This window comes from Sneathiella sp. (assembly GCF_047631475.1).
Lineage (GTDB): Bacteria > Pseudomonadota > Alphaproteobacteria > Sneathiellales > Sneathiellaceae > Sneathiella.
In genome coordinates, this window is the sequence record NZ_JBLHZT010000002.1 from 114,915 (window position 1) to 164,451 (window position 49,537).

Annotated in this window: 46 protein-coding genes and 2 tRNA genes; 25 read left to right on the top strand and 23 right to left on the bottom strand. The window is 48.7% G+C overall.

Features of this window, described 5'->3' with window-relative positions:
• Positions 1 to 117: 117 nt before the first annotated feature.
• A complete protein-coding gene (locus ACJAYR_RS01370; protein WP_415234940.1) occupies positions 118 to 483 on the bottom strand; it encodes a cupin domain-containing protein in 366 nt (121 codons plus the stop codon).
• 105 nt (positions 484 to 588) lie between these two features.
• On the opposite strand from ACJAYR_RS01370, the gene ACJAYR_RS01375 reads away from it, so the two are divergent.
• On the top strand, positions 589 to 1,452 hold the full coding sequence (locus ACJAYR_RS01375) for a LysR family transcriptional regulator (protein ID WP_415234941.1): 864 nt from the start codon (positions 589 to 591) through the stop codon (positions 1,450 to 1,452).
• Between the two features lie 125 nt (positions 1,453 to 1,577).
• Here the strand turns inward: ACJAYR_RS01375 and ACJAYR_RS01380 are convergent.
• Positions 1,578 to 1,652: transfer RNA gene (locus tag ACJAYR_RS01380), tRNA-Gly, on the bottom strand.
• 157 nt (positions 1,653 to 1,809) lie between these two features.
• On the opposite strand from ACJAYR_RS01380, the gene ACJAYR_RS01385 reads away from it, so the two are divergent.
• The 5 genes from ACJAYR_RS01385 (at position 1,810) to ACJAYR_RS01405 (ending at position 4,561) form a co-directional block, all read left to right on the top strand.
• On the top strand, positions 1,810 to 2,316 hold the full coding sequence (locus ACJAYR_RS01385; RefSeq protein WP_415234942.1) for a prolyl-tRNA synthetase associated domain-containing protein: 507 nt from the start codon (positions 1,810 to 1,812) through the stop codon (positions 2,314 to 2,316).
• Between the two features lie 76 nt (positions 2,317 to 2,392).
• Positions 2,393 to 3,301, top strand: coding sequence for a thioredoxin (gene trxA, locus ACJAYR_RS01390; RefSeq protein ID WP_415234943.1), 909 nt, complete (start codon positions 2,393 to 2,395; stop codon positions 3,299 to 3,301).
• Entirely contained in the window at positions 3,298 to 3,957 is a 660-nt protein-coding gene (locus tag ACJAYR_RS01395) for an LON peptidase substrate-binding domain-containing protein (protein ID WP_415234944.1), read from the top strand. Before trxA ends, ACJAYR_RS01395 begins: the two co-directional genes overlap by 4 nt.
• Positions 3,958 to 3,966: 9 nt before the next feature.
• The gene (locus ACJAYR_RS01400; RefSeq protein ID WP_415234945.1) at positions 3,967 to 4,176 is read left to right on the top strand and encodes a Trm112 family protein; all 210 of its coding nucleotides are present in this window, start codon (positions 3,967 to 3,969) and stop codon (positions 4,174 to 4,176) included.
• A gap of 1 nt (position 4,177) precedes the next feature.
• Positions 4,178 to 4,561, top strand: coding sequence for a gamma-butyrobetaine hydroxylase-like domain-containing protein (locus ACJAYR_RS01405; protein WP_415234946.1), 384 nt, complete (start codon positions 4,178 to 4,180; stop codon positions 4,559 to 4,561).
• 3 nt (positions 4,562 to 4,564) lie between these two features.
• Here ACJAYR_RS01405 and ACJAYR_RS01410 read toward each other — a convergent pair whose 3' ends face one another.
• A complete protein-coding gene (locus ACJAYR_RS01410) occupies positions 4,565 to 5,785 on the bottom strand; it encodes an FAD-dependent monooxygenase (RefSeq protein ID WP_415234947.1) in 1,221 nt (406 codons plus the stop codon).
• Positions 5,786 to 5,864: 79 nt separating this feature from the next.
• Between ACJAYR_RS01410 and ACJAYR_RS01415 the strand changes: the two genes are divergently transcribed.
• From ACJAYR_RS01415 to xth, 9 genes are all read left to right on the top strand, one after another.
• Positions 5,865 to 7,232: an amidase gene (locus tag ACJAYR_RS01415; RefSeq protein ID WP_415234948.1), complete on the top strand. Its 1,368-nt coding sequence runs from the start codon at positions 5,865 to 5,867 to the stop codon at positions 7,230 to 7,232.
• Positions 7,233 to 7,429: 197 nt separating this feature from the next.
• Positions 7,430 to 7,768 carry a P-II family nitrogen regulator gene (locus ACJAYR_RS01420; protein WP_415234949.1) on the top strand — a complete coding sequence of 113 codons (339 nt, stop codon included), beginning with the start codon at positions 7,430 to 7,432 and terminating at the stop codon, positions 7,766 to 7,768.
• A 10-nt stretch (positions 7,769 to 7,778) separates the two neighbouring features.
• Positions 7,779 to 9,095 (top strand): ammonium transporter, encoded by a 1,317-nt coding sequence (locus ACJAYR_RS01425; protein ID WP_415234950.1) that lies wholly within the window; start codon positions 7,779 to 7,781, stop codon positions 9,093 to 9,095.
• Between the two features lie 225 nt (positions 9,096 to 9,320).
• The gene (locus tag ACJAYR_RS01430) at positions 9,321 to 10,553 is read left to right on the top strand and encodes an ammonium transporter (protein ID WP_415234951.1); all 1,233 of its coding nucleotides are present in this window, start codon (positions 9,321 to 9,323) and stop codon (positions 10,551 to 10,553) included.
• Positions 10,554 to 10,871: 318 nt separating this feature from the next.
• Positions 10,872 to 12,062 (top strand): aminotransferase class I/II-fold pyridoxal phosphate-dependent enzyme, encoded by a 1,191-nt coding sequence (locus ACJAYR_RS01435; RefSeq protein WP_415234952.1) that lies wholly within the window; start codon positions 10,872 to 10,874, stop codon positions 12,060 to 12,062.
• A gap of 10 nt (positions 12,063 to 12,072) precedes the next feature.
• Positions 12,073 to 14,475, top strand: coding sequence for a DNA translocase FtsK (locus ACJAYR_RS01440; RefSeq protein WP_415234953.1), 2,403 nt, complete (start codon positions 12,073 to 12,075; stop codon positions 14,473 to 14,475).
• Positions 14,476 to 14,560: 85 nt separating this feature from the next.
• Positions 14,561 to 15,178, top strand: a complete 618-nt coding sequence (locus ACJAYR_RS01445) for a LolA family protein (RefSeq protein ID WP_415234954.1) — start codon at positions 14,561 to 14,563, stop codon at positions 15,176 to 15,178.
• Between the two features lie 77 nt (positions 15,179 to 15,255).
• The gene (locus tag ACJAYR_RS01450; RefSeq protein WP_415234955.1) at positions 15,256 to 15,849 is read left to right on the top strand and encodes a hypothetical protein; all 594 of its coding nucleotides are present in this window, start codon (positions 15,256 to 15,258) and stop codon (positions 15,847 to 15,849) included.
• A gap of 26 nt (positions 15,850 to 15,875) precedes the next feature.
• The gene (gene xth / locus ACJAYR_RS01455) at positions 15,876 to 16,673 is read left to right on the top strand and encodes an exodeoxyribonuclease III (protein WP_415234956.1); all 798 of its coding nucleotides are present in this window, start codon (positions 15,876 to 15,878) and stop codon (positions 16,671 to 16,673) included.
• 12 nt (positions 16,674 to 16,685) lie between these two features.
• On the opposite strand, the gene ACJAYR_RS01460 is transcribed toward xth, so the two are convergent.
• Positions 16,686 to 17,297, bottom strand: a complete 612-nt coding sequence (locus ACJAYR_RS01460) for a TetR/AcrR family transcriptional regulator (RefSeq protein WP_415234957.1) — start codon at positions 17,295 to 17,297, stop codon at positions 16,686 to 16,688.
• 67 nt (positions 17,298 to 17,364) lie between these two features.
• Between ACJAYR_RS01460 and ACJAYR_RS01465 the strand changes: the two genes are divergently transcribed.
• Together ACJAYR_RS01465 and ACJAYR_RS01470 are read left to right on the top strand one after the other, a co-directional pair.
• Positions 17,365 to 17,523, top strand: a complete 159-nt coding sequence (locus tag ACJAYR_RS01465) for a hypothetical protein (protein WP_415234958.1) — start codon at positions 17,365 to 17,367, stop codon at positions 17,521 to 17,523.
• A gap of 13 nt (positions 17,524 to 17,536) precedes the next feature.
• Positions 17,537 to 18,391, top strand: a complete 855-nt coding sequence (locus ACJAYR_RS01470; protein WP_415234959.1) for a sterol desaturase family protein — start codon at positions 17,537 to 17,539, stop codon at positions 18,389 to 18,391.
• A gap of 10 nt (positions 18,392 to 18,401) precedes the next feature.
• On the opposite strand, the gene ACJAYR_RS01475 is transcribed toward ACJAYR_RS01470, so the two are convergent.
• From ACJAYR_RS01475 to ACJAYR_RS01515, 9 genes are all read right to left on the bottom strand, one after another.
• Positions 18,402 to 19,508, bottom strand: a complete 1,107-nt coding sequence (locus ACJAYR_RS01475; RefSeq protein ID WP_415234960.1) for a GGDEF domain-containing protein — start codon at positions 19,506 to 19,508, stop codon at positions 18,402 to 18,404.
• Between the two features lie 85 nt (positions 19,509 to 19,593).
• A complete protein-coding gene (locus ACJAYR_RS01480; protein ID WP_415234961.1) occupies positions 19,594 to 20,220 on the bottom strand; it encodes a hypothetical protein in 627 nt (208 codons plus the stop codon).
• A 124-nt stretch (positions 20,221 to 20,344) separates the two neighbouring features.
• On the bottom strand, positions 20,345 to 20,833 hold the full coding sequence (locus ACJAYR_RS01485; protein WP_415234962.1) for a class I SAM-dependent methyltransferase: 489 nt from the start codon (positions 20,831 to 20,833) through the stop codon (positions 20,345 to 20,347).
• A complete protein-coding gene (queG, locus tag ACJAYR_RS01490; RefSeq protein WP_415234963.1) occupies positions 20,817 to 21,965 on the bottom strand; it encodes a tRNA epoxyqueuosine(34) reductase QueG in 1,149 nt (382 codons plus the stop codon). The genes ACJAYR_RS01485 and queG overlap by 17 nt, the downstream gene beginning before the upstream one ends.
• A 32-nt stretch (positions 21,966 to 21,997) precedes the next feature.
• Positions 21,998 to 22,666: a glutathione S-transferase family protein gene (locus ACJAYR_RS01495; RefSeq protein WP_169543869.1), complete on the bottom strand. Its 669-nt coding sequence runs from the start codon at positions 22,664 to 22,666 to the stop codon at positions 21,998 to 22,000.
• Between the two features lie 76 nt (positions 22,667 to 22,742).
• A complete protein-coding gene (locus ACJAYR_RS01500) occupies positions 22,743 to 23,012 on the bottom strand; it encodes a hypothetical protein (protein WP_169543868.1) in 270 nt (89 codons plus the stop codon).
• A gap of 206 nt (positions 23,013 to 23,218) precedes the next feature.
• Entirely contained in the window at positions 23,219 to 27,766 is a 4,548-nt protein-coding gene (gene gltB / locus ACJAYR_RS01505) for a glutamate synthase large subunit (RefSeq protein WP_415234964.1), read from the bottom strand.
• Positions 27,767 to 27,780: 14 nt separating this feature from the next.
• Positions 27,781 to 29,214, bottom strand: a complete 1,434-nt coding sequence (locus tag ACJAYR_RS01510) for an NAD(P)-dependent oxidoreductase (protein ID WP_415234965.1) — start codon at positions 29,212 to 29,214, stop codon at positions 27,781 to 27,783.
• A gap of 418 nt (positions 29,215 to 29,632) precedes the next feature.
• Positions 29,633 to 30,583, bottom strand: a complete 951-nt coding sequence (locus ACJAYR_RS01515; protein WP_415234966.1) for a complex I NDUFA9 subunit family protein — start codon at positions 30,581 to 30,583, stop codon at positions 29,633 to 29,635.
• 175 nt (positions 30,584 to 30,758) lie between these two features.
• Here ACJAYR_RS01515 and ACJAYR_RS01520 point away from each other — a divergent pair.
• A tRNA-Leu gene (locus tag ACJAYR_RS01520) sits at positions 30,759 to 30,845 on the top strand.
• A 504-nt stretch (positions 30,846 to 31,349) separates the two neighbouring features.
• On the opposite strand, the gene ACJAYR_RS01525 is transcribed toward ACJAYR_RS01520, so the two are convergent.
• Entirely contained in the window at positions 31,350 to 33,725 is a 2,376-nt protein-coding gene (locus tag ACJAYR_RS01525) for a mechanosensitive ion channel domain-containing protein (RefSeq protein ID WP_415234967.1), read from the bottom strand.
• On the bottom strand, positions 33,632 to 34,150 hold the full coding sequence (locus ACJAYR_RS01530; protein ID WP_415234984.1) for an ion channel: 519 nt from the start codon (positions 34,148 to 34,150) through the stop codon (positions 33,632 to 33,634). The genes ACJAYR_RS01525 and ACJAYR_RS01530 overlap by 94 nt, the downstream gene beginning before the upstream one ends.
• Before the next feature lie 460 nt (positions 34,151 to 34,610).
• Here ACJAYR_RS01530 and ACJAYR_RS01535 point away from each other — a divergent pair, with 460 nt between their 5' ends.
• The 3 genes from ACJAYR_RS01535 to ACJAYR_RS01545 all read left to right on the top strand — a co-directional run bounded on the left by ACJAYR_RS01535 (position 34,611) and on the right by ACJAYR_RS01545 (position 38,148).
• Complete coding sequence (locus tag ACJAYR_RS01535) at positions 34,611 to 35,375, top strand: hypothetical protein (protein ID WP_415234968.1); 765 nt, start codon at positions 34,611 to 34,613, stop codon at positions 35,373 to 35,375.
• Positions 35,376 to 35,422: 47 nt separating this feature from the next.
• A complete protein-coding gene (locus ACJAYR_RS01540; protein ID WP_415234969.1) occupies positions 35,423 to 37,021 on the top strand; it encodes an arylsulfatase in 1,599 nt (532 codons plus the stop codon).
• Positions 37,022 to 37,170: 149 nt separating this feature from the next.
• On the top strand, positions 37,171 to 38,148 hold the full coding sequence (locus tag ACJAYR_RS01545) for a formylglycine-generating enzyme family protein (RefSeq protein ID WP_415234985.1): 978 nt from the start codon (positions 37,171 to 37,173) through the stop codon (positions 38,146 to 38,148).
• 127 nt (positions 38,149 to 38,275) lie between these two features.
• On the opposite strand, the gene ACJAYR_RS01550 is transcribed toward ACJAYR_RS01545, so the two are convergent.
• Complete coding sequence (locus ACJAYR_RS01550; RefSeq protein ID WP_415234970.1) at positions 38,276 to 38,983, bottom strand: gamma-glutamyl-gamma-aminobutyrate hydrolase family protein; 708 nt, start codon at positions 38,981 to 38,983, stop codon at positions 38,276 to 38,278.
• Positions 38,973 to 39,986, bottom strand: a complete 1,014-nt coding sequence (locus ACJAYR_RS01555; RefSeq protein ID WP_415234971.1) for an amidoligase family protein — start codon at positions 39,984 to 39,986, stop codon at positions 38,973 to 38,975. Before ACJAYR_RS01555 ends, ACJAYR_RS01550 begins: the two co-directional genes overlap by 11 nt.
• A gap of 605 nt (positions 39,987 to 40,591) precedes the next feature.
• Between ACJAYR_RS01555 and ACJAYR_RS01560 the strand changes: the two genes are divergently transcribed.
• Positions 40,592 to 41,560, top strand: a complete 969-nt coding sequence (locus ACJAYR_RS01560) for a hypothetical protein (protein ID WP_415234972.1) — start codon at positions 40,592 to 40,594, stop codon at positions 41,558 to 41,560.
• 187 nt (positions 41,561 to 41,747) lie between these two features.
• Here the strand turns inward: ACJAYR_RS01560 and ACJAYR_RS01565 are convergent, their stop codons facing one another.
• Positions 41,748 to 42,257, bottom strand: coding sequence for a fasciclin domain-containing protein (locus tag ACJAYR_RS01565; RefSeq protein ID WP_415234973.1), 510 nt, complete (start codon positions 42,255 to 42,257; stop codon positions 41,748 to 41,750).
• A gap of 233 nt (positions 42,258 to 42,490) precedes the next feature.
• On the opposite strand from ACJAYR_RS01565, the gene ACJAYR_RS01570 reads away from it, so the two are divergent.
• The 3 genes from ACJAYR_RS01570 to ACJAYR_RS01580 are packed head-to-tail and all read left to right on the top strand — an operon-like array spanning position 42,491 to position 44,386.
• Complete coding sequence (locus ACJAYR_RS01570) at positions 42,491 to 43,192, top strand: DUF6134 family protein (protein WP_415234974.1); 702 nt, start codon at positions 42,491 to 42,493, stop codon at positions 43,190 to 43,192.
• A gap of 1 nt (position 43,193) precedes the next feature.
• Positions 43,194 to 43,946, top strand: a complete 753-nt coding sequence (locus tag ACJAYR_RS01575; RefSeq protein ID WP_415234975.1) for an SDR family NAD(P)-dependent oxidoreductase — start codon at positions 43,194 to 43,196, stop codon at positions 43,944 to 43,946.
• A complete protein-coding gene (locus ACJAYR_RS01580) occupies positions 43,943 to 44,386 on the top strand; it encodes a nuclear transport factor 2 family protein (protein ID WP_415234976.1) in 444 nt (147 codons plus the stop codon). The genes ACJAYR_RS01575 and ACJAYR_RS01580 overlap by 4 nt, the downstream gene beginning before the upstream one ends.
• On the opposite strand, the gene ACJAYR_RS01585 is transcribed toward ACJAYR_RS01580, so the two are convergent.
• The 5 genes from ACJAYR_RS01585 to ACJAYR_RS01605 form a co-directional block, all read right to left on the bottom strand.
• Positions 44,349 to 44,894, bottom strand: a complete 546-nt coding sequence (locus ACJAYR_RS01585) for a DUF3833 domain-containing protein (protein WP_415234977.1) — start codon at positions 44,892 to 44,894, stop codon at positions 44,349 to 44,351. The two genes, ACJAYR_RS01580 and ACJAYR_RS01585, sit on opposite strands and share 38 nt — an antisense overlap.
• A gap of 26 nt (positions 44,895 to 44,920) precedes the next feature.
• Entirely contained in the window at positions 44,921 to 46,246 is a 1,326-nt protein-coding gene (locus ACJAYR_RS01590; protein WP_415234978.1) for an MFS transporter, read from the bottom strand.
• Positions 46,233 to 47,477, bottom strand: a complete 1,245-nt coding sequence (locus ACJAYR_RS01595; protein ID WP_415234979.1) for a class I SAM-dependent methyltransferase — start codon at positions 47,475 to 47,477, stop codon at positions 46,233 to 46,235. The genes ACJAYR_RS01590 and ACJAYR_RS01595 overlap by 14 nt, the downstream gene beginning before the upstream one ends.
• Positions 47,478 to 48,245 carry a DUF1365 domain-containing protein gene (locus tag ACJAYR_RS01600; protein ID WP_415234980.1) on the bottom strand — a complete coding sequence of 256 codons (768 nt, stop codon included), beginning with the start codon at positions 48,243 to 48,245 and terminating at the stop codon, positions 47,478 to 47,480.
• A 4-nt stretch (positions 48,246 to 48,249) separates the two neighbouring features.
• Positions 48,250 to 49,537: NAD(P)/FAD-dependent oxidoreductase (locus ACJAYR_RS01605; protein WP_415234981.1), on the bottom strand; the 1,288-nt coding region annotated here is incomplete at its 5' end.

Sequence of the window (49,537 nt, forward strand, 5' to 3'; positions counted from 1 at the left end):
GTCCTTCCAGCAGGGGGAAGGTCAAGATCTTATCAAAGACGACTGAAAATCCTGTAAGCGGCGGAGGATAAGAAGCGCTTACCCCTTATCCGTCCAGCCAGCACATTGATTGTGTGATTATAGGCGCGGCATCTCGTCAATCTTTACCGTCATATCCGATTGCGTGTCACCGGTGTGCGTGGTTTCCGCTTTCGTTATATTCACAAGCAGAACTTCGTCCTGTGCCTCGGGCATATGTTCAACCCCTTTTGGAATGACCAGAAGCTCCCCTTCTTTGACAATCTCGTCCCGATCCCGGAAATGAACCGTCAGTGTGCCCTTGATGACGATAAACAATTCATCTTCCTGCTCATGAGAATGCCAGACAAATTCGTTTTTTAGCTTCGCTAACCGGACATGCTGACCGTTCGCTTCCGCCACCAGATGCGGGCGCCAATAGCCGTTAACCTGACCAAATTTTTCCATTAAATTCACACTTTTCACGACAAATCTCTCCTTATTTTTGAATTGCCAAAGCGTATAAAATGCACCATCATAAACAAAGCTAATATATATAATACTTAGCATTAACAAACCTAATGGTAAATTATGCGCACAATTGATCTACAGTTACTCAGAACCTTCAGAACCGTTGCGACATCCGGCAGCATGACAAAAACCAGCGGTTTACTGAACTTGACACAAGGGGCCGTCAGTCAACAGGTCCGCAAGCTGGAAGAACAGCTGGGCTGCAGGTTACTTATCCGCTCGAAAACCGGCATGACCCTTACTCAGGAGGGCGAAAAACTCTTTTCCCGCTCGCAAACACTACTTAACCTGAACGACCAGATTTGGCAGGAAATGACAGAACCAGAATTTGCAGGCCGGTTGTCATTGGGCATTCCGCTGGATTTGGTCAATGGGCAGTTGCCTCTCATTTTGCGGCATTTCGCCGAGGCATTTCCCGATATCGATATCAATTTGGTCTGTGCCCCCACCCTTGAGCTCAAACGCCAGTTTAACGACGGTGTTCTGGATTTAACGCTGATGGAAGAAGTGCAGGCCGACATTTCCGGTGAAATTCTTTATTCTGATCAACTGGTCTGGATTTCAGCAAAAGGCAGCCGGCTTCTTGAAACCACGCCCTTACCCTTATCAATTGCGAGTACAGATTGTGTGTTCCGCAAACCGACAACAGATGCCCTTGACCGGGCGGGGCGGCCGTGGAAGCGGGTATACGAAAGCAACAATATTGATGCGGTTCAGGCGATGATCCGAATGGATCTGGCAGTCGGCGTTTATTTAAAACAGTTGGTGCCCGAGAGCCTGAACAGTTTTCAAGGCGGCGACGGCTTTCCCGCGCTACCGGAATTTTTCGTCACGCTGGCCGTTTCAAATGGCAAACAACAAGACCTTTCCCGGCATCTGGCCGAATATATAAAAAGAGGGTTCGCGCCCCAGAAAGCGGCATGATCAAAAGAGGCGTCAGCGTTTTGATGGCAAGACTTCAGTCCAGCAGGTCTGCCCACGGGTAAAGCCGGAAAACAGGCTGGAATCAAAAAGGCCCAGCCATCGAAATGGCCGGGCCTTTTGATATTTGGAGCGGGCGATGAGATTCGAACTCACGACCCTAACCTTGGCAAGGTTATGCTCTACCCCTGAGCTACGCCCGCATCCGGTGCAACTTGCGCTGCGAGGCGGGATAATAGTTATCTTGAATGCGAATGCAAGCGTGTTTTTAAAAAAAGTTCATTTTATTTTTCCACGTGGCGGGGATCAACGCATTCGGCTATCTTAACGGCCAATAATCACGTAGAGGAACACGGATTTATGGCGGCGACTCCTGACGAACTCTTTTCTTATTTCGAAAAACTGGGAATCAAATTCAAAACTCATCAGCACGAACCGGTCTTTACGGTCGAGGAAGCACAGGCCGTCTCGCGGGAGCTGGAGGGCGGGCACAGCAAAAATCTGTTCCTGAAGGATAAAACGGGGGATCTTTATCTTCTGGTCTGTCTGGAAGAAACCCGGGTTGATCTTAAATCTTTGCGCAAAAAGATCGGCGCAAAAAACCTGAGTTTTGGAAAAGCTGACCTTCTGATCGACACGCTCGGCATTGAACCGGGCTCTGTTACACCTTTCTCCTTGATCAATGATACGGACAAAAAGGTGTTCGTTTTATTAGATGAAGCCATGATGAAAGAAGACTATTTGAACTTTCACCCCTTGATTAATGACAAAACAACGCAAATTTCTTCTAAGGACCTTTTACAGTTCATAGAGTCATGTGGACAGAATTACAGGATAATAGATCCATCCGCAGATATCCCTTCTTAAAGGCTGGACGAGGCAGGCAGACAGGATATACTCGGCGGAAATTGGAAAGAACGAACAGAATTGGTATAGTGACGGTATGGAAACCTTGATAGACAGTGCTGCAGGCAATGCAGGAAATTGGGTCACCGACGGGGACACGCAAAGCTTCAACACAGATGTTGTGGAAGCCAGTAAAGACCGCTTGGTGCTTGTAGATTTGTGGGCCCCTTGGTGTGGCCCCTGCAAACAGCTTGGTCCTGTTCTTGAAAAAATCGTCCAGTCCGCGGGCGGCGCTGTATCGCTTGTGAAAATCGATATCGATAAAAACCCGCAAATTGCCCAGGCATTGCGCGTTCAATCTATTCCAGCTGTTTTTGCCTTCAAAAACGGGCAGCCTGTTGACGGGTTCATGGGTGCAGTTCCGGAAAGCGAAATTAAAAAGTTTATCGAGAAAAATGCTGGCGAAGCCATTGGCCCTTCCCCTGTTGAGGAAGCGATGGAAACCGGTCTTGAGGCATTAGAAGCTGACAATATAGAAGTTGCGCTTGCCGCCTTCGCCCAGATTCTTGAAATCGAGCCTGACAATGTCGATGCGAAAGCCCATTTGTCCCGGATCTATATCATGATGGGCGAAACGGAAGCCGCCCAGAACCTGTTGGAAACGCTGTCAGAAGAAGACAAAGCCAATCCTGCCGTTTCAAAAGCACTGGCCAGCCTGAAGCTGGCTGAAAATACAGCAAATACAGGGGATCTTGCGGCTTTGCTGGATAAAGTTTCAGCAGATCCGGACAATCTGGATGCCCGGCTTGAACTGGCCCGCGCACAAATCGGCGCACAGGCCTATGAAGAGGGCGGACAGCAGCTTCTGGAAATCATCCGTCGCGATAAAGAATGGAACGATGCTATTGCCCGCCAGGAACTACTCAATCTTTTTGAAGTTCTGGGCCCCATGCACGACACCACCAAAGACCTCCGTCGAGGTCTTTCGTCCCTGTTATTCTCATGAGCGATCAGGGCACCACATCAGGTCTGGACGAATTACCGACAATTCTGCCGGTTTTCCCGCTGACAGGTGCCCTTTTGCTGACAACCGGCCAATTACCGCTAAATATTTTTGAACCCCGGTATCTGGATATGGTGCGGGATGCCATGGAAACCCACCGTGTTATTGGCATCATACAGCCAAAAGACCCGGAGGATGTTTCTCATGAACCAGACCTCTATACCATTGGCTGCGCCGGTAAAATTTGTGAATTTTCTGAACAGCAAAATGGGACAATTCACATCACCGTAGAAGGCGTCTGCCGGTTCAGAATGGAAGATGAACTGGACCGCCTGACCAAATATCGGCAAGTACAGGCAGATTACAGCCCGTTTCAACATGACCTTATTTCGGCGACCGAACGATCCGTTGACCGCGACGCCCTGCAAAGTGTGTTGAAGCATTTTCTGGAATTCGAAAATGAAGAAGAAGACTGGGAAGCGCTGAACAACCTGGCAGATGACAATCTTGTCAATTCCCTGTCCATGATTTGCCCATTTTCGCCCGCAGAAAAACAAGCCTTGCTGGAAGCTGAAAATGTCATTGCCAGAGCTGAACTTCTGATCAGCCTTTTGACAATGATGATGCAGCAAAGCAGCCCGAACAGAACCGTGCAATAGGAAGAAACCGTGACCAATTCAATTGATACTGCCCCTGATCAGTCGGCCGTTGATCCCAAACTTCTGGAAATCCTGGTCTGCCCTGTCACCAAAACGACACTGGAATTTGATCGCGACAAGGCTGAGCTGATCAGCAAAAAAGCGGGTCTTGCCTTTCCTATTCGAAACGGCATCCCGATAATGCTTGTCGAAGAAGCCCGCACATTGGATGATAAATAGTATGACCGCAGATCTGTATGATCAGGCCGGTCGTCCAAAACCGACCGAAATCCGTTTGAAAAAAGAAGAAAAAATCCTGACCATCAGTTTTGCCGATGGTCATAATTTTCAGTTTCCAGCCGAACTGTTACGGGTGGAAAGTCCATCTGCCGAAGTTCAGGGCCATAACCCGTCGCAAAAACAGATTATCGCCGGGCGGCGACATGTCGGGATCATGTCTTTAGAGCCAGTGGGCAATTATGCCGTACGGCTAAAATTTGATGACCTTCACGACACAGGCCTCTTTTCCTGGAGCTATCTTTACAAGCTAGGCCTCACACAGGAAGAGGTGTGGGAAGCCTATCTGAACAACCTTGCGAAAAACGATCTCAGTCGGGATCCTTAAAGGTTAAAGCGGTTTTCCTTCAAGCAACCTTGGGAGTTCACCAACTGTCCCGCGGGCATGTTCCATAAAAAAGCCTTTCAAGCGTGGCATTTTGTTGACCGCCGCGAGACCCAGATCCCGTGCAAGGCGGACCGGGGGCACATCTGTCACAAACAGTTTGTTCAAACCATCGGTAATGGCCAATAGGGCCAGACTGTCAAAACGCCGCCAGCGCTGATAGTGATTGAGCATATTCTGGCTACCGATATCCTGACCCAGACGGGCTGTATCGACAACCACCTCGGCAAGGGCGGCAACATCCCGCAATCCCAAATTCAATCCCTGCCCGGCAATCGGGTGCATGCCATGCGCCGCATCACCAATTAACGCCAGCCTTTCAGAAATGTAGGTATCTGACTGATGCAGGGCGAGCGGATAACTCCAGCGCGGACCAACAACCTCCAGCTTTCCTAGAAAATCACCAAAGCGACTGGCCATCTGGGCCTGAAAATCGTCATCATCCAGCTGCATGATCTTGGCGGCCATATCGGTCTGCTCTGTCCAGACGAGTGACGAACGGTTGCCGCTCATTGGCAAAATGGCAAATGGGCCGGGATTAAGAAAACGTTCCTGGGCAACCCCGTTATGGGGATATTCGTGGGCGACCGTACATACAATTCCGCTTTGGTCGTAGGACCAGCCAACCGTCTTGATCCCTGCCATTTGGCGAAGGGGCGATTGACGACCGTCAGCGGCAACTACAAGCCGCGCCGTGACAACCCGGCCATCCGCCAGTTCAGCGGTCACGCCATCGGCCTCTCTTTCAATTGTTTTATAAGTCGCGGGGGCAAGTAAGGTCAGGGTTTCGATTTCGGCTGCGCGGGCCTGCAGGGCCATTCTCATATGGCGATTTTCCACCATATGACCGAACGGCTCGTCCCCTAATTGTTTATGATCATAATGCAGAAAAAACTTGGACGGGCCATCAGTGATGCGGATATCCAGCATGGGCTCTGCCTCAGGCACATGCGCCCAGACACCAATGCTTTTAAAAAGGTTGCGCGATGCATGGGCAATGGCCGACACCCGGCCATCAAAGTGACCTTCTACGACATTCGCCGGATCTTCACGCTCCAGGACGACAACCTCAAGACCCGCCGAAGATAAGGCGATAGCGAGGGGCAAACCATTTAAGCCCCCTCCGACTACCAGAATGTCTGCCTGAATTACCTCTGTCGCTGCCATTATACTTTTTCCAACCTTTTGTACCTAGCCGGGCAGACCTGCCCTTGCTCCCTTTTAAGATTATCGCTAACCTCTCACAATGACAAATTATTGGCATAGCTTATCCGCCCTTCAATTGGGTGAAAAAATAGAACGGGGCGAGATCGACCCTATTGATCTTACGCAATATTTTCTGGATCGGATCAAAGAAAAAGATCCGGACCATGTTATTTATGTCCGTTTAACCGAAGATCGGGCGCTTTGTGAAGCGCAGGCAGCGCGGACGCGCGCGCGCAACAAACAACGGCGCAGCCCGTTGGACGGGGTTCCGATTTCCTGGAAAGACCTGTTTGATACCGCCGGTATTCCGACCGAAGCGGGCGCCAAGTTACTTGAAGGGCGAACGCCTGATCAAGATGCAGAATGTCTGGAACGCGCGACAAGGGCCGGATTAATCTGTCTTGGCAAAACCAATATGCCGGACGTGGCGTTTTCCGGCTTGGGGAATAATGCCTGGACGGGCACAGGGGCCAACCCGCATGACCCGGACAATATTCGGGTTCCCGGTGGCTCTTCCTCTGGGGCCGCGCTGTCTGTGTTTCACGGCTTGGCCGCGGCGGGAATCGGTTCTGACACTGCGGGCTCCGTGCGAATTCCGTCTGCCTGGTGTGGTATCACGGGTCTTAAAACCACACATGGTTTGATTTCTCTGGAAGGGTCGGTACCACTTTCACCGTCACAGGATACAATTGGGCCACTGACCCAAAATGTCGCCGACGCAAACGCTTTATGCGCTATTTTATCGGGAAAGCCTGCGGCAGATCTGAAAGGGGCCTCGTTGAAAGGGGTCCGCATCCTGCGCGCGACAACGGTTTTTGATGATCTGGTGAAACCGGGTATCCAAAATCAGATTGCAAAGGGTTTGAAGCAAATGGAAAAAGCGGGGGCCGAGATTGTCGAGCAGGCTGTACCGGTTTTTCAGGACGTTCTGGACCATTCAGCAAAAGCAGGATCCCCCGCCAATGTAGAAGGAAACGTTCTCTGGGCTGATAAAATCCGTCAGGATCCAGACGGCATGTTCGGACCGATCGCCCGGCGGTTTTTATCAGCGGATACATTTAGTGCGCCCGGTATCGTCGGATTTTATGTGGCTTTGGCAGACTATCAGAAAAAATATCAGGCCCAGACCGCTGGCTTTGACCTTGTCGTTGGCGCCACGGTGCCTGACATACCGCCCCTGCTTCAACCTTTATACGAGGATGAAGAGAAATATCTGAAAGCAGCGATGATGTCGATCAGCCTGACTCGGTTGGGGAATTTACTTGGCCTGTGCGCAACATCGTTGCCTTGTGGATCAGCAAACGGGTTCCCCGTTGGAATGATGTTAATGGCCCCGCCCTTTCAGGAAGCCAAGCTTCTCAGACTGAGCCACGCCACCGAAAATTGTTTATCTGAATTGAATGCCTAATTTATAGACACTGCCCATTTATTAATCATTTTTACTGTCTATTTTTCAAGCAAAAACGTCGGATTTTTCCGGCGTTTTTTATTATCTAATTGAAATTAAACAATTTTTCACCTTGCTTGCGAAACTGGCACAGGTCTTGAAATAAAGAGGGCGAGCCAGGGGCAATCCCTATTGGAAAACAGGCATTGAGGTGAAAAATGAAACTCGTCATGGCCATTATCAAACCGTTCAAGCTGGACGACGTGCGCGATGCACTGACGGCTATCGGCATTGACGGTTTGACCGCGACCGAAGTTAAAGGCTTCGGACGTCAAAAAGGGCACACAGAAATCTACAGGGGTGCAGAATACGCAATTTCATTCCTTCCCAAGATTAAAATCGAACTCGCTGTCAAAGATGACATGGTTGAACAGGTGGTCGAAACGATACAGACAACGGCCAGAACCGGACAAATCGGTGACGGTAAAATTTTCGTTTATGACCTGAATAACGTGGTTCGCATCCGGACGGGTGAAACCGACGTAGATGCGCTTTAGGAGAGGAAATATGCGTAACAGTAAACAATCTTTGGCGATTATGGCAGCTGGTGCTGCACTCGCCGCACTTTTTCCAGCCAGCGCGTTCGCGGCTGTTGATAGTGAAACCTCATACATTCTCAATTCTTTCTCCTTCCTGATTAACGGTGCTTTGGTCATGTGGATGGCTGCGGGCTTTGCCATGCTCGAAGCCGGTCTGGTTCGCAAAAAGAATACAGCAACCATTTGCCTGAAAAATATCGCTCTTTATTCCGTTTCAGGCCTGACCTTTTATGTGGTCGGCTATAATCTGATGTATCTCGATGTTACCGGGTTCATTGGCTCTATCAGCCCGTTCTGGAGTCCAGACGATGCGGCCGCTCTTGCTGGTACTTTTGATGAAGGCACCTATTCTGCGTCTTCGGACTGGTTCTTCCAGATGGTATTCGTTGCAACAGCCGCTTCCATTGTATCAGGCGCGCTGGCCGAACGGGTCAAGCTTTGGTCTTTCCTCGCTTTTGTCGTTCTATTGACAGCAATCATTTATCCAATTCAGGGCTCCTGGGTTTGGGGCGGTGGCTGGTTGGATGCCATGGGCTTCTCTGACTATGCCGGTTCTACTCTGGTTCACTCTGTTGGTGGCTGGGCTGCTTTAACGGGTGCCATCATTCTGGGTGCCCGGAAAGGTAAATACGGAAAAGACGGCCGTGTTATGCCAATTCCAGGCGCCAATCTTCCGCTTGCAACATTGGGAACATTCATCCTATGGCTCGGCTGGTTCGGCTTTAACGGTGGTTCCGTTCTTGCCCTGGGTTCTGCAGAAGCTGTGATTGAAATGGCCAACGTTTTTGCCAATACAAACATGGCCGCTGTCGGTGGTGTTCTGGCCGCAATGGTCGCAACTCAGCTGATCTACAAAAAAGTCGACCTGACTATGGCATTGAACGGTGCAATCGCCGGCCTTGTCTCGATCACTGCTGAACCTGCTGACCCGTCCATGGGAATGGCCATTCTGATCGGTGCTGTTGGTGGTATTCTGGTGGTTGTTGCAGTTCCGCTTCTTGATAAGCTGAAAATCGACGATGTTGTTGGTGCGATCTCGGCTCACCTTGTTGCCGGTATCTGGGGAACATTGGCGGTCGCCATTTCCGATGCGGATGCGACCTTTATCGTTCAGGCCACAGGCGTTGTCTCCATCGGTGCTTTTGTCATCGTGACCAGCACAATCTTCTGGCTGGCCCTGAAATATACTGTTGGTATTCGGGTTTCTGAAGAAGACGAAGCGAACGGTCTTGATAAAGCAGAACTGGGTCTGGAAGCCTATCCAGAGTTTGGCCCATCCAGCTAAACACCCCGTAATCGGGCAGGCGCGTATATTGGGAGCCGCCTGCCCACTCCAGATGCAATTGCCTCATTTTTGATCTTAGATTGATTAAATTATGGGCAATTGCATCGTTATTAGCATCTCCTTCTTCCCCAGACTGCCCCAAAAACCGGCATTTGCTGATTTGGCACGCTCTTTGAGTACATCCTCCCCACACACCAAACGAACAACAAGCTTGGGAATGCGGGAATGGATTCAAATATCACAGGAACAGACGTTCTATTTATTCTGATGGGCGCCATCATGGTTTTCGCCATGCATGCAGGCTTCGCCTTCTTGGAGGTTGGCACCGTCAGGCGAAAAAATCAGGTCAATGCACTGGTAAAAATTCTGGTGGATTTTGCGGTCTCAACGGTCTGTTATTTTTTCATCGGCTATTCTGTCGCTTATGGCGTCGATTTTCTGGTCAGCGCCGCCGTACTATCGGGTGCGGAAACTACCGACGGATACAGCTTCGCCAGTAATGGCTATGATCTGGTCAAATTCTTCTTTCTTTTGACCTTTGCCGCCGCTATTCCAGCGATTATCTCGGGCGGAATTGCCGAACGGGCAAAATTCTGGCCCCAACTGGCGGCCACGGCGATTTTGACCGCTTTGGCCTACCCCTTTTTCGAAGGAATAATCTGGGGCGGTGCCTTCGGTATCCAGGAAATGATTGAAAATAGGTTCGGTGTTCCTTTTCATGACTTTGCGGGCTCGATCGTTGTACACGCCGTTGGGGGGTGGATTGCACTGGGCGCGGTTATTTTTCTGGGCGCCCGCATGGGACGCTATCGCAAAGATGGGCGAGTGATCGGAATTCCGCCGTCAAATATTCCATTTCTGGCGCTGGGCTCATGGATATTATGTATTGGCTGGTTCGGTTTTAACGTCATGAGCGCCCAGACAATCGACGGGGTTTCCGGTCTTGTCGCGGTCAATTCCCTGATGGCAATGATTGGCGGCATTCTGAGTGCGCTGGTCATCGGCCGCAATGATCCGGGATTTGTCCATAATGGTGCCCTAGCCGGATTGGTCGCCGTTTGTGCAGGTTCGGATATCATGCATCCCATAGGGGCCCTCGCCACAGGAACGGTGGGTGGCGGAATTTTTGTCTATGCCTTTAACTGGTGCCAGAACAAACTGCGTCTTGATGATGTCCTTGGCGTTTGGCCACTTCATGGCCTTTGTGGTCTTTGGGGAGGAATAGCGGCTGGTATTTTCGGCTTGCAAGCGCTTGGTGGATTGGGCGGCGTGAGCCTGCCAGTTCAAATTGGCGTGTCTTTGGCCGGTTGTATTTACGCTTTAATAATCGGACTGGTAGTGTACGGCCTTCTTAAGAAAACGGTCGGCATCCGTCTGGATGAACAGTCCGAATTTGAAGGAGCGGACCTTAGTATTCACAAAATCGGGGCGTATCCCGAAGAAGACCTCAAATTGTGAGCGAAAAATCAACATATAGCGTTTGGAGATGCATAGAAATCAACATTTTATGCTTTCCAATCGCCAGTGCTCCACCAAGTTAATTTTTATCACTTTTGTGTTACCAAACCCCAGACACAAAAAACAGCTTACATCTATAGTAGTATATTCTAATTCAGAACATTTGAGGAACATCATGGTATTTAATGCCTTTTGACGGCTACTGGGAATTATTCTATCGACCCTAAGGGAAATGGACTTGTTTCTCTTCTCGTAATTCACTAATTTTGTTTTTGTTTTGTACTCATTGCAGTTTTGCATCATTCTTAGGCAAATATTATGAACCCGGACCTGTCTTTATTACGGGGATCCCCCTTCGTCGCCCTACGTGAACTTCTTGATCCGCTCGCCCCTCAAACGAATATTAAGCCAATTTCGCTAACAATCGGCGAGCCGCAGAATCAACCTCCTGAACTCATGAAACGGGTTCTCAAGGAACATGACCATTTATACGGCAAATATCCGCCCGGTGATGGAACAGTTGAACAAAGAACCGCAATCGTTAATTGGTTGAACCGGCGCTTTACGCTACCAGAAGGTATGGTAGAGCAGGACACGCATATCACCCCGGTCAATGGTACAAAAGAAGCGTTATATATGTTGGCGCAGGTTTTAACGGACCGGTCTGACCCGGCCGCTGAAAAACCCTGCATCCTCATTCCGAACCCCTATTACCACGTCTATTATGCAGCCGCGATTATGGCGGGGGCCGACCCAGTTTTGCTGCATGCCAACCGGGAAAACAACTTCTTTCCGGATTTGGACACCCTGTCTGAAGACGTTCTGTCCCGCTGTACCGCCTTTTTCCTGTGCAGTCCGTCCAATCCACAAGGCACGATTGCCAACCGGGCGTATCTAATCAAGGCGCTTGAATTGTCGCGCAAACATGATTTCGTGCTAATCATGGATGAATGTTATACAGAGATATACGATCAGGCCCCACCGACCGGAATTTTGGAAATACTGAAAAGTGAGGGCGGGTCGCTGTCCAATGTCGTCGCCTTTCATTCACTGTCCAAACGGTCAAGTGCAGCGGGACTGCGGTCAGGTTTTATGGTGGGTGACCCGTTAATCACCCGTGCCATGCTGAATTTGCGAAACTTTGCCGGCGCAGCGTCCCCCTTGCCCGTTTGCGCCGCCTCGGCTGCTCTTTGGGCGGATGACGAGCATGTTGCCTCAAATCGGACACGATATAAGACGAATATCGATATTGCCGAGAAACATCTTGAAGGCCGGTTCGGTTTTTATCGGCCGCCTGGGGGTTTCTTTTTATGGATCGATGTGGGAGACGGCGTAGAAGCCACGAAAAAACTTTGGACCAAGGCCGCTATTCGCGTGCTTCCGGGGGAATTTCTAAGCGTCACCGACCACACCGGGTTCAATCCGGGGCGGCAATATATCCGCATCGCGCTGGTATTTGACCCTGAAGTGATGGAAGAAGCTTTATCCCGGATGGTCAATGTTTTATAGAATATAGGTTATGAATTTTAAAGGCTCCGGATCAAAATCAATTTCCCTGCTTCCAAGCGGCAGTACAGACTTCCTGTACCGCCGTGCGATTGAGCTATTGGGCATCTCCCTGTTTGTTATCGCCCTTCTCGGGGTCTTGACGCTGGTATCCTATTCACCAGAGGATCCAAATTTTAATCATGCGACAGAAAACCCGGCCTCCAATTGGCTTGGCGTGATGGGAGCGCATATTTCTGACCTGATGCTGCAAACCATTGGGTTGGGCGCCATCGCCCTCATTGCCGGCCTTGTTGCCTGGTCCTGGCGGATCACGTCCCATCGGGGATTACGCTGGGGGTGGGTGCATGTTGCCTTGCTGCCATTTGGCGTTTCTTTCGCCGCAAGCGCCATAGCCGCCCTGCCTACCGGCGAAAGCTGGCCGCTAAATGCTGGATATGGCGGGATTGTTGGTGAAGTCATCTTTAATGGGCTGATCGTTGGTGGTCAAAAAATCGGCCTAGTTATTCCGACCTCTGCCTTAGGAATAGCACTCGCCGGTATCGCCGGCGTCCTGCTGGTTCTGGCCTTTGCCCTTCCCTTGCAGGAATGGTTAGGCATGGGCCGATCGATCATTTTTGCGGGTCGCAAGACCGCGGCATTTGGGGGCTATCTAAAAGGCCTGCGCAACAAAGAAGAAACGATTGATGAAGAAGATGCGATCCTTTTGGGATCTGCGCCGGAAGACAGCACTGCCAAACCAGAAAAGAAAACCCGCCGCCGGAAAAAGAAAGAATTAAAAGCAGATCCTGCTGATCGGGGAACAGAGCCAAAAATTGATGCACGGCGCAGCGAGGTTAAAGCTGGAAAACGGGTCGCGGCTGAAAAACAGGCGGCCCTTGATCTGGGCCCGTCGGATATTTATCAATTGCCGCCCTTAAGTCTTTTATCGTTGCCCGATACCAAGCTAGTGGCAAAACCGATCAGTGAAGAAGCGCTGCAAAATAATGCGCGCCTTCTGGAAGGGGTTCTGGACGATTATGGCATCAAGGGGGAGATCAGCCGGGTACGTCCGGGGCCTGTTGTTACCTTATATGAACTGGAACCGGCCCCCGGTCTGAAAAGTTCGCGGGTAATTGGCCTTGCTGATGACATCGCCCGTTCCATGAGCGCCATCTCTACCCGTATCGCCGTAATTCCGGGACGCAATGCCATCGGGATCGAACTTCCCAATCAGCGGCGGGAAACTGTTCTGTTACGGGAACTTCTGTCAACCGCCACTTATGAAAGCACAAACTCTAAACTGACATTGGCACTTGGTAAGGATATTGGCGGCGACCCAGTGGTCGCCGACTTGGCCCGTATGCCCCATCTGTTGATTGCTGGTACGACGGGATCTGGTAAATCGGTAGCCGTGAATACTATGATTCTCAGCCTCTTATACCGGCTCCCGCCCGAAGAATGCCGGTTCATCATGATTGACCCCAAAATGCTTGAATTATCCGTGTATGACGGAATTCCGCATTTGCTGGCGCCGGTTGTCACAGAACCCGGCAAAGCCGTGGTGGCACTCAAATGGGCTGTTAAGGAGATGGAGAACCGTTACCGGAAAATGGCGGAACTCGGCGTTCGGAATGTGGATGGTTACAATCAACGCATTCGGGAAGCAAAAAAACGCGGGGAAGAGCTGAAACGCACCGTGCAAACCGGATTCGACGCCACCTCGGGCGAACCTGTTTTTGAAGAACGGGTTCTGGATACAGAACCCCTGCCCATGATTGTCATCATCGTTGACGAAATGGCCGATTTGATGCTGGTGGCCGGTAAGGATATTGAAGCCGCTGTTCAGCGACTGGCCCAAATGGCGCGTGCGGCAGGCCTCCATGTGATTATGGCAACCCAACGTCCTTCTGTGGATGTTATCACGGGTACCATCAAGGCCAACTTCCCAACCCGGATCAGTTTTCAGGTTACCTCGAAAATCGATAGTCGGACCGTTTTGGGCGAACAGGGTGCTGAACAGCTCTTGGGACAGGGTGACATGCTCTATATGCCCGGTGCTGGCAGGGTTCAAAGGGTACACGGCCCCTTCGTTTCTGATGAAGAAGTTGAAGAGGTTGTCAAATTCCTCAAATCCCAGGGCTCGCCCAATTATATGGAAGAAGTTACCGAAGAGCAGGAGACAGAATTTGACGGCATGAGCGGCGGCGGCGGTGGTGGTGGATCCGAAGTTGACGCGCTTTATGACAGAGCCGTTGAACTGGTTTGCCGGGAGAGAAAAGCCTCCACCAGTTTTGTCCAGCGTCACTTGCAGATCGGGTATAACCGGGCCGCGCGGATTATCGACGAGATGGAAAAAGAGGGTGTGATCAGTTCCGCCAACCATGTTGGAAAAAGGGATGTTCTCGCACGGGACATCGAAGACCGGATCAATTGACAGGATCTTTCAGCGTTATCTCTGGAAAATACAGGACCTGCACATTACGTGTAAGGCTCGCGCGATTAATAAAGGCGGCTGACCAATGCAGAAAATGATACATCTTTTTATCTTGATGGCGATTGCGACGATTTCGTTCGTTGTTACGCCCGCCATGGCCGCTACGCTGACCACCAGTGAGAAAGAAGATGTCGCCCGCGTTGAGGACTATCTGAACGGCATTTCAACATTGAAGGCGCGGTTTTTACAAGTCAACTCTGCCGGCCAGATTGCAGAAGGGGACGTTTACATGCGCCGCCCCGGTCGTATGCGTTTTGAATATGAACCGCCCGCGCAAATTCTTGTTGTCGCGGATGGAACCTGGCTCATTCTGCATGACAAAGAACTTAAAGAAACCAACCGCCTTCCTTTATCGTCGACACCGGTCAGTGTCCTGCTAAAAGAAGGCGCCAAGCTCTCCGGAAATGTTACGGTCGTCTCTGTTGAGAAGGACGGAGGAACCCTCAGGCTGAATATCATTGATACAAACGAACCAGACGAAGGGGGCATAACCCTTGTGTTCGAAGACCGGCCACTAAAGCTTAGAAAATGGCTGGTGACGGACGCGCAAGGGAACACAACCAGCGTTTCGCTGAGTAATATGGAATGGGGTATTCCCCTCAAACCTGAACTCTTCAACTTTTCTGACTATGACTATGATTAACCCTGAACTGCCCACTGGGCGACATCAAAGAAGCATGATAGAACGATCCTCTAATTTTAGTCAGGTGAAATAAACGTATGTATGAAGACGACGAATTTGAGGAAGAAGAACTGGATATTGAAGAATATCCGACCCTGCGATCCGTTGCCCGATTTACCAAGCTGCTTGGCTCTGTGAACTGGTTCCGCTCTGTCGGTCTGGAACTGGGAGCGAACACCCGAAAAGTAGCAGAAGACTATACTCAAAATCTTGGATTTCCAGATGCCTATGTGGCGCCTGTAGAAAACTGGGAAGAAGCGGCCTATGCGGCGGCGAACCCGGATTGGAATACAGAATGGTGGGAAGCCGAAGAACAGCTGATGGCCTCTCTTACCGCTCAGGCACTGGAATTGATGACCGAGGAAGATCTGGGGATGGCCCTTTCCCATATCGCGGCAACCGCTTCCCCTGTTGTTCAGCACGCTGTTGAAAATCTTGCGGAGGAAGCGGGCATCGAGGATGAAGAACTGATCCGGGCAGCCATTGGCGCAGCCTTGCAGGCCTGTCACCAGTCTGCGCTGGTGTTGGCCGCCGGTGAAGAAGACACACACCCCTTCGCCTTGAAATACCAACTTTTCGAACTGGGACGCTGGCCAATCGGCATAACGGGCGGCAGTTTTAATCTTTTTTAGTTTGTTTTGGATCCGGAATAAATAATATGCGCCTAGTTACCTGGAATATCAACTCAGTAAGAGCCCGCCTTGCTCATGTGGACCATTTCATTCAAACCCACGATCCCGATGTGATATGCCTTCAGGAAACAAAGGTGACGGATAATGAGTTTCCCCTAAAAGCGTTTACAAAACAGGGGTTTGAACATTACGCAATTGCTGGTCAGAAAAGTTATAATGGTGTCGCGATCTTCTCAAAACTCCCGTTTGAGACGCTAGAAAGCCCGATCTGGTGTGACAAGGATGACAAACGCCATGTCGCGGTCCAGTTCAAGGATGGTACGGAATTACACAATTTTTATGTTCCAGCGGGGGGCGATGTTCCGGACCCGGAATTAAATGACAAATTCGCCCATAAACTGGCCTTCATGAGACAGATGACCGCTTGGTTTTCCGAAAAAAAAGCAGAAAACAACAAGTTCATTCTGGTGGGTGACCTCAATGTGGCCCCGTTGGAAAACGATGTCTGGAGCCACAAGCAACTTCTGAAAATCGTTAGCCACACACCGATTGAGGTGGATCATCTGAACGATGTCATGAAAAGCCATGACTGGATTGACGCTATGCGGCATTTTATTCCGGAATCCGAACGTTTATACAGCTGGTGGAGCTACCGGTCCAAAGATTGGAAAAAAACCAACAAAGGGCGACGCCTCGACCATGTATGGGTAACACCGGCCTTGAAAGAGACGCTGCAACATATGCTGATTGATCTGGATGCCCGCGATCGGGAAAAACCATCTGACCACGCGCCAGTCATTGTTGATTTTGCGCTGCCTCTTTAAAGATCCGCGTTGTTAGGCTTTCACCCAAAGATCAATCACAGACAGCAACAGTTTTCCATCTTCCTTGGCCCCTTCTCCGCCTGCAAGGGCAATCCGCAAGGCACTGGCTTCTATCAGGTCCAGGATCAATGGGGTCAGGGACGGTATCGATAGGTCTGACTTGAAGTCCCCTGTTTTTTGTCCAGCAATCAGCAACCCGTTCAGGGCCTGAATTAAGGATTGCCTGTTTTTATCAAAAATCTGGTAAATGGCATCGTTTCGCATGGCTTCTGAGAAAATCTCAGCGGTAAGTGCCGCATTGTCGGGCGCTCTGACTATCGTGAAATACCGCTCAATAAAGGTGTGGAATGTGCTCGTTGGCGATTGTGTGTCTTCCAACAGGCGTAAGAGCACAGCATTTTCCTGCGCTTCCAGTTCAGCAAGCCCTTTGATCAGTTCTGCCTTATTCTCAAAGTGATTATACAGATTACCCAGACTAACACCGGCCAGGGTGGCAATGTCCCGCATACTGCTTTGGTGAAATCCCTTTGTGATGAAGCAGGCCGCCGCCGCCTCAACAATTTTTAGGCGGGTCTTCGCTACTTTTCCAGCCCGGCTTTGGGCCGCTGTCTTTTTTTTGTCCATGATCTTGTTCCTTCCATTATTTAGTATATATACTGAACGTACGTTCATTCAATAGAAGAGTTTAATTATGGCTTTGAAAAAATATTGGTACTTAGGATTTTTAGGCGTGATCGGTGTCTGGAAACTTCCCCTGATTTTTGTCGCGGTCAGTGGTTTTGGTCCCTGGACCGATGCTTTGAATGCAGGCTGGTTTCTTTGGTTTTTAAATTTCATTCCAAAAATCTGACTGGAGCTTACTAATGCAATCCCTGGAAGAGAATTTTGCAGCCTATGAGGTCGCCTTTAACTGGCTTGCCTATATTGGATTTGGTTTTCTTGGCCTGATTTTATTGGAAATGCTTTTGGACTACGCCTTCAAGGCGCGCCAAAGCTGGAAAGAAACCTTCGCCAACTGGTCCATATATCTAATTGGCGTGGGGCTGGAATATACGGGGCTTGGCCTTGTTTTCCTGATTGGCCTGTCTCTTGTCTCTCCATTTGCGCTCACAAGCATGCCGGAGAGTGTTTGGTATTGGCCGCTTGCCCTAATTTTCGCTGATTTTCTTTATTACTGGATGCACCGGACCGAACATAGGGTACGGCTGCTGTGGGCGGTTCATGTGACCCATCATTCATCCCCTGAATTTAATTTTTCGACGGCGTTGCGCCTTTCGTGGTTCGAAGCGCTCTTTGAATGGGTTTTCCTTGTGCCCATGATTGTTTTTGGATTTGGAATTGCAGAAACTCTGGTCGCGTTTTTCTCGGTAGTAACCTACCAGAACTGGATCCACACGAACAAAATAGGCCGCCTTCCCTTTTTGGATAGCTGGCTGAACACACCGTCAAACCATCGGGTGCATCATGGGTCTAACCCCCGCTATATCGACAAAAACTATGGCGGCATTTTGGTGATTTGGGACCGTCTCTTTGGCACTTACCAACGAGAAGACGAAAAGGTTGTCTACGGAATTACAGATCCTTTGAATAATGCCAATCCATTTGTCATTAACGGGCATGAATTCATCGACCTGTTCAAAGATCTAAGAAAGGCGAAAACAGTGCTCAAAAAGATCCGGACACTGATGGGGCCGCCAGGCATGGACACCCGTCCGTAAGCGATCCGGTTCAGCTTTTCCCTTCGAATTCCCAATGATGCTTGCCATCCCGGTGGGCTCGCTCTTTTGCCTTATACATCAAGCCATCAGCGATTTTTATAAGCTCTTCTGGGGTCTCAAAGATTTTAGGGCCGACTTGCACGATCCCCATGCTAAAGGTAACAGGATATTTGCATTTCACATCGAAATCTTCGACGAGGCGACTAATAATCGCCTCGATTTCCAGTAGGGAAATTCTAGGGAAGACAATACAGAACTCATCCCCGCCATAACGCGAGGGAATATCAACAGATCGCGTTGTTGCCATCAGGGACTGCCCGACCTGAACCAGCACTTCATCGCCAGCATGATGTCCATGCAGGTCATTAACCGATTTAAAACCGTTCAAATCCAGATAAATCAGGACAAAGCTTAGATTGTGCCGCTCTGCAACTCGGCATTCATAACTTAACAGATCAAACAGCGACCGCCGGTTATGAAGTCCGGTCAACTGATCCCGTTGGGACCGTTCGTGCAGGCGGTTAAACATGCTGTCCACGCGGATCCCAACTTGGGACGCATATTTTTCTACTTCGCGGGTCACAGACTGCATCTCAGTCATATAAGCTTCGATATAGGCATCGAAAACAAGTTCTGCGTCAAATAACAGAATTTTATGCAGAGCCTGCTTGATGAGAATTGCATCCTCGACAAAACAGGATTCTTCGATTTCCTGATCCAGCAGGCTCTGTAACTTGGCGTGAGCTTTCATATACAGTTTGGGCCGAACATCCAGTCGTTTGTGAACTTTTCCAATTCGCAACCGGGTATTCACATATTTTTCGTCGTAACAACCCGTGAAAAGGCTTTGTATATAGGATTTCATGTACCCTTTAAGGCGTGTCAAAGTATCAATATCACCGATTGCCTGAGCGATCTCCGGATCTGATAACTGGAAGACGTAAAACGCTTCCACCATGTCATCGGTGACGTTTTTTATAGTCTCTTTGACAAGCTTGAGGCGTTCGGCGTCAAACTCTGTAAAATTCAACAAATGGAGTCTTCTTGCAATTTCCCGGTCAGAAAACCCCATCTGATCGATCAGGGTTTGTTCCGCCGCCTTCATACGTTCACTCACTGTCACACATCCACCAATTAGTTTTCTGTATCATGCTCGCCAGCCCTAAACATTTTCTTAAAAATTGACAGACCCAGTTTTATGTCTATCCGATTGGAAGAGACAGCCTCTCATCCCCTGCTATTCTCTCGCCCAGCGAATTGATAAGCGATCCAGTGATGACACCTTCATCAAACTCTACCGAATACCCAAACCCTTTTGCTTCACTGGCAACCGACCGCACCCAATCATAATATGTGTCTGTCATACCGGGATTTTGATCCGCACCCCGCATTGCCATTTCAGCAGCCGCCCCGATCCGCTGAATAATGCTGCCATTATGGGCACCGACCAGAGAATTTCTCAGCTCTTTTGCTGTTCCCTCATTGATCTCTGTTTCAACCTCGGCCAATAGTGGGTGGTCTCCGCTAACCGTAAACTGGCCCTTTGAATCAGAAGAAATTGAGACCTTGGTATTTGGCGGAATGTTATATTTCGCTAACAGGTCTTTCAGGGCGCCCTCTGCATTTTTAAGATGAACATCCGGATCCAGGATCAAAGGGGGAAATTCCGATAATAACTTCTGCGCCTTTTGGGCAGGTTCAGACAGCGTGACCTGATCGGATGGATCACTGCCTTTGGCAGGATCGGCCTTTACAAGACTGTTCGGCGAAGCAGCCGCTTCAAGATAACGATTGTGAACGGACTGAGCGGAATTAAGGGAGTTAATCATGACGCTTTCCTTTTTGTTTCTTGGGAAAACTCATGCAAATTAAATGCCAGTAAAAAACTGGCTGATTTACGCCAGAAAAGTGTGTTGCCTGATATTTTAGCCCGGCAAAAAACGCCAGATCCGGTCAATCCTGCCGGTAAATATGGTAACGACCTGGCGACACCGTGTCTGGAAGATCGATCGCTGACCAGCTGGCGACATCAAAAGGCTGATCACTGACAATCAAGGCACCTTTTGCCAGTAGATCCGGCAAGACAGCACCCAACTTATCGGCCAGTGAAACGCTGGCAGATTTATCACCTGACCCGATATCACAATGGGCAAGCTTTGCTTTTCCCGGCAATCGAGACAAGGCGGACGGCAAAGTCTCCGTAAAATCGCCCAAAAGCATATGGGCCTGATCGGGAATACAATCTGGATGGGCTTTCACATGTCGGTCGAACACAAAAATATCCTGTTCAGCAAACAAAGACCGTAAATGATCAAAGGTCCGGCCATTTCCCAATCCCAGTTCGAGAACCGGGCCGTCAACGCCGTCCAACATATCCGCCGCTTTATTCAGACAGTCTCGTTGTGCAGTTACCCGACGAATAAAGCTATCCAGTCTGCTCATCTAATCGTTCCTTCTTGGCAATATGCCATTCCTCTAACACGTCGGGATCACTTTCACGGATCCCATAGGCACCGTATAATTTATTAAAATCAGAAACTGACACCAATTGGTGAAGCGCCCAGACGGCGGCGACACGAATGATCGGGGATGGATCCTCAAGCAACGGCGTCACATGTGTCACTTGGGATCGGTCCTTCTGGTTTCCAAGGGCTATCAGAACATTTCTTATAAACCGGTTCCGCCCCAGCCGTTTAACGGGAGAGCCAGAAAAAATCTCGCGAAACGTTGTGTCATCCAGGCCTGCAAGATCGGATAATCGGGGCGCGGTTAATTCTGCACGCGGCATAAAGGCCATTTCACGGGATCGTTTGGCAAACTTGTTCCATGGACAAACAGACAGGCAGTCATCACAGCCATAGATACGATTGCCCATGGCAGATCGGATATTGCGCGGTATGTGCGCTCGGGTTTCAATTGTCAGATACGAAATGCATTTGCTCGCATCCAACTTGTAGGGCCCGACAAAAGCCTGCGTTGGACAGACGTCCAGACAAGCCGTACAGCTACCACAATCGCCTGTTGTCGGGTCATCCGGCGCTATTTCCAACGTGGTGAGAACACATCCCAGAAACAGCCAGGAGCCGAAATTACGACTGAGCAGGTTGGTATGTTTGCCTTGCCAGCCAAGGCCTGCAGACGCTGCCAAGGGTTTTTCCATGACCGGTGCAGTATCGACAAACACTTTTACATCCGCCCCAAATTCCTGAACGATCCAGCGGGCAATCCGTTTAAGGCGTTTTTTGATCAAATCATGATAATCTTTGCCTTGGGCATATACCGATATGATCCCCCGGTCCGGATGATCGGCCAGCGCCCGCGGATCAGAAACCGGCGCATAATTCAACCCAAGCACCAAGGCCGATTTTGCCTCTGGCCAAAGCGATTGCGGATGACGCCGCCACTTTTGTTTCGCGACCAGCCAATCCATGTCCCCGTGATAGCCGGCTTGCAAAAACGCATCGAGGTATTCTCCCGGTTTTTCACCGAAATCAGCAGAAGAGACCCGTGCTTCATCGAACCCCTGTTCCAATGAAAAAGCGATCAGGCGGGCTTTATCTGCTCCGTCAATCATGACGGCTCTCCAAACAACACCAGAAATGCGATTTAGAAATCAAGGTCAGCATAATGTTTTGGGGCGGGCATTCCGGGGAGGTTATCCGCCAAAAGAGGCCTGAAAGTCGGTCGCGATTTTATCCGCGAATACCAGATTTTGGCGCTGGGATGTTGCTCCCACGGGACATCTCCAAGATAGTCAACCGCCGAGATCTGCGCCGCCGCTGCAATATCGGCAAGGCTGAAATCTTCACCGGCAAGCCAGCTGCGCCGCTCTGTCAGATACGAAATATAATCCAGATGGTAATGTATATTATGATGACCGGCGCGTATCGCGGCTGTATTCGGGGTTCCCGTCCGCATCAGGCGTTTCAGGATTTTCTCTTCAACCAGATTATCCGTGACTTCCAGCTGAAACTTGCGATCAAACCAGCCCACAAGGCGCCGCACTTCAGCCCGTTCCGTTTTATCTTCGGGCAATAAGGGGCGATCTTGATAGGTTTCCTCGAGATATTCGAGGATTGCCTGGCTATCTGCCAGAACGGCCCCATTTTCATCTTCCAAAACGGGTACTTCACTGGCTGGATTAAGCGCGAGGAATTCATCCCGGCGCTCCCAGTCTTTTTCAACAATCAACTCGTAAGCCAGCCCTTTTTCATTGAGGGCAAGGCGGACTTTTCGACAAGCTGGTGAAATCCAAAAATGATAGAGTATACGCATGGCTGCACCATACCTTACCCCTTACAAATTACGAACCGTTTCCTATCCTCAGATCGTAATTTTTGTCATTTTTTGATCAGTGCAGACGTCGTGCCCGCAGTTTGGCACTTTTTTGCAAAAGCACAGAACATTCATCGCGGACCCGTTCAAACATGGTAGCCACATGAAATTTTCCCACAGCATCAAATTTGCGGACTTCATTATCCGCAGCCAAAGGAGCCTGATCGCCATAAACCAAAATCAATTTACGCGCGGCCCACATCACTTCTTCACGATCAATAATGGGATCGGCTTGATGTGTCGTATCGGTATTGGCTTCCAAGGAAACGGTTTCAGGAATAGTCATGCTTCTCTCTCCATATTTACATGACCTCTCCCAAGCAAGGACCGGGCCAAAAACAGAACCCTTGTAAACCGCCATTTTTCTGATTTCAGAGATCGGATGGCCGGAAAAAATTGACGGGCAGAGGGTGCCTTTTTCCGCAGAGGAAGATATTGCCCAGAAAAAAAAGCCGGTGAAAAAATCACCGGCCTTTATCAAAACAATCTGGATCAGGCTGTCTGTTGTTCTTCCGCATCACTCAACGGATACGGGATCTTATTGATCATTTCTTTTGGACAAATCTGCCAGAAATGATCCAATTCCATTTCCCAATGCGCCAAAAGTTTCTCGGCCAAAGGTGAATTGGTTTGTTTATGATGCTTCTCGATCAAAGCTTTCAATTCCCCTTCCCAGTGGGATGAGGCAACCCTTTGATATACAACGGATTCGTTGTTGATATTCTGAGGCAGGGTTTTCTTGGGATCATAAATATACGCCATTCCGCCGGTCATGCCGGCACCGAAGTTTCCGCCGACACTGCCCAGAATGACAATTTTACCGCCGGTCATATATTCACAGCCATTGGTGCCACAGCCTTCAACCACAGAAATCGCGCCTGAATTTCGAACGGCAAACCGCTCGCCGGCCTGACCCGCTGCAAACAGATAACCGGATGTCGCGCCATATAGAACCGTATTTCCAACGATAGTATTTTCGTTCCAGACAATTGGGCTTGATGTCATCGGGCGAACAATAATCGTTCCACCGGACAGACCCTTACCGCAATAGTCGTTGGCATCTCCCAGAACTTCCAGTTTCAGCCCCTGAACCGCAAAGGCACCCAGTGACTGACCGGCAGAGCCGCGAAGCCGAACAGTAATATGGCCTGCTTCCAACCCTGTCATACCAAATGTCCGAACGATATGAGAGGACAGTTTTGTACCGATGGCCCGGTGAGTGTTGCGAATGCTGTAAGCAAGCTGGCGTTTCTCACCGCCGTTATTAAACACGCTCGCGGCATCCATGATCATCCGGGCATCCAGTGTTTCCGGCACTGGAACAGGTCCCGTATTGGTACAGACACGAGGATTATTACCCGCATCGGCTTCGGCCAGAAGTGGGTTCAAATCAAGATCATCCAGATGCGCAGACCCACGACTGACCTGCGTCAGCATATTACTGCGTCCAACAATTTCTTCTAGTGAGCGATATCCCAATGAAGCCAGAATCTCACGAACCTCTTCTGCCAGGAAACTGAAAAGGTTGACCACTTTGTCGGCCGTACCTTCATATTTCTTGATCAGTTCTTCATCCTGCGTACAAATCCCGACAGGACAGGTGTTTGAGTGACATTGACGCACAAGAATACAACCCAGCGCGACAAGGGCACCGGTTCCCAGACCATATTCTTCACCGCCCATCAGGGCACTGATCACAATATCACGGCCGGTTTTCATACCGCCATCGACCCGCAGCAAGACAGAATGGCGCAACTTGTTCAAGGTCAGAACCTGATTGACTTCCGGCAAGCCCATTTCCCACGGCACACCGGCATATTTAACAGATGTTTGCGGGCTGGCACCGGTACCACCGGAATTACCAGAAATCATGATCACGTCCGCTTTCGCTTTGGCAACACCCGCCGCAACCGTCCCGATACCGGCTTCCGCCACCAGTTTCACACACACACGGGCTTCAGGGTTGATCTGTTTCAAATCATAGATCAGCTGAGCCAGATCCTCGATCGAATAGATGTCATGATGCGGAGGCGGTGAAATCAAGGTCACGCCCGGTGTTGAGTTCCGCAACTTGGCGATCATTTCAGACACTTTAAAGCCTGGAAGCTGCCCGCCTTCACCCGGTTTCGCGCCTTGCGCAACTTTAATTTCGATCTCTTCACAATTATTCAGATATTCGGCAGTCACACCAAACCGGCCCGAAGCAATCTGCTTAATCGCAGAATTGGCATTGTCGCCATTTGGACGCGGTGTAAACCGGCTGACATCTTCGCCGCCTTCCCCACTGTCCGATTTACCACCAATGCGGTTCATGGCAATTGCCAACGTCTCGTGCGCTTCCTTGGACAGCGCGCCAAGGCTCATCGCACCGGTAACAAACCGTTTGCGGATTTCGGTGATGCTTTCCACTTCATCAATCGAAATCGGCGCCCGGTCTGACTTGAAATCCAACAGATCGCGCAAATTAACAGGGGCCATTCGGCTCATGCCCTCTACATATTTTTTGTAAAGGGAATAACTGTCTTTTTCCACGGCGGTCTGAAGGATATGGATCAACTCGCCGTCAAATGAATGAACTTCGCCTTTAGCCCGATACCGGTACAACCCACCAACAGGCAGGGCAATGACATCTTCCTGATACGCTTTTTCATGCTGTTCCAGAACCTTGTGCTGAATACCGGGCAGACCGATACCGGAAATCCGGGATGGCATGCCTGGGAAAAACTCGGCAACAAGGGCTCGTGACAGGCCCACGGCCTCAAAATTATAGCCGCCCCGATAGGAGCTCAAAACGGAAATTCCCATTTTCGACATGGTTTTAAGCAAGCCCTGATCCACCGCCTGTTTGGCATTGGCAAGACAGGTTTTAACATCCAGACCTTCCAGCAATCCCCGTTCATGACGGTCGATAATGCTGTCCTGCAACAGATAAGGATTGATGGTCGTCGCGCCGACACCAACCAGCACCGCAAAATACTGTACGTCCAGACATTCCGCTGTTCTGATATTAATCGATGTAAAGGTCCGCAGGCCTTCATTTACCAAATGAGTATGAACACCACCAGCTGCCAGAATGCTTGGGATAGGCGCATGGCCACTATCCACATTCAAATCGCTGAGAATCAAATGGGCACAACCGCCGCGCACGGCATTCTCTGCTTCCTCACGGATCCGATGAATGGCAGACGACAAGGCATCTGCGCCCGCAGAAGGATCGAACGTGCTGTCAATCACGTGACAGCTATCCCCCATGTATTTCTGCATGGCTTCAAATTCGCCGTTTGTCAGGATCGGCGATTCCAAAGAGATGATTTCGGCCTGACTGCGATCTTCGTCCAAAATGTTGTTCAGATTACCAAGCCGTGTTTTCAGGGTCATCACACCCCGTTCGCGCAAGCTATCGATAGGCGGATTGGTAACCTGGCTGAAACGCTGACGGAAATAGTGGTGCAGCCCGCGATAATGGTTCGACAAGACAGCAAGCGGTGTATCGTCGCCCATAGAACCGATGGCTTCTTTGCCATCTTCAGCCATTGGCTGCAAAATCAGTTCCAGATCTTCAAGGCTCCAGCCAGCGCACATCTGCCGCTGACGCAACTCTTTGCGATCAAACTTGCGGGTCTCTTCCACATCCTTCAGGGTTTCTTCCAAATGGACAACATTTTCGATCCATTTATCAAATGGCTGCGCTGCCGCCATTTTGTCTTTCAGTTCAGGAGAGAAATAGAATTTCCCTTTTTTCAGATCAACGCCGATCATTTCGCCAGGACCCACACGCCCTTTGCGAATAACCTTCATTTCGTTGACCGGAACCATGCCTGTTTCAGATCCGACAATCAGCAGATTGTCAGTTGTCAGGGTAAAACGTAATGGGCGAAGACCATTTCTGTCCAGTCCCGCCACAACCCAACGACCATCCGTCGCACAAATCGCCGCCGGTCCATCCCAGGGCTCCATCACAGAGTTACAATAGGCATACAGCGCTTTGTGCTTTTCTGGCATGGCTTTGTTATTGGACCAGCTTTCCGGAATAAGCAGGGTTTTAGACATCGGCGCGCTTCGACCTGCACGTACCAGAACTTCAAACACCGCATCCAGCGCCGCACTATCAGAACTACCAGCCTGAATAATCGGCTTTACATCATTGGAATGATCGCCAAAAGTGCTGTGGGCCATCCGGATTTCATGGCTTTTCATCCAGTTTACGTTGCCGCGAATGGTATTAATCTCACCGTTATGGGCCAAAACACGGAACGGCTGAGCAAGATGCCAGGTCGGGAATGTGTTTGTTGAATACCGCTGATGATAAATCGCAAAATTGGACACAAAGCGCGTGTCCAGAAGATCCGGATAGAAACTGGAGAGCTGTTCTGCAAGGAACATGCCTTTATAAATGATCGAACGGCAGGACAGCGTACAGATATAGAACCCGCTGATATGGGCGTTCAGAACAGCCTTTTCGATCCGACGGCGAATAATATATAATTCCCGTTCAAATACATCATCATCCAGATCCCGGTTATTGGCGATCATGATCTGTTCGATTTCCGGACGGGTAGCGTTCGCTTTTTCACCAATAATCGATGCGTCCACGGGGACCTGACGCCAGCCGTAGATATGATATCCAAATTTCAGGATTTCACTTTCAACGATTGTCCGGCATGTTTCCTGCGCCTCAAAATCCGTGCGCGGCAAGAATACCATGCCGACGGCCAGCTTACCGTCCAAAGGTTCATGTCCGGTTCTGGCAATATGCTCTTTAAAGAAATCCTGCGGGATCTGAACGTGGATACCACAGCCATCGCCGGTTTTGCCGTCCGCATCAACCGCACCGCGGTGCCAAACTGCTTTCAGTGCATCGATACCGGCTTCAACAACCGCACGCGTTGGCTTGCCGTCAATCGCCGCAACCAACCCAACGCCGCAATTGTCATGTTCTTCGGCAGGCAGATACAAACCATTTTTAGAAAGATGTTCTGCGTTTTCGGTCCAGGATTTTACAAATTCTTCGCCGGATGTGATGTTTTTTTCATGTGTCATGTTCGTATCCTAACTCAGGAAGCCAGCGCAGCTTGATTTGCTTTTTTCAAATACATTTCAACGGAAAGAGCGGCATCGCGGCCATCGCGAATGGCCCAAACCACCAAGGACGCGCCGCGTACAATATCGCCCACCGCAAAAACACCATCCATGCTGGTCATTTTCGTAATTGGGTCAGCATCAATTGTTCCCCAGCGGGAAACCTGCAAGGCAGGTTCATCAAACAACGCCGGAATATCTTCAGGATCAAATCCCAGTGCCTTAATGGCCAGATCGCACGGAATATCCCGTTCTGAGCCATCGATTTCAACAGGCACCTGACGGCCTGTGCTATCTGCAATGCCCAAATGCATATCAATTGCTTTCACGCCTGTAACCTTATCATCGCCCAGAAACGCCTTTGGCGCCGACAACCAGACAAACTCAACGCCTTCTTCTTCCGCGTTGGTCGTTTCGCGCAAAGAACCGGGCATATTTTTGCGATCCCGGCGATACAGGCATTTCACAGATTTAGCCCCTTGGCGGATGGCTGTCCGCACACAGTCCATGGCCGTATCTCCGCCGCCAATGACGACAACATTTTTGCCGTCCGCATTCAGGGTTCCATTTTCAAACTCGGCAACCTCATCACCCAACCCTTTGCGGTTGGACGCCGTCAAATAGTCAAGGGCCGGCACAATTCCGTTCAGACCACTTCCCGGAAGAGCAATATCCCGTGCTTTATAAACACCGGTCGCAATCACGATCGCGTCGTGCTTGTCGCGTAATTCTGCAAAAGTCGCGTCTTTTCCAATATTGAAATTCAGATGGAAGGTCACGCCGCCATCCGCAAGCAGCCGCGCGCGCCGTTCAACAACATCTTTTTCAAGTTTGAAACTTGGAATACCATAAACCAGCAAGCCGCCGACCCGATCATACCGGTCATAGACATGAACCTGATATCCCCGTTTGCGCAGCTGATCCGCCGCCGCCAGACCGCCAGGGCCTGCACCAATTACACCCACAGACTGGCTTAACTCACGAACCGGAGCGTTTGGCTTGACCCAACCCTTTTCCCAGGCTGTATCGGTAATGTATTTTTCAACAGCGCCAATCGTGACAGATTCAAATCCTTTTTCGATAACGCAGGAGCCTTCACACAACCGGTCCTGCGGGCAGATTCTACCGCAAATTTCAGGCAGGTTATTGGTGGCCTGGCTGATTTCGTATGCTTCTTCCAGTCGCCCGTTGGCGGTCAGGTTCAACCAGTCAGGGATGTTATTTTGGACCGGGCAATGGACCTGACAGAAAGGAATACCACACTGAGAACACCGACTGGCCTGCTCAACTGCTTTGTCCGTCTCAAATTCTTCATAGATTTCCTGAAAATCTTCTTTACGAAGATCCGCACCACGCTTTTCAGGCATCTGTTTGTCGACAGACACAAATTTCAGCATTTTTTTAGACATTAAGGCGTCCCCAGCTCAAGCCCGGTAATATCCGGACCTTTTGACATTTAACATTTTGTTCCTAATCCCGTTCGGGCCGATAGGTGACAGCGCTCATCTTCATGTTTGAGAGGCGTCAAACCGGCCATCAAGATCAGATCAAGGGCGACCTGACCCAAATGGGAGGTTTCTTTTACTCTAAATGATCAGGGTTGGCCAGCAAAAAACAAGATATAGGTCAGTATATATGTCCTATAATGATTTGCAATCACCTCAAAAAGCGATCTTTTGTGATTTTTACCGTTGAAACAAAAATATTATAGTACCAAATCGGACCTAAAAACGGAAAAAGACGAGCCCGGTCAGAGAATCAACACAAACACAAAAAAGGCCCCTCCCTCTCAGGAGCGGCCTATAATTTGTCACGTGGTCCGATGGATCAGGCGTGTAGCCCGCTATATCCGCCGCCTTTTTGATAGCGGGTCATATATTCCGGCAAGACCGATGTCAGCGATACCGGCTCAATCCCCAATTCTGCAAATCCTGGATAGTTGCCTGAAACCACATTATCCGCTTTCAACAACCGCACCTGATCCACTGTAAGGAACGGCTTTCCGGGCATCATCTGAAGGAAAAAGGCCTTAAACGCCATCAGGCCTTCGGGCACCGGGGCGATAAAACAGGTCCGGCCCGTTACTGCAAGAATAGCATCGATAATCTCTTTCAAAGACATTACATCCGGTCCGCCGAATTCATAAAGCCGGCCTTGCGCGTCCGGGGTTTCAACGATGCGAACGATGGCCTCTGCCAGATCTTCAATCCATAATGGCTGCATATTCGCGGCCCCACCATCCAGAAGAGGCAAAACCGGCAACAGGGACGTCAATTGTCCAAATTTGTTGGTGAAATCATCATCCGAGCCGAAGACAACAGATGGCCGCAGGATCGTTGCACCCTCATATTCGCGCTGTACCGCCTGCTCCGCTCCGGCTTTGGTCCGCGCATAGACGGACGGGCTGTCCAACGACGCCCCTAAGGCGGACATGTGAATCAGCTGTTTTGCGCCGGCCGCTTTAGCCGCGGTCGCAACGGATGTGGCCCCATCCAAATGCACTGCATTAAAATTCTGTGCACCGGACTGGTATAACAAACCCACCAGATTGATAACGATATCTGCACCGGCCACAGCCCGTTCAACAGATGCCTTGTTGCGAATATTGGTTTGCATACCAACAATCTGCCCAACATTTCCCTGGGTCATCAACTGCGCGGCCTTTTCAGTATCCCGCACGGCCAGCCGAATCCGATATCCCTTTGCGGCCAAACGCCCGACCAAATGTCGTCCAATAAAACCGGAACCGCCAAAAATGGTAATCAAACGCGATGACATGATGCTAATCCTCTCAACGATTATGGCCCCCGCCATAGCATAGCTTTCATTTCTGGTGCCGTTTTTACCCTTATCCATAGCCAAGGCCAAGATAAAACGTCCATAAATGGTCAAAGTTTTTAAAAGAGTGTTGACAGAAGCCCCCGCACTTTATATCAGAGGGCCTCTAAGAGTTGCCCAGGTGGCGGAATTGGTAGACGCGCTAGCTTCAGGTGCTAGTTTCTGTATGGAAGTGGAAGTTCGAGTCTTCTCCTGGGCACCAACTCTCAAAGAATTGAAATATAAGGGATTTATTCCACTTTTAACTGCCTTGATTTACAAATGTAAATCGGGCTGTTTTTGTTTTAGGATCAAATTGAGACCAATCTGAGCCCACGCCCCTTCTTCCTTTAGATGCTTAGGTCCTCAAACAGATTCAGAAACTGCTGAAACTTCAGATTTTCCAGGGGCGCTGAAAGATTAGCGAAAACACTCACTTTTCTTATTTTTGACAATGCCATCAAGACACCCGACTAATCATTGCCAAAACAATACGCGCGTGGTGTCTAAAGTTATTTGTTTGATGAAAGCTAAATGAACAGACATGGTTTCTCCAAATATACTTCATTGAATTTCATTTAAATTTTGGAGAAAAATTACACAGACTCTTTTATTTCGAATGCGGAATTATTTTATCTTGAAACCAGCACTACTCTTTTTTCAACAATATAGACCTTAAAAAAAACCTCCTTAATGGAACCAAAAACAATAAGGAGACTTAATCGTGTCATTTCGGTGAATCTGTCTGAGAAGCGTTTACGTCTTCTTCTATAGCCGGTAAAACAGCCCCCGCAACGGCTTCTTTCTCTTCGAGCGTGAGGTCTTTACTGTGTTCTTCTTCAGCCAATCTTACAGTGACTTCTCTGTGGGCAAATTTAATACCCTCTTTTTCGAAAAGCTCTCTAATTTTTGAATACACCAGCTTTCTTGTCATAAACTGATCACCCGGTTTCGTCATATACTTTACCCGGATGATCATTGCTGAATCCTCCATGGCGTATACGCCTTGGGACTTCAAGGGTTGCAAGAAATCGTTTCCGACCTCCGGATGTTCCAGCAATTCCTGACCCAACTTCTTAATGAGTTTTCGGACTTTCTCTACGTCGGTATCATATGTCAAGCGCAGCTGAAGCTTCATCATCACCCAATCACGCGAAAAATTGGTAAGAGTTTGAATCTCGCCAAATGGCACCGTATTCAACGGACCCATATGATGTCGAAGCTGCATTGATCGAATAGATATTTTTTCTACTGTTCCCTTAACCCCCCCGGCTTCAATATATTCTCCTGTGCGAAAAGCATCATCAACCAGAAAAAAAGCGCCAGAAAAAACATCTCGGACAAGTGTTTGTGCGCCAAAACCAACGGCAAGGCCAACCACACCTGCTCCGGCAAATAGAGGAGCGATGTCCAAACCAAGTTCTAGTAAGATCATCATAATTGTGATCACAAGAACCGTTGCCAAGATAGCATATCGAAACAGAGGTAATATTGTGGCAAGACGAGAGACCGAACCTTTTCCCCCCTCTTCACCCATTGCCACTTGCACGTCACCACCTTCTTCAATAATTTTCCGATTAATAGCGATTTTTACAACATTATAAGCGATAAACCCGAGAAATGAGACCAGCCCCACATCCCAAAGGCTTACGATGACGCTATTTTCATCAAAAAGATCCACGCCCCATTGTACGAAAATAAACGCCGCCGTACTGCCTAGGATAAGCAGCAACAAAGACTGTCGCGCTAAACCGGCATAACTAAGATCCTCAAATTTTTGGCTATTTTCTTCGTCATCGTTAACTGCTTCATTTAATGGCTCACCATCCTCCTGACTTATTTCACTTTCCATATTTTTACGGAGCACTGTGCTATCGTCAGTATTGGCAAGAAAATGGTCAATTACGACAGTCCCAACACCGTAAATTGAAAATGCGACCATAAACGCCAGATACATCGCCGCACTTAGCCCTGTTGCTTCCGGGTCCTGAATTATTATGCGGTACACAGTCACAATGCAGGCAAAAGAAAAATATAAGCCTAAGACCAAAGACCAAATGCTCGCAAAAAATCGAATAAACTTCGGCCAACTCGAAAGTTCAGCGTTGGTAAGTATGAGCTGACTAATGGGCCTATGACAACGCCAAACAACGAAGAGATTAAGTAGTAAGACACCCAGAACACAAAGCACTTGTAGTATCCGAAGTGTGTTCTCTTCAAATCCCAATTGAGAAAACCACATATTCAGGCCAGTCAATCCGATAACCAATATCGACACTGTGCAAATCCAGCGATACATGGACGTCGCGTCATCATCATCGAGCTCAAAAATCCTGTATTCAGGCATTTTGGGTGCCAGCCAAATTTTCCAGAATTCGCACGCCAACCAAGAAGCGGATACTACTGCAATCACAACAAAAGACGTGAGCTGGCTATTGTCATTATCCTCCAGGATAACCAACGTTACTAAGAGCGAAAAAACCCCGAACACCACAATACCCACAGCTTTCCCAGTAAATAAGCTGATTAGGAATAGCAGGCTTTCACTTCGCCCTTTACTGGCAGCACCAAACAGCAGATTAAACTTATTTGATGCCCAATCTGAACTTCCCTTTCCAATAAACAAGGCGATAAACATAGCCGCGAACGTCACAGCCAAGATCCAGAAAAAGCCGGTGATTTTTCCAGTACTATTAGATTTTTCTAGTACTGATACCAGTTCATGTGGAATATCTGGGATATGTGTTAAGCTCGACTTTAACCTACCTCGAATATCAGCAATGACGAATTTATTAGCTATTTGTGGTTCACCAGACATTCGTTGTTCTGGATTAGCTGTTAAAATTACGACCTCTACACCACGCTCTTTTGCCTTATCAACTAAGACTTGAAGCTCTTTGCTCAAAGGCACGCTCCCCGTAGAAGCTTGCTGTGCAGACACAGGTGCGCTTAAAATGCCAATCAGCAAAAATCCGACTAATAGATTGAAAAAATGGATAAATTTCATTTTCATACCTTTCCCGCATTCTTGTTCATGCTGATTGGTCGAGCAATCACGATCGCAAAATAAAATTGCCCAAACAATGCCTCGATTGAGATCCACGACTTTGCTATTCGGCTAACCGGGGTAATATCGCTGTACCCCATAGATGTGAAAATGACAATGCTATAAAAAGAAAACTGGCTGATCAGATACCGGATGTTTTCAGCTTGTTCCGAAAGGAAGTGGATGCTGCTAAAAGATCCCTGAGACCTGGCCTCAGTAAAATAATGGGTCAAAGCCAAGACCTTGCTTAAAAACAGATAAAAACTTTTTAGAAACAACAACGCTATTCGTGATCTCTTTTGCGTCATATCTTGTATCGGAAAATGAAAAACGTGATTTACGAAAAAGACAAAATTTGGGGTAAATATAGAAACTCCGTCTGCGATATACACTCCCTTCCAGTAAAAATGCCGTACCTTTTCAAACGATATTAATGACAGCCCAAATCCCAAAAACCTGAACCCAAATGCGCTGAAACTCATACAAGTATGTAAATAAGATCGATACCAAACAACCGTTTTCCATAACAACCTTAAGTTACACTCTGTCCACCCACTTCAAAATAAAAAGCAGTAGCAGCATTTTACTTTAGTAAAAACTCATTGTTTAAAGGAAAGTAATTTGGACTTCTCAACCGCGGCGATCAAACTTACAAAAACAAATAATTAGGGTAAGTCATACGGACCATGATTATTGGCATTACCAGGAAACATTTCCTAATCAACGAGCGTATCTTTTAACTGATTTCAGCCAAGACCGTTTAACATCATTGTATTGTAATTGTTGCTTTGGTTTCGGGTTCGCACATATGCCACTGGAATAATTAAGGTGCCTGCTTTCAATTTTATTCATTTAAAGAAACGTTACCAACTTGTTTTACATCTATAAATCATAAATTAATTATATATTGCCTGCGAGATAATTTTTTTAGAGATTAACCTGATGCGCAACATTCAATTGTCGGCTCTATCAATCACTGTTTTCTTTTTTCTGGGCAGTCTTGATAAAGCTATGGCATCGGACAAATGGCAGTTCGAAATCTCTCCATATGCATGGGCCACGACACTGGAAGGTGACGTCGGAGTAAGGAGCCTCAATTCAAACGTTGATGTCAGCCTTCTTGATCTGATGAAGGATGCCGATAGCTGGTTGGCAATTTTGGGGCATATGGAGCTGCGAAATGGCAAAACAGCTTTCTTTTTTGAGGGGAACTACGTCAACCTTGAATTCGATGGCAGTAGCGGTCCCATTCGGACTTCAGTAGAATCTACGCTTGGCATCTTGGAGCTTGGCGTTGCCCATGAAATTGCCCGTTGGGGTGTCGATCAACCGACAGTCGCAGAAGCCCTTGGCGGACTTCGATATACCTCTATCGAGAGCAGTATTGACCTAATCCCGGGTCCGGCGGCCGAGTTGTCGAAGGATTGGTTTGATCCATTTGTTGGATTCCGTACCAGAACAGACTTAACGGATAAAATCCAGCTCCGGCTACGGGGAGATTTTGGTGGTTTCGGAGTGGGCTCTGACTCTACCTGGCAGGCTATTGGGCTGTTGGTATTTGATGTGCCCTTCCTTGGCCAACAAACCGAGGCAGGTATTGGTTACCGCGCGCTTCGGCAAAATTACAGCGAAGGATCTGGCACCAGCCGTTTCAAATGGCATACGACATTACATGGGCCGCTGGTAGGCCTTAGTTTCAAGTTTTAAATGTGAATACAAACTAAACATATGTTTATAACTAACAGGTTTTCATAATGTTCAGACTTCTTTCTCTATTGGCAGCATTTGCCATATTGGCCTCAAGTCAAGCTAATGCTACCAACAAAAAACCAAATATCCTTGTTATCTGGGGAGATGACATTGGGTATTGGAATATTAGCCACAACAATCACGGCATGATGGGCTATAAAACGCCAAATATTGATCGTATCGCCAATGAGGGCATTTCCTTCACCGACTACTATGGACAGCAAAGCTGTACAGCGGGTCGGGCTGCTTTCTTGAGCGGCTCAGTGCCGGTTCGCTCAGGCATGACAAAAGTTGGACTGCCTGGCGCAAAACAAGGGTGGCAGAAAACAGACGCAACAATTGCTGCGGTCCTGAAAAGGCAAGGATATGCGACCGGTCAGTTTGGTAAGAACCACCAAGGCGACCGAAACGAACACTTGCCTACAATGCATGGGTTTGATGAATTTTACGGCAACCTGTATCATCTCAATGCAGAAGAAGAACCGGAAAACGAGGACTACCCTCGTGATATGATTTTGAAAAACGGGAAGACATTTCTTGAAACACATGGTCCTCGTGGAGTGATTCATGCTTGGGCAACAGATCAAGATGACCCATCTGTTGATCCGCGTTTTGGCCGCGTAGGTAAGCAAAAAATTGAAGATACCGGCCCTCTCACAAAAAAACGTATGGAAACAGTCGATGATGAAACCCTAGAAAAAGCTAAGGGTTTCATTAAGCGACAAGCAAAAGCAGATAAACCGTTTTTTGTCTGGTGGAATGGCACCCGCATGCATTTCCGCACCCATGTTAAGCCCGAGTTACGAGGCATTTCTGGACAAGATGAATATAGCGACGGTATGGTCGAGCACGATATGCATGTAGGGCAGCTTTTGGATCTGATTGATGAGCTTGGCCTCGCCGATGACACCATCGTCATGTTTTCAACAGATAATGGCCCGCACTATAACACCTGGCCCGACGCAGGTACGATGCCGTTCCGTGGCGAGAAGAACTCAAACTGGGAGGGTGCCTATAGGGTTCCTGCATTTGTTCGCTGGCCTGGAAAGCTCCCTGCGGGCAAAACTCTAAATGGGATTGTCTCTCATGAAGATTGGCTTCCTACTTTGGCCGCGGCTGCCGGTAACGACAACATCAAGAATGAGTTATTGAAGGGAACCGAACTGATCGGTCGCCAATATCGTAACCACATCGATGGCTACAACATGCTGGACTATTTTTCGGGTAAAGTTGAAGAATCCCCACGCAAGGAATTTTGGTATGCAGACGATGAGGGACGCTTTGTTGCTGCACGCTATCTAGATTGGAAGTTGGTATTCTTGGCAAATCGGGGGCAAACAATGGCTCTTTGGCGTGAGCCGTTCGTTGAATTGCGTGCGCCATTGTTGTTCAACTTACGTCGAGATCCTTTTGAAAGGGCTCAGCACAATTCAAACACCTATAATGATTGGTGGCTTGATCGAACCGGGTTCATATTCCCGCCGGTTGCTGGCCTTCTGGGAGAGTTCATTCAGACTATGGCTGAATATCCGCCAAGCCAGAAGTCTGGTACTTGGAATATCAACCAAGTTATGGAACAGTTGAAGAAAAGCACCAACCACTAACCCGTTAAAAATTATGTCAAAGCAACGTCAGAGACTAATATGTCTCTTCGCTGCTTTGGCGTAAATGCGCTCTGGATCTAGCCCTCATGTTTAACAAAACAAGAAGCTTCGCAATAACAATCGCTTTAGTGAGTATCTTTTCTCTAGCGATGTTGGGTACAATTTCACTGGACTTACTAGCGGAGGTAAACACCTCTTCTTCAGAAACCAAATGCAAAAGTAAAACCGGTGATCAGGTGTGGATTGAGGGGGGAACATTCACGATGGGCGATAATGAAACCTATCGAGAGGAAGCCCCGGAACACAAAGTGACCATCGATAGTTTCTGGATTGATACCAATGAAGTCACAAACGCACAGTTCAAGAAATTCATTGATGAAACTGGCTATGTCACAGTAGCCGAGCGTAAGCCTAACCCGGAAGACATACCGGGTGCTCCGCCTGAAATGTTAAAGCCGGGCTCTGTCGTTTTTACACCACCATTTGACGTTGGCGGTATGCAGAACATTACACAGTGGTGGACTTATATGCCGGGTGCAAATTGGCGTCACCCGTCTGGCCCCAAAAGCAATATTGACGGTAAAGATAACTTGCCAGTTGTCCATATCGCTTTCGAGGACGCACAGGCCTATGCCGATTGGGCTGGTCGGGAGTTACCAACCGAAGCACAGTTTGAGTTCGTGGCTCGAAGCCAAAAAGAAGGTGAGCATTACGCTTGGGGCGGTGAAGAACTTGCGCCAGAAAGAAAACATATGGCTAACACCTGGCAAGGTATCTTTCCCTTGCAGGATACAAAAGAAGACGGCTACGCAGGAATAGCCCCAGTCGGTTGTTACGATCCAAACGAATATGGCGCCTATGATCTAATCGGCAATGTGTGGGAATGGACATCAAATTGGTATGCAGACAGACACAACCCGAATGATACATTAAACCCAAAAGGTCCGACTAAAGAAGATAGTTTTGATGAAAAAAATGCAGGCTTTCCTGTGCGGGTTGTCAAGGGTGGATCGTATCTTTGTGCGCCGAGCTTCTGTATGCGATACCGCCCAGCCGCACGTCAAGCTCAGGATACAGGCTTGGGCTCAGACCATATTGGTTTTAGAACAGTTTCGAACCAAAGGTGAATAAACCGCGCTTGGGTATCAAAACTAGTACCTTTTATCTATCTAAACTGGCGACTCCCCCAAATCCCCGCCCCTAAAAACTGACACAGAGTAACGGTCACGGTAAAAGATTGAGCTGCACGCCGCTTCAGGTCCGCGCCGCCTGAACGAGAGAGCGAAACAGGTTCCGCGCAGAATTTGTGTAGAGCATCAGCTCCGGGTGCCATTGGACACCGATCATAAAAGGATGCTTTTTCCTGTCGGTCTGCTCGATCGCCTGAACGACCTTATTCTTTTCCAGCGCGACCACCCTGAGCCCAGCCCCCAGCTTATTAACCGCCTGATGGTGAATACTATTCACCCGGTAATGTTCATACCGACCCAGCAGGTCAAAAAGGTGAGCATCTTTTTTAATTGTCACATCCCGTCGACCGATCGTTTTACTGATCAGGCTGTCATTGGGCAAGAAGCCTTCCAGGACGTCTTTGGCTTCCTGAAACAAGGTGCCGCCCAGGGTAACATTCAACAACTGCATACCCCGGCAAATGCACAGGATCGGGCTTTGATGTTTGATCGCATACCCGATTACCTGCTGTTCCATTTTATCCCGCGCCCGGTCGTAGGAGGCAGACGCCTCCATCGGGACATCGCCATATAATTCGGGATGCACATCACTACCGCCGGTGATGATGAACCCTTCATATTGATCAAGCGAGTGATTCTGTTTTTCAGGGGTTATGCGATGGGCCCGTCCCCCGACGAGCCAGACCCCCAATTTTACGCACCACCATGGCACGCGACCGCCTTTTACCGGGCCGGTCACCCCAATTAAGACTCTCTTTTTTTTATGCGTCATATCCTAACTTTTCTGCAACTTCTGTTGACCAGTCCGCACTGAAAATTGGAAGACCGGTTTCTTGAAATTTTAGGTAATCCGCCGCCATTGATCGTAGCTTTTCCGGATCATTTGCCAGTTTTTCCACTTCAATCCAGTAATTCCAGTCGCGCGCAATGCGCCAGTCCGGATCATCAATTTCACAATTGGGAAGGCGATAGTGGAATGTGGGTCGGGCTTTCACCAACTTGCGCTGCCCTTCGTCCAGCCCATCTAACATCGATGGCTTCAAATGCGCAAAGAGAGGCAGCAAATCAAGGGCACGGTTTCGGGTCGGGTTATGGGCAAGATAGTCTTCGATGAACTGATCCAGTGATGGGTCATAGTCGTCCTGTAGCACCAGTTTGACATACGCCTCGGGAAAGGGGTCAATATAGGTCAACATCCGGCGCGGCAGATCAATCCGCATAACTTTCTTCAGCCACGGATAAAGAATTAGAAAGGCACGAAGAATATCGCGAATATACGAAACCTTTTCAGACGCGACTTCAGGGTTTATGTGCGTTCCGAACGCATTGACAAATGCTGACCGGGTACCCTTGGCGTCCTTTTCCTGAAGTTTCTGACGCAAAGCTTCCAACTTTGGAAGCTGGTCAAAGGGCATAGGCGGCGTCACAATTTCATAGGGAACCATCAACCCCGCAGCCTGCCCCATCCGGGCACTCAACGCTGCGCGGATCTGGTTCATATCCAAAAGACTGTCTTCCTCAACGGGATGTTTCATCTCAAGTTTAGCGGCCAGACTTTTCAGCATCTGGGCATCCAGCTCAACTTTGAAATTTCCCATTGGGGTATCGGTTACCTCAGCTTCCAGCGCGTTCTTGTACTTGATCTTTCCCCCAAACAATTCAGCGATAATCTCCGAACAGGTTTGAATATCCACATCCGCAAATTCAAATTCAAACCCGGCGCGCCGCTCTTGGTTATCCGGGTTGTGCGTAATCGGGGGCCGTTGAAATGACATAATCTGAAAGCTTCCCTACTTTGAATTTAAAGTTCCATCCTTCAGAGTTCCCTTTCCCAAGGTGTAAAACTGACAGGAACTCCCTTGTCTTTAATTGTCTAGCTAATGTCCGCTCCCACTTTTTCAATGAATTTCCGGCCGAAGCCGGAACACCTCTGACCTATTTTGATACCTGATCGAACGCGTAAGCGTTCAAAGGCGCCCTGTTTCAACAGGCCGATACACTGAAGTTTATTGTCGATGAATATCTTGAGAAAATTCGTGACGCAGGGTGAATATATATCACTCCAGAAACCTGCCACATGAGCGCCTGCCAATGCCGGTAATGGAGATCCCGTAAAATACGGGTTTCACTCACCTAGCGTTAAAAACAAACCTTTAATCGGTCTGCCTCAACCCTGATGCGACTTGCGCCTCCCCGACGAAAAAAAACTGCCTCATATTCCTCAGAGAGTTGTTCCGGTAATACCTGTTCTGATTTTAATAGCTTCTTGATTTTTCATATGCTAGAAAATTTCAAACGTGAAAAACATAACAAAATCATATGTTTAGAACAATCTAATATTTTGTTGTGATGCCGATGAATTATAGGATCTATAAGAATAATGAAAACCGTAGCCAAGTCATGCTTTATCGCCTGCCTCATGATTTCAACCTCTGCTGTCGCAGGGGAAACCAACAATGCCAGTAGATTTGAAGTTTCTGTTCAGACTGATATTCAGCGAGCGTGGCAACCCGAAACTATTTTCATGCTAGATGACGTTGCCGGTAGCCGGGCGAAAACCAACGAAACCATGACCTTGGCGGGTGTAGGAGTGGATATTGGCTATACACTCCCGGAAGATACTTTTCTAAGCAACTCATTTTTTGGCGATCGGCCGAGTGTCCATTTTTCTGGCAAATACATGACCGGCGACAGCACATCGTCTCATTTTGACGGCGGTGCCAATGCGAACTCAAATCTTAATCTGGATGGTTCCCGCGGCCTCCAATGGGTGAACGGGACCTGGGCGAGTGATAATCAAATCGATGTCGCACAATTTTCCGCCTCTATTAAGGGAAGCCATGAAGAAAACACCTGGTCCTTTGCTCCCTCAATCGGCGTTCTTTTTACGGACTATTCCCAGAAATATGACTTGAACGCTGCTTTTTCCTCCGCTAACCGAAATGTTCTGGATGCCTCTCTTGATGCTGATCTATACGGCCTGAGCTTTGGAGGTGAAATAAAGTCCCCAAGTTTTTCAGGCTACCGCTTTAGTGTCATGTCCAACATAAAAAGCTATGTCGCCAATACTGATCTATCCGCAATACAAGATAAAGATCAGAATATTAGCAACTTCAGCACTCTTTCGCTTCAGGATGATGAAACAAGCGGCGTTTATGAAGGAGAACTCGGTGTCCGTGTTGAAAAATCGTTTGGCGCAGTTGATCTGTCCGTCGGAATGAAGGCAAGTGCCACCTATGGTATGCCTTATATTCATATGCCCGAAGCATTGAACGATAGCGCCCGGATCGAAAATGACGAAACCTCTTACGCTGTAAGCGGGGATATCAGGCTAACGGTTCACTTCTAAGACAACATATCGCACATAAAAAAACAGCAGACCCAATAGGCTGCTGTTTTTTTATGTCCTGCGCCTTAAAACACATCGGTTAAAACGCTGTCTTGCAAAAAAGTGTGCCCACTGACAACGAGGGGATGAATGTCAGCGGGCACGGGGTTGCAGGCCGGCTATCCGTCCTGCCTGGGGTCTGAAAACTTTATTCTTTCGGAAGAAGAACTGTGTCGATCACGTGAATAACACCGTTCGATGTCATTACATCAGCGCCAACCACTTTCGCATTGTTAATCATCACGGCATTGCCGGTTGCATTGACACTTAATTTGCTGCCTTCAACTGTTGCGGCCATCATTTCTTTACCCGCAATATCCGTCGACAGTACTTTTCCGGCCATTACGTGGTAGGTCAGGATCTGCACCAGCTTGGCTTTATTTTCCGGCTTCAGAAGCATTTCCACTGTTCCGTCGGGCAGGGCATCAAAAGCCGCGTCCGTTGGGGCAAAGACGGTAAAGGGCCCCTCACTTTTCAAGGTACCGACCAAGTCAGCGGCCTTAACTGCGGCGACAAGGGTATTAAATTTTCCTGTGCTGACGGCAGTGTCGACAATGTCTGCCTGAGAGCCCGCGAGGCTGTTTGTACCAAAAGCGGCCAAGCCGAGCGCGAGGGTGATAGCTGCAATCTTTGAAGTAAAAAGCTTGTAGAATTTCATGTTCTCTCTCCTAAGGGTCGGCGATCCGACATTTCTAAAAGATCCAGGTCTCAGCAGATCATTTTCCCCCTTGTTTACGCAGCGCCTTCCGAATTGGATCAAAAAAAAATCAATAAAATCAAAAACTCAGGCATTTTTTTCTTTCTTGAGAAAAAACTGATCCAATATCGGTTCAGACGCGTAAATACTTGTTGATGCCCTCACGTTTTCGCCACCCAAAGGGAGAAAGAACAATGTTTTCACCGCGTAGAAGTTTGCTGGCAGGAGTTGCTTTTTTATCTACCATGGGCTTTACAAACAGCGCCACAACAGCGCTGAGTTTGAGCCCGGTTGATCCACTGGAAATGTACGGCAAGCGCATTGAATTTTCTGTCTTGCGGGATGGGGACCACGTGGGCCGTCACAATGTGATCTTCAACAAGACCGACGACCAGCTGGAAGTCATCTCGAATTTTGAGTTAAAACTGACACTGCTGGGATTGCCTATTTATAAGTATATTTATGCAAGCGTGGAGAAATGGGAACGCGGTAAGTTGACAGCCTTGAGCGTTGATATTGTAGATGGCGGCGAACGCATCACGAATTCCGCCGCCCGTAAAGAGGCCGGTTTTTGGGTCAATGGCCAACAGGTGTCGGAAAAACCTGACTATAGTATTTACCCGACAAATCACTGGAATAAGAACGTGTTGTTCCAGGACACAGTCCTGAACACCATTTCAGGCAATTTGAACCGGGTTACAATCCAGCCAGAAGGGATCGAAACCATTGCTGTTCAGCAAGGCTTGATAGAGGCCCGCCGATACCAATATGTCGGCGATCTGGACGCAACGGTCTGGTATGACCGCAAAGGCCGGTGGGTCAAGCTGGCCTTCACCGCAAAAGACGGATCCAACGTTGAATATTTCTGTTTAAACTGCAACACGGAAGATAATTGATATGAGCTCTAAAAAACCAATTTGGATCATTGGTGCAAGCAGTGGGATCGGGGCAGAGCTGGCCCGTCAATATGCCGCTGAAGGCACCCCTGTTATTATCAGTGCCCGCCGGAAAGAGCAGTTAGATAAAGTTGCATCCGAATTTCCTGACCTGCTGACGACCTGTCCCATGGACGTAACAGATCCGGACACTATCCAGAAATGTGTCACCGCCCTGTTTTCGTCAGAACAACCGCCGGAACAGGTCATTATTAATGCCGGGACCTATCGCCCCATGACCAGCGATAAATTTGTTGCCCAAAATGGGATTGATACGATGACCGTAAATTATTTTGGAGTCATTCGGGTTCTTGAACAAATTCTGCCGCCCCTGTTGAAGGCGGATGCTGGAAAAATTGTTGTGATGGGATCAGTTGCCGGGTTTAACGGCTTGCCCCTCTCCCATGCCTATGGTCCCAGCAAGGCCGCGCTGATCAATTTATGTGAAGGACTGGCCGTTGATCTTGCCAAGACAGGGGTTGATCTTCAAATCATCAATCCCGGGTTCGTTAAAACACCGCTGACAGACCAGAACAAACATCCCATGCCGTTCCTGCTGGAGGTGGACGATGCCGCCAGGCGGATCCGACAGGGCATTGAAACGAACCGGTTCGAGATCACCTTTCCGCTGAGATTTGCCTATATGCTAAAATTGATCCGCTTGTTACCTTACTGGATCTCAATGCCTCTCATCCGGAAAGTCACTGGCTCATGAAAGCGACACCTTCAGAAGAAACCTGCAAACAATATATTTCGTTTTTTGAAAATCTGTCGCCGGAAACCGTTTCAGATCTGGATCAACTGACAACTGAGAATTTATACTTTGAGGACCCATTTAACAGGCTACAGTCCCGCTCAAAGGTCATCGAATTATTTTCCACCATGTTTGATCATCTGGAGAAGCCCAAATTTTCCGTCAATACCGTATTTTGGGATGATGAAAAACAGTCTGCCGTTCTTAAGTGGGAATTTGACGCGACTTCCAAAAAACTGGGAGCCGTTCATATCAGGGGTGTTTCCGAGCTTTTATTCAACGAAAACGGACTGATCCACACACATGTGGATTACTGGGATTCTTCTTTATATTTTTTTGAGAAGATCCCTGTATTGGGCACGCTTATTCGGTGGATAAAGCGGCCGTTGCGTCTCTCGTAAAAAACAGGGTGACGGTGCCGATTTCAAACCCCCAACGCGTCACTGTCGCCCGGTTAATAATCACGTCATCAGGTTGACGAAACAGCCAGTCATCAAACTTTACCCGCCAGACACTATCTTCCACTTTCAGATCCATCTCGTAGGTCCAGTTCAGGCTGTTCCCGTATGATATCCCAACAGCCTTACCGATGACGTCATCAGCCGATCCTTCAAATCGATGAGCGTCCTTGGCTATAATCGTCCAGACCCGACGGGATTTTTCGCCATCCGCATACACAAAGGCCTCATCCAGAACCAATGTGTCCCCATTGACGGTACCGTCAATATCCACCTTGAACTGGCGCCGCAAATTTCCAAAACGATCTTCGAAAATCCCCCACGCTGTGGTTTTGCCGTCAAAATACTCGAACAGATCGAGGGCCGGCGTGGCGTTTTTAAACTGTTCAGGCTTCATTGTATTACAACCCGTCAAAATCAACAGTAGGGGAAACAAAAAAAGGGCGCGCATCGGAATTCTCCTTAGACTGGGTGTGATCAGCCCGCGCGCCGTTCCAGTCGATTTCTGATAACATTGTGTTTTCTCGCATCTAATGGAAAGCGCCACATGATGGCGACTGAACTTACCTTTAATACGATGGGGACCACGGCATAGATCACTGAAAGAAGAAGTAAATCTAACGCGGTTGAGACCTCTGCAGTGTCCGCAGATGTCTCTGGTTGACCAAGAATGATATAGGCCGATCCGGCACCAACCCCCAGCGCGAGTTTGCTGACCATACTCCAAAGCGAGAAAAGCAGGGACGCGCGATCCTCGCCGGTCGAATAGGTATCCCAGTCCGCCACATCCGCCTGAATAGACGGCGGAATAACAAGATCGGCCCCCACGGTTATGCCAGTCACCAGACAGACAAGACCGAATAAAACAACGGATCCTGTCGATAAAAACGGCACCACCAAGAAGGCGAGGCAGGCGATAATCATCGCATAACCCCAGACGCTGTGTTTGCCATATATCCGACATAAATAATACCAGATCGGCATCCCCAGAATGGCCGCGGAAAAATATAAAAACAGAAGATAGGTACCGGTGCTTTCTTCCAGTCCCAACCCGTATTTAACAAAAAGCGGGAAACAGGCCGTTGCAACACCGATGGACATACTGTTCAAAAACCAGGCGAGCATCAAGCGCAGGAAAAGGCGATTTTTTCGAAGCGTCTTCAACGCTGATAGCCGTAATTTTGTGGATATCTTTTTCCGCGATGATCTTAAGAAAAACAGGAATGGAAAGGCGGCCAGCCCTAAAAACAGGATCAATTCTGCACTGCCGCGTAATTGCCCGGAAACCGGTTGTTCCGCTGCAAAAGCAAGATACGCACCCAGGATCAGGATGCCGACAATACCTGAAAATTCCCGCGCCGCGTTATAACTGACGCGCTTTTCATACTGGCCGGTCAAATCAACAACCCAGGCAAGATAGGGCACTTGAATAACTGTCCAGCCAAACAGCATCAGGCTATACCAGAAGAACAGATAAAAACTGCCAACACCGACGGACGGTGTGAAAAGCTGAAACAGGGCAAACCCGGTAATGCCGGCACCAATACCGATCTGTATTTTACGGGCATTGGCGTATCGTCGCTGCGAATTCTCGGTTGCCCAGCCAACCACAGGATCTGTAAAAAAATCCAGTATTCTAGCCATCAGAAGGACAAGCCCGGTCTGCGCGAGACCCAAGCTGAGATTATCCGCGTAATAGGCTGGGATTATGACAATGACCGGAATAAGCGGCATCGCCATAACCACGCCCGGCATGGCATATAAAAAGACCGGCAGGTTGGGTTTTGGGTCAGGATAACTCAAAGATAACCACATCCAGCGATTTCTGGCGGAAACCAGCTTCGCAGTATTTCAGGTAAAATTCCCACATGCGTTTAAACCGTGTGTCATACCCAAGCGTACTGATTTTCTGCCAGTTCTTCTGAAAGTCTTTTTCCCACTGGGATAAAGTATCCGCATAGTCGGTCCCGAATTCCTGGCAGATCCGGACATTAAAACCATTTTTTCGGGCCGACTTCATAAAGGCCGTTTTGGACGGCAGCAAGCCTCCCGGAAAGATGTATTTTTGAATAAAATCCTGCGATCCAAGATAGGTATCATACCGGCTTTCATCGATCGTGATCACCTGTATGGCGGCTTTCTTGCCCGCCTTCAGGTTCTGTTTTAAACACTGAAAATACGAGTCCCAGTTTTCCCGGCCCACCGCTTCAAACATTTCGATCGATACGATCGCATCATAACGGCCATGATGATCCCGATAATCACGCAGGTGAAAACGCGCTTGATCTTCCAGTCCCTGCGACGACAAACGATCTTTAGCAAATGCAAGCTGCTCTTCTGACAGGGTCAGACCATCAATAAGCCCTTGATATTCCAGAGCGGCAAACTCAGCGAAACCGCCCCAGCCGCAGCCAACTTCCAGGATTTTCGACCCTTGCTCAACCCCGGCAATGCGGGCAATTTCCTGATATTTTCTTGTTTGCGCCTGCGCCAGCGATTGATCGGCTTGGTCAAAAAGGGCCGACGAATAGGTCATCGTCCGATCGAGCCATAACCGGTAGAAATCATTCCCAAGGTCATAATGGTGCGCGATGTTGCGCCGACTACCACTTCTGGTATTGCGGGTTTTAAACAGGGCAAACAAATGCTGTATTTTAGTCAGAAGTCCGCCAAGGATGCTTTCTTGCAGATATTGTTCATTCAACAAGGCGACCTGCATCAGGGCATCCAGATCCGGTGAGGACCATTGCCCGTCCATATAGCTCTCTCCAAGGCCAATATCACTATGCTTGAGAAACCGTTTCACCGCGCCGATATCATGCAGGTCCATTTGTGCGCCCTTTACGCCTGCCACGGGCTGACCAAACTCAAAAAGCGCGCCCGAGGGCAAGGAAAGGGTGACATGGCCATACTGGATGCGCTGCAATACATGTAAAAAAGCGCTCAACCAGGGATCATTGAATTTGGATGCGGAAAAAGAAACCGGTTGGTACTCTGATACAGAAATCTTCGGCTTGTGGGTAACGTCGGACATTTATTTCTCCTGCATCTCTTTTGTTGGCGTATCGAAGCGGTCGACAACTTTTAGTCCCTTAAGCCAAAGTTTTAACGCCTCCCAATGGATGCCGGTAATGACTTTTAGGCTGTTAAAGGGGAATTTGAGCAAAGCCTGACCAAGTGTTCGGCTGGTCAGTTCAGAACGCGTACCGTGAAAGGACGCGTTCATAATCGGGCTGCCCTCATGAAATTGCCGAATGGAAACCGCAATCTCATCTGACGGGGGAAGCAAAGCAAAATTGTATTGGCAATCCATCGGCATAAAAGGCGAAACGTAGAATTTCTTTGCGCAATAATGCTTCAAAATTTTCTGGGGGCAACTGTCGGTGACTGAAAAAACATAGGTATGCTGTTCACCAAAAGTATTGCGGACCTCATAAACGACAGCCGCAACGGTATTCTCTTCCCCATAACAGTAATAGACCGATATAGGATTAAAGGCATAGCCAAACAATCTGGGAACACAAAGCAGGCTGATCCGGGAAATTGGTGTCTCAATTCCCTCTGCCTGCAACTTACCCAGAATGTAGGCTTTAAGATCAGCCGGATTATGTTCACCAAAATCGGATTGATACAGGCTGCAAATATTCTTCTTGCCGACCGATAAAAAAGACAGGCTTTTATCCAACAGATCAAATTCATCCAAATCAATCAGAAGATAAAAAAGGCGGTACTGCAAAAGATGCCCAACCGGCTTTAACCGCCGATGGGTCACGATCCCTTGATAAAGTGCGCTTTTCAACATTCAGTTATGCCACACATGTCAGTTCTATGCCCATCCAATCACTGGGCAGACAAATCCTGGACTGCTGTATATCATGTGCCCAGGGCCGCCGCAGGCCGCCCAACGCTTCTGCAACTGCAAGGCCAGATTGTATCCCATCTTCATGAAACCCGTACCCAAAATAGCTGCCGCAAAACCAAAGACGATTTTGTCCCTGAAGGTTCCACAGCCTGTGCTGTGCCGCGATCGCTGCCGTATCAAATAAAGGATGCTCATAAGGAAAACTGCGGATCACAGTGCCTTCTTCGATCTGGATCGCTGGATTGAGGGTCACCAGATAATTTTTCTGCGCTGAAATATTTTGGAGCTTGTTCATCCAGTATGTCATGGACAGCTGCTGTTTTTCCTGACCATCGGTAGAATGGGTCAGATAATTCCAACTGGCCCAGGCATTTTGACGTTTAGGCATAAACCGTTCATCACTGTGCAAGACGGCCAGGTTCTTTTCATATCTGAAAGAGCCAAGAATTTTTTGCTGCATCTGGCTGGGCTCGCTGATCATTGAAAGCGCCTGATCTGCATGGGTCGCAATCACCACGTCATCAAATCGTTGAACCGATCCGTTTCGCGATTGGACCATCACACCGGACCGTTCGGGATGGATGATTTCAACCGCCGTGTTGAGTTTGATTTTATCGCCCAATATCTTCGCGACTTTATTCACATATTGTTGGCTGCCCTGCTGGACGGTACGCCACTCCGGTCGGTCTTTCAGTTGAAGAAGCCCATGATTTTGACAAAATCTGATGAAGGTTTCTGCCGGATAATTCATCATATCACTGGCTGGCGTTGACCAGATCGCAGCCCCCATAGGCAGCAGATGGTTATCGATCAATTCCCGGCTGTACCCGCCTTTTTCCAGAAAATCTCCAAGCGTTATGAACTGTGTCTGTTCGGCCGTAAAAATTTCTGGAGCTTCCTTGTAAAACCGCCTGATCTCCATCAGCATTTTCCAGAATGACGGACTTAAAAGATTGGATTTCTGGGCAAACAAACCACCGATTGATGTTCCAGAATATTCCAGCGCCCCATCCCCCATCGATACACTGAACGACATTTCTGTGGGATCTGTATCGATCTGCAATTCTTTGAAAAAATTAACAAGGTTGGGGTAGTTTTTCGTATTATATACGATGAAACCAGTGTCGATATTATGTCCATCGGCAGAGACAGTGTTGCTATGACCCCCCAAGCGATCGTCTTTTTCCAACAGCGTCACATCATGTTTTTTTGCTAAAAGCCACGCAGCGGAC

Coding starts and splice junctions, on each gene's coding strand:
- ACJAYR_RS01450 (WP_415234955.1), top strand. CDS start 15,256: ATGTATGAAGACGACGAATTTGAGGAAGAAGAACTGGATATTGAAGAA.
- queG (WP_415234963.1), bottom strand. CDS start 21,965: ATGATTGACGGAGCAGATAAAGCCCGCCTGATCGCTTTTTCATTGGAA.
- ACJAYR_RS01555 (WP_415234971.1), bottom strand. CDS start 39,986: ATGTCATTTCAACGGCCCCCGATTACGCACAACCCGGATAACCAAGAG.
- ACJAYR_RS01405 (WP_415234946.1), top strand. CDS start 4,178: ATGACCGCAGATCTGTATGATCAGGCCGGTCGTCCAAAACCGACCGAA.
- ACJAYR_RS01560 (WP_415234972.1), top strand. CDS start 40,592: ATGAAAACCGTAGCCAAGTCATGCTTTATCGCCTGCCTCATGATTTCA.
- gltB (WP_415234964.1), bottom strand. CDS start 27,766: ATGACACATGAAAAAAACATCACATCCGGCGAAGAATTTGTAAAATCC.
- ACJAYR_RS01585 (WP_415234977.1), bottom strand. CDS start 44,894: ATGCGCGCCCTTTTTTTGTTTCCCCTACTGTTGATTTTGACGGGTTGT.
- ACJAYR_RS01540 (WP_415234969.1), top strand. CDS start 35,423: ATGTTCAGACTTCTTTCTCTATTGGCAGCATTTGCCATATTGGCCTCA.
- xth (WP_415234956.1), top strand. CDS start 15,876: ATGCGCCTAGTTACCTGGAATATCAACTCAGTAAGAGCCCGCCTTGCT.
- ACJAYR_RS01600 (WP_415234980.1), bottom strand. CDS start 48,245: ATGTTGAAAAGCGCACTTTATCAAGGGATCGTGACCCATCGGCGGTTA.
- ACJAYR_RS01465 (WP_415234958.1), top strand. CDS start 17,365: ATGGCTTTGAAAAAATATTGGTACTTAGGATTTTTAGGCGTGATCGGT.
- trxA (WP_415234943.1), top strand. CDS start 2,393: ATGGAAACCTTGATAGACAGTGCTGCAGGCAATGCAGGAAATTGGGTC.
- ACJAYR_RS01515 (WP_415234966.1), bottom strand. CDS start 30,583: ATGTCATCGCGTTTGATTACCATTTTTGGCGGTTCCGGTTTTATTGGA.
- ACJAYR_RS01545 (WP_415234985.1), top strand. CDS start 37,171: ATGTTGGGTACAATTTCACTGGACTTACTAGCGGAGGTAAACACCTCT.
- ACJAYR_RS01425 (WP_415234950.1), top strand. CDS start 7,779: ATGCGTAACAGTAAACAATCTTTGGCGATTATGGCAGCTGGTGCTGCA.
- ACJAYR_RS01535 (WP_415234968.1), top strand. CDS start 34,611: ATGCGCAACATTCAATTGTCGGCTCTATCAATCACTGTTTTCTTTTTT.
- ACJAYR_RS01530 (WP_415234984.1), bottom strand. CDS start 34,150: ATGAGTTTCAGCGCATTTGGGTTCAGGTTTTTGGGATTTGGGCTGTCA.
- ACJAYR_RS01420 (WP_415234949.1), top strand. CDS start 7,430: ATGAAACTCGTCATGGCCATTATCAAACCGTTCAAGCTGGACGACGTG.
- ACJAYR_RS01485 (WP_415234962.1), bottom strand. CDS start 20,833: ATGAGCAGACTGGATAGCTTTATTCGTCGGGTAACTGCACAACGAGAC.
- ACJAYR_RS01570 (WP_415234974.1), top strand. CDS start 42,491: ATGTTTTCACCGCGTAGAAGTTTGCTGGCAGGAGTTGCTTTTTTATCT.
- ACJAYR_RS01480 (WP_415234961.1), bottom strand. CDS start 20,220: ATGATTAACTCCCTTAATTCCGCTCAGTCCGTTCACAATCGTTATCTT.
- ACJAYR_RS01410 (WP_415234947.1), bottom strand. CDS start 5,785: ATGGCAGCGACAGAGGTAATTCAGGCAGACATTCTGGTAGTCGGAGGG.
- ACJAYR_RS01375 (WP_415234941.1), top strand. CDS start 589: ATGCGCACAATTGATCTACAGTTACTCAGAACCTTCAGAACCGTTGCG.
- ACJAYR_RS01565 (WP_415234973.1), bottom strand. CDS start 42,257: ATGAAATTCTACAAGCTTTTTACTTCAAAGATTGCAGCTATCACCCTC.
- ACJAYR_RS01575 (WP_415234975.1), top strand. CDS start 43,194: ATGAGCTCTAAAAAACCAATTTGGATCATTGGTGCAAGCAGTGGGATC.
- ACJAYR_RS01595 (WP_415234979.1), bottom strand. CDS start 47,477: ATGTCCGACGTTACCCACAAGCCGAAGATTTCTGTATCAGAGTACCAA.
- ACJAYR_RS01550 (WP_415234970.1), bottom strand. CDS start 38,983: ATGACGCATAAAAAAAAGAGAGTCTTAATTGGGGTGACCGGCCCGGTA.
- ACJAYR_RS01580 (WP_415234976.1), top strand. CDS start 43,943: ATGAAAGCGACACCTTCAGAAGAAACCTGCAAACAATATATTTCGTTT.
- ACJAYR_RS01510 (WP_415234965.1), bottom strand. CDS start 29,214: ATGTCTAAAAAAATGCTGAAATTTGTGTCTGTCGACAAACAGATGCCT.
- ACJAYR_RS01440 (WP_415234953.1), top strand. CDS start 12,073: ATGAATTTTAAAGGCTCCGGATCAAAATCAATTTCCCTGCTTCCAAGC.
- ACJAYR_RS01495 (WP_169543869.1), bottom strand. CDS start 22,666: ATGCGTATACTCTATCATTTTTGGATTTCACCAGCTTGTCGAAAAGTC.
- ACJAYR_RS01430 (WP_415234951.1), top strand. CDS start 9,321: ATGGATTCAAATATCACAGGAACAGACGTTCTATTTATTCTGATGGGC.
- ACJAYR_RS01385 (WP_415234942.1), top strand. CDS start 1,810: ATGGCGGCGACTCCTGACGAACTCTTTTCTTATTTCGAAAAACTGGGA.
- ACJAYR_RS01445 (WP_415234954.1), top strand. CDS start 14,561: ATGCAGAAAATGATACATCTTTTTATCTTGATGGCGATTGCGACGATT.
- ACJAYR_RS01470 (WP_415234959.1), top strand. CDS start 17,537: ATGCAATCCCTGGAAGAGAATTTTGCAGCCTATGAGGTCGCCTTTAAC.
- ACJAYR_RS01415 (WP_415234948.1), top strand. CDS start 5,865: ATGACAAATTATTGGCATAGCTTATCCGCCCTTCAATTGGGTGAAAAA.
- ACJAYR_RS01395 (WP_415234944.1), top strand. CDS start 3,298: ATGAGCGATCAGGGCACCACATCAGGTCTGGACGAATTACCGACAATT.
- ACJAYR_RS01500 (WP_169543868.1), bottom strand. CDS start 23,012: ATGACTATTCCTGAAACCGTTTCCTTGGAAGCCAATACCGATACGACA.
- ACJAYR_RS01435 (WP_415234952.1), top strand. CDS start 10,872: ATGAACCCGGACCTGTCTTTATTACGGGGATCCCCCTTCGTCGCCCTA.
- ACJAYR_RS01460 (WP_415234957.1), bottom strand. CDS start 17,297: ATGGACAAAAAAAAGACAGCGGCCCAAAGCCGGGCTGGAAAAGTAGCG.